The 45,084-nt window shown below is 55.9% G+C and carries 38 protein-coding genes and 2 pseudogenes (1 of these 40 cut by a window edge); 25 read left to right on the forward strand and 15 right to left on the reverse strand.

The features are described from left to right. Positions 1 to 2,425, reverse strand: the 5' portion of a protein-coding gene (locus tag RTU33_RS13875) for a virulence factor SrfB (RefSeq protein ID WP_312628102.1). The gene continues 557 nt to the left of window position 1, outside the view; the window shows 2,425 of its 2,982 coding nt (coding positions 1-2,425); its start codon is at positions 2,423 to 2,425; the stop codon falls past the left edge of the window. Positions 2,426 to 2,427: 2 nt separating this feature from the next. After that, the gene (locus RTU33_RS13880) at positions 2,428 to 3,756 is read right to left on the reverse strand and encodes an SrfA family protein (RefSeq protein WP_312628103.1); all 1,329 of its coding nucleotides are present in this window, start codon (positions 3,754 to 3,756) and stop codon (positions 2,428 to 2,430) included. A 272-nt stretch (positions 3,757 to 4,028) separates the two neighbouring features. Here RTU33_RS13880 and RTU33_RS13885 point away from each other — a divergent pair, with 272 nt between their 5' ends. The 5 genes from RTU33_RS13885 to RTU33_RS13905 all read left to right on the forward strand — a co-directional run bounded on the left by RTU33_RS13885 (position 4,029) and on the right by RTU33_RS13905 (position 8,196). Next, positions 4,029 to 5,636, forward strand: coding sequence for an ABC transporter substrate-binding protein (locus RTU33_RS13885; protein WP_312628104.1), 1,608 nt, complete (start codon positions 4,029 to 4,031; stop codon positions 5,634 to 5,636). 9 nt (positions 5,637 to 5,645) lie between these two features. Next, positions 5,646 to 5,879, forward strand: coding sequence for a DUF2526 family protein (locus RTU33_RS13890; RefSeq protein ID WP_312628105.1), 234 nt, complete (start codon positions 5,646 to 5,648; stop codon positions 5,877 to 5,879). A 428-nt stretch (positions 5,880 to 6,307) separates the two neighbouring features. Further along, positions 6,308 to 6,568: a hypothetical protein gene (locus tag RTU33_RS13895; protein WP_312628106.1), complete on the forward strand. Its 261-nt coding sequence runs from the start codon at positions 6,308 to 6,310 to the stop codon at positions 6,566 to 6,568. A 47-nt stretch (positions 6,569 to 6,615) separates the two neighbouring features. Then, on the forward strand, positions 6,616 to 6,894 hold the full coding sequence (locus RTU33_RS13900; RefSeq protein ID WP_312628107.1) for a hypothetical protein: 279 nt from the start codon (positions 6,616 to 6,618) through the stop codon (positions 6,892 to 6,894). Between the two features lie 12 nt (positions 6,895 to 6,906). Further along, entirely contained in the window at positions 6,907 to 8,196 is a 1,290-nt protein-coding gene (locus tag RTU33_RS13905) for a TcdA/TcdB catalytic glycosyltransferase domain-containing protein (RefSeq protein ID WP_312628108.1), read from the forward strand. Positions 8,197 to 8,279: 83 nt separating this feature from the next. On the opposite strand, the gene RTU33_RS13910 is transcribed toward RTU33_RS13905, so the two are convergent. Then, on the reverse strand, positions 8,280 to 9,287 hold the full coding sequence (locus RTU33_RS13910) for a zinc-binding alcohol dehydrogenase family protein (protein ID WP_312628109.1): 1,008 nt from the start codon (positions 9,285 to 9,287) through the stop codon (positions 8,280 to 8,282). A gap of 307 nt (positions 9,288 to 9,594) precedes the next feature. On the opposite strand from RTU33_RS13910, the gene RTU33_RS13915 reads away from it, so the two are divergent. Then, complete coding sequence (locus RTU33_RS13915; protein ID WP_312628110.1) at positions 9,595 to 10,812, forward strand: ADP-ribosyltransferase domain-containing protein; 1,218 nt, start codon at positions 9,595 to 9,597, stop codon at positions 10,810 to 10,812. A gap of 146 nt (positions 10,813 to 10,958) precedes the next feature. Here the strand turns inward: RTU33_RS13915 and RTU33_RS13920 are convergent, their stop codons facing one another. Both RTU33_RS13920 and RTU33_RS13925 read right to left on the reverse strand, forming a co-directional pair. Then, positions 10,959 to 11,408, reverse strand: coding sequence for a DMT family transporter (locus RTU33_RS13920; RefSeq protein WP_312628111.1), 450 nt, complete (start codon positions 11,406 to 11,408; stop codon positions 10,959 to 10,961). Beyond that, on the reverse strand, positions 11,405 to 11,923 hold the full coding sequence (locus RTU33_RS13925; RefSeq protein WP_312628112.1) for a GNAT family N-acetyltransferase: 519 nt from the start codon (positions 11,921 to 11,923) through the stop codon (positions 11,405 to 11,407). The genes RTU33_RS13920 and RTU33_RS13925 overlap by 4 nt, the downstream gene beginning before the upstream one ends. A 357-nt stretch (positions 11,924 to 12,280) precedes the next feature. On the opposite strand from RTU33_RS13925, the gene RTU33_RS13930 reads away from it, so the two are divergent. The 3 genes from RTU33_RS13930 to RTU33_RS13940 all read left to right on the forward strand — a co-directional run bounded on the left by RTU33_RS13930 (position 12,281) and on the right by RTU33_RS13940 (position 14,878). After that, entirely contained in the window at positions 12,281 to 12,856 is a 576-nt protein-coding gene (locus RTU33_RS13930; RefSeq protein WP_312628113.1) for a helix-turn-helix domain-containing protein, read from the forward strand. Positions 12,857 to 12,919: 63 nt separating this feature from the next. Continuing rightward, a complete protein-coding gene (locus RTU33_RS13935; protein WP_312628115.1) occupies positions 12,920 to 13,957 on the forward strand; it encodes an NADP-dependent oxidoreductase in 1,038 nt (345 codons plus the stop codon). A 261-nt stretch (positions 13,958 to 14,218) separates the two neighbouring features. After that, positions 14,219 to 14,878, forward strand: a complete 660-nt coding sequence (locus RTU33_RS13940) for a GntR family transcriptional regulator (RefSeq protein ID WP_312628116.1) — start codon at positions 14,219 to 14,221, stop codon at positions 14,876 to 14,878. Between the two features lie 61 nt (positions 14,879 to 14,939). On the opposite strand, the gene pqqU is transcribed toward RTU33_RS13940, so the two are convergent. Then, entirely contained in the window at positions 14,940 to 17,051 is a 2,112-nt protein-coding gene (pqqU, locus tag RTU33_RS13945; RefSeq protein ID WP_312628117.1) for a TonB-dependent receptor PqqU, read from the reverse strand. Positions 17,052 to 17,306: 255 nt separating this feature from the next. Here pqqU and RTU33_RS13950 point away from each other — a divergent pair, with 255 nt between their 5' ends. Continuing rightward, positions 17,307 to 18,368 carry a YncE family protein gene (locus RTU33_RS13950; protein ID WP_312628118.1) on the forward strand — a complete coding sequence of 354 codons (1,062 nt, stop codon included), beginning with the start codon at positions 17,307 to 17,309 and terminating at the stop codon, positions 18,366 to 18,368. 133 nt (positions 18,369 to 18,501) lie between these two features. Here the strand turns inward: RTU33_RS13950 and ansP are convergent, their stop codons facing one another. Beyond that, on the reverse strand, positions 18,502 to 19,998 hold the full coding sequence (ansP, locus tag RTU33_RS13955) for an L-asparagine permease (RefSeq protein ID WP_312628119.1): 1,497 nt from the start codon (positions 19,996 to 19,998) through the stop codon (positions 18,502 to 18,504). A 371-nt stretch (positions 19,999 to 20,369) separates the two neighbouring features. Here ansP and RTU33_RS13960 point away from each other — a divergent pair, with 371 nt between their 5' ends. From RTU33_RS13960 to RTU33_RS14015, 12 genes and pseudogenes are all read left to right on the forward strand, one after another. Continuing rightward, a complete protein-coding gene (locus tag RTU33_RS13960; protein ID WP_312628120.1) occupies positions 20,370 to 20,768 on the forward strand; it encodes a cupin domain-containing protein in 399 nt (132 codons plus the stop codon). Positions 20,769 to 20,850: 82 nt separating this feature from the next. Beyond that, positions 20,851 to 21,298, forward strand: a pseudogene (locus RTU33_RS13965) (AAA family ATPase). 91 nt (positions 21,299 to 21,389) lie between these two features. Continuing rightward, the gene (locus RTU33_RS13970; RefSeq protein WP_312628121.1) at positions 21,390 to 22,391 is read left to right on the forward strand and encodes an MsnO8 family LLM class oxidoreductase; all 1,002 of its coding nucleotides are present in this window, start codon (positions 21,390 to 21,392) and stop codon (positions 22,389 to 22,391) included. Further along, the gene (locus RTU33_RS13975; protein ID WP_312628122.1) at positions 22,388 to 23,509 is read left to right on the forward strand and encodes an amidohydrolase; all 1,122 of its coding nucleotides are present in this window, start codon (positions 22,388 to 22,390) and stop codon (positions 23,507 to 23,509) included. The genes RTU33_RS13970 and RTU33_RS13975 overlap by 4 nt, the downstream gene beginning before the upstream one ends. 34 nt (positions 23,510 to 23,543) lie before the next feature. Continuing rightward, a pseudogene (locus tag RTU33_RS13980) lies at positions 23,544 to 25,816 on the forward strand (NtaA/DmoA family FMN-dependent monooxygenase). 10 nt (positions 25,817 to 25,826) lie between these two features. After that, on the forward strand, positions 25,827 to 26,336 hold the full coding sequence (locus RTU33_RS13985) for a GNAT family N-acetyltransferase (protein ID WP_312628123.1): 510 nt from the start codon (positions 25,827 to 25,829) through the stop codon (positions 26,334 to 26,336). Positions 26,337 to 26,345: 9 nt separating this feature from the next. Continuing rightward, positions 26,346 to 27,272 carry an amino acid ABC transporter permease gene (locus tag RTU33_RS13990; RefSeq protein WP_312628124.1) on the forward strand — a complete coding sequence of 309 codons (927 nt, stop codon included), beginning with the start codon at positions 26,346 to 26,348 and terminating at the stop codon, positions 27,270 to 27,272. Next, a complete protein-coding gene (locus RTU33_RS13995; protein WP_312628125.1) occupies positions 27,256 to 28,032 on the forward strand; it encodes an amino acid ABC transporter ATP-binding protein in 777 nt (258 codons plus the stop codon). Before RTU33_RS13990 ends, RTU33_RS13995 begins: the two co-directional genes overlap by 17 nt. Then, positions 28,029 to 28,925 carry a transporter substrate-binding domain-containing protein gene (locus tag RTU33_RS14000; protein ID WP_409438250.1) on the forward strand — a complete coding sequence of 299 codons (897 nt, stop codon included), beginning with the start codon at positions 28,029 to 28,031 and terminating at the stop codon, positions 28,923 to 28,925. Before RTU33_RS13995 ends, RTU33_RS14000 begins: the two co-directional genes overlap by 4 nt. 47 nt (positions 28,926 to 28,972) lie before the next feature. After that, positions 28,973 to 29,605, forward strand: coding sequence for a glutathione S-transferase family protein (locus tag RTU33_RS14005; protein ID WP_312628126.1), 633 nt, complete (start codon positions 28,973 to 28,975; stop codon positions 29,603 to 29,605). A 48-nt stretch (positions 29,606 to 29,653) separates the two neighbouring features. Next, positions 29,654 to 29,884, forward strand: a complete 231-nt coding sequence (pptA, locus tag RTU33_RS14010) for a tautomerase PptA (RefSeq protein ID WP_312628127.1) — start codon at positions 29,654 to 29,656, stop codon at positions 29,882 to 29,884. A gap of 139 nt (positions 29,885 to 30,023) precedes the next feature. Continuing rightward, positions 30,024 to 30,851: a CPBP family intramembrane glutamic endopeptidase gene (locus tag RTU33_RS14015; RefSeq protein WP_312628128.1), complete on the forward strand. Its 828-nt coding sequence runs from the start codon at positions 30,024 to 30,026 to the stop codon at positions 30,849 to 30,851. A gap of 75 nt (positions 30,852 to 30,926) precedes the next feature. Here RTU33_RS14015 and RTU33_RS14020 read toward each other — a convergent pair whose 3' ends face one another. Next, positions 30,927 to 31,499 (reverse strand): flavin reductase family protein, encoded by a 573-nt coding sequence (locus RTU33_RS14020; protein WP_312628129.1) that lies wholly within the window; start codon positions 31,497 to 31,499, stop codon positions 30,927 to 30,929. 152 nt (positions 31,500 to 31,651) lie between these two features. Here RTU33_RS14020 and nhoA point away from each other — a divergent pair, with 152 nt between their 5' ends. Continuing rightward, positions 31,652 to 32,497 (forward strand): N-hydroxyarylamine O-acetyltransferase, encoded by an 846-nt coding sequence (gene nhoA, locus RTU33_RS14025; RefSeq protein WP_312628131.1) that lies wholly within the window; start codon positions 31,652 to 31,654, stop codon positions 32,495 to 32,497. A gap of 100 nt (positions 32,498 to 32,597) precedes the next feature. Here nhoA and narI read toward each other — a convergent pair whose 3' ends face one another. From narI to RTU33_RS14055, 6 genes are all read right to left on the reverse strand, one after another. Continuing rightward, complete coding sequence (gene narI / locus RTU33_RS14030) at positions 32,598 to 33,278, reverse strand: respiratory nitrate reductase subunit gamma (protein WP_312628132.1); 681 nt, start codon at positions 33,276 to 33,278, stop codon at positions 32,598 to 32,600. Beyond that, positions 33,275 to 33,970, reverse strand: a complete 696-nt coding sequence (gene narW, locus RTU33_RS14035) for a nitrate reductase molybdenum cofactor assembly chaperone (RefSeq protein WP_312628133.1) — start codon at positions 33,968 to 33,970, stop codon at positions 33,275 to 33,277. The genes narI and narW overlap by 4 nt, the downstream gene beginning before the upstream one ends. Continuing rightward, positions 33,970 to 35,514: a nitrate reductase subunit beta gene (gene narH, locus RTU33_RS14040; protein ID WP_312628134.1), complete on the reverse strand. Its 1,545-nt coding sequence runs from the start codon at positions 35,512 to 35,514 to the stop codon at positions 33,970 to 33,972. The genes narW and narH overlap by 1 nt, the downstream gene beginning before the upstream one ends. Continuing rightward, positions 35,511 to 39,251 (reverse strand): nitrate reductase subunit alpha, encoded by a 3,741-nt coding sequence (locus RTU33_RS14045; protein ID WP_312628135.1) that lies wholly within the window; start codon positions 39,249 to 39,251, stop codon positions 35,511 to 35,513. The genes narH and RTU33_RS14045 overlap by 4 nt, the downstream gene beginning before the upstream one ends. Positions 39,252 to 39,357: 106 nt before the next feature. After that, positions 39,358 to 40,749: a NarK family nitrate/nitrite MFS transporter gene (locus RTU33_RS14050; protein WP_312628136.1), complete on the reverse strand. Its 1,392-nt coding sequence runs from the start codon at positions 40,747 to 40,749 to the stop codon at positions 39,358 to 39,360. A 185-nt stretch (positions 40,750 to 40,934) separates the two neighbouring features. After that, on the reverse strand, positions 40,935 to 41,510 hold the full coding sequence (locus tag RTU33_RS14055) for a TetR family transcriptional regulator (protein ID WP_312628137.1): 576 nt from the start codon (positions 41,508 to 41,510) through the stop codon (positions 40,935 to 40,937). 118 nt (positions 41,511 to 41,628) lie between these two features. On the opposite strand from RTU33_RS14055, the gene RTU33_RS14060 reads away from it, so the two are divergent. Further along, positions 41,629 to 43,119, forward strand: coding sequence for an MFS transporter (locus RTU33_RS14060; protein ID WP_312628138.1), 1,491 nt, complete (start codon positions 41,629 to 41,631; stop codon positions 43,117 to 43,119). On the opposite strand, the gene yddG is transcribed toward RTU33_RS14060, so the two are convergent. Next, positions 43,120 to 43,998 carry an aromatic amino acid DMT transporter YddG gene (gene yddG / locus RTU33_RS14065; protein ID WP_312628139.1) on the reverse strand — a complete coding sequence of 293 codons (879 nt, stop codon included), beginning with the start codon at positions 43,996 to 43,998 and terminating at the stop codon, positions 43,120 to 43,122. Positions 43,999 to 44,195: 197 nt separating this feature from the next. On the opposite strand from yddG, the gene RTU33_RS14070 reads away from it, so the two are divergent. Next, positions 44,196 to 45,084: molybdopterin-dependent oxidoreductase (locus RTU33_RS14070; RefSeq protein ID WP_312628141.1), on the forward strand; the 889-nt coding region annotated here is incomplete at its 3' end.

Here is a 45,084-nt window from a genome sequence, read left to right on the forward strand (position 1 = left end):
CCTGCTGGCTGAACGGATACCATTCATGAACATGGTAGTTGTCCATCCAGACCATCCGGTTAACCGGTACGGGCTGGAGGTAACGAATCAGCGCCTGGACGCCAGGCAGACAGCCAGGACGCCCGGTCACCAGCAGCACGTCGCAGGCATAATGAGAGATAGCTTCGCAAACGGCATGGAGCGGGGCGGCAATAGTGAAATCGCCCGCCAGCATTGCTTCATGCAGATCGCGGAAATTGACCTGTAGCGGTGTGGCTAGCAGATCAAATGGTTCTGCATCCGCGGGCAGCGCGTGGCTGATGGCCTGGCCCACGTAGTTCATCACGTTGCGGGTAGGAGCCTGAGTCAGCAGTTCGCCAAAGGTGGCGTGCAGCCCGGCCAGCGAATCGTTGATGTCGCTGGTTTCCCACGCGCCGAGAATGGCGTGCCCAATCGGCATAAACAGCTGCAGAGTCGTTTGCTGGCGCAGGATGGCCTGCGTATCAATGCGGCCGGAATCACCGAACAGCGTTGCCATCAGGGCCGATGCGTCGGCGATCCCGGCTTTTTGGAGCTGCGTCTGGAGGGCGGGCATCACGCAGCGCTGAATGACGTCGAGCAGAATATCGTCGCCCGCCACCTTGAAGCCTTCGCGGAACAGCAGCTGCGGGGTAATTTTGACGTTGCTGCCGGTCCCTTCATCAAGGCGGTAATGGGTGATCGCCATATCCGTCGTGCCGCCACCGAGATCGATAGCCGCCACGCGCAGAGCACGTCCTGGCCGGGTGCCGGGTTCCGGTTCACGGTCGGGTCTCGCCAGCGCGGCGAAGAAGGCTTCCGTTTGCCCACCGAAATGGGACATCGCTTCGTTGTACAGCCAGACCAGCTGACCGCAGCTGGCTTCGTCCCACTCCATATGAATGTTGGGTACCGGTACGACGCTTTTATCCTGCTGTTTCGGGTTGCTGAAGTCGTCATCCTGCGGATGCCAGCCGAGGGACTTCCACACCAGCGCAATAGCTTCAAACATGCGGCGGCGGAAAATCTCGCGCTCCTGTTTTGGCATGGCGGAAGGCAGGGTCAGGATCAGCGTGCGCAGCTGGCGTGGTGAAGACGGAAAGCCCAGGCGCTGGCGGGTGGCCACGCTGTTAATCTGCCCCAGCGCCTGCGCCAGAATTTCGCACAGCATGTGCGTCATCAGCGTGCTGCGGCTGTACTGCGGCGAGAAGACCGGCATCCGTTCGTCCGGCGAGAGGGTAAACAGCGGCTGGCCGTCGTCGTTCATCAGGTAGGAGAGCGGGAAGGCGGCCGCCAGCGGTTCGCGCTGGGTGCGGCTGTTCATCTGGCTGAAGCGCCAGTCCTGCACGGTTGGCGTTTCATCCCACAGGTAGCGGCGCGGGCTGGAAATACCGCTGTTGCCTTCGGTGCCAACGCGCTGCATAGCGAGCTTACGGGCTTCGTCGCCCACGCGCACAATAGACGGCCAGACGAACGCATCCTCGCGTCCGCTTTCTACGGAGAAATGCTGCTTGCCGAAGCGCGCCTCTGAAAACTCCAGCCGGCTGGTGAACAGCGGGGCGTTAAGGAACTGCGGCTCGCTGAGCGAACGCACCTGCAATTCTGCGGTCTGGCGCAGGCCATCGTTGGCATCGCCATGATCTTCGATGATCACCCCGCAGGTATGGCTGTTGCCGACGTCGAGGATCAAATCAACCGGAATAGCAGGCGTACTGACGGTGGCCGTGGCGATTTTCACCTCCGGCACTTTCAGCTGTTCGCCCAGCATCGCCAGCAGATTCAGCCAGTGTCCCTGATATTCAAAGCTGCGCATTGCCTTGGCAACGTCGCGCTCGCTGCGGTTTTCCGTCAGGCTGGCGTAGTGGCTGAAGACTTCACGCAGCCAGCCATCAATCCAGGTCTGATCGAGGAAGTCGGCCACTTCATTGTCGCGCCAGGCCAGCGCAAAGCGGGTGCCGTTGAGTAAGTCGTTGGTCACGGGCGCGAGCGCCATCGGCGCATCGTCACGGATCTGGCTGTCGAGGGCAATCGTTACGCGATGGGTGTTCCCGGCGCTGTCCGGCTCCGGCAGCTTGCGGATCTGCACCCGCGCCCAGTTGTCCGGACCTTCGACAAAGGTGCGGGGTGGGTTGAAACGCAGGAAAGGCAGTGGGAGCCAGACGCCGTCCAGAATGGCCAGCGAATACTCCAGCGGCAGCGTGCTTTCAGGTTTAACCACTTCGGCCTGCTGGCCGTCGATGGCGGGCAGCGTGTAGCGGCTGTTGACGATGTCGTAGTCCAGACGCAGCAGCGGCCCGTTTGCGGTTTTGCGCACGAAGCGCCCGTTGCTCAGGGAATCCTGCGGCGTCAGTCCGAAGTCGAGGAACTGCACGCCGCTATTGGCGATGAGCGTTACGCTCTGTTGGTAATCGCAAAGAGTCACCAGCATGTTTATGCTCCCACCTTACGGAAAGTCAGCGGTACGACCGTTTTGGCGTCGTAGCGGCCCGTGCATTCAGCGACATTGCTGGTGCCAGCTTTGCAGGAGATCTCCGGCATTGGGTAGCGCGAACCGTCGCTGCACCGCGCATTGCCGCGGCTTTTCACCAGCAGTTCGCCGTTCTGATGCAGGCCCGAGAAAATATCAGCTTTGCAGACTACGTTTGCGCCGTGCACCAGGCGAGCGCTGCCTTTGTTATTCAGGATCTGATAGCGCAGCGACAGGGCTTTGCCGCTGACCGGATCTTTGACGTCTATCAGCACTCGCCAATTGCCGTTGAGAAATTTTGTGGTGCCCGCACGCATCTGGTCGGCATCCATCACCAGCGCATCTTTTGGGATTGCGGCGATGACGACGGGTTTCGCGACCGGTTCTGCTTTTTTCTCGACGGTGACGCTTGCCTGATGCAGTGGAAGAGTGGACGTGAGCGCAGGGAGCAATGGCGCAGAAGGCTCAGCCATGGCTGGCTGCGGATCGACATGTGCGACAGCCGGTTCTGCGGAAGGGGTCTGCCGTGGCCACAGCAGAGGCCCTGCAATGGCGGCCATGATAACGGCGGCAACGGGCAGACTCCACAGCGGCACGCGACGGGATTTTTTTACGACAGCAGCAGACGCGGGAATTTCGGTGACTTCAGGTTCGACGGGGCTTTCTGCTTCAGGTGCCGCTTCAGGCTCAAGTTCTGCAGCCAGCGTCAACGGCGCAGTCAGCAGCGGTTCGTCGGCGTGACTCAGGGTGACAATCAGCGGTTCATCGTCAATAAATTCATCTTCGTCGTCGATAAGCGGTTCAGGAACGGGCGCAAAATGCAGGCAGCCGAACAGCTCCTCACGGGCGCTTTCGTTGAGGTTCACGAAGCCCCAGAAGGTGATAACCGGCTTGCCACCGACCAGGAACACGTGGTTTTCACCCGGAAACTGCAACGCTTTTTCCAGTAATGCGCCAAACAGCTGCTGGGCGGTTTTTTCTGACTGCTGGCATCTGCGAGCCAGGCTCAATGCGCCGTCGGCCAGAGTTTCCAGTTGATGCAGGGCGCGCTCGCGCACCTCTTCATCGGCCGCTTTCCACGGCTGGACGTCACCTTCAATCGGTGAATACCAGTCCACGCGATCGCCGTCATCGTTGACCTGTGGAATCGCCAGGCACTCCACCAGCGTTTGCTGTTTGCGTAACCGCAGCGTTTCGCGGATCTGCAGGGCAGACGCAAAGACGGCCTGCCCGCCGCCGCCCACGGACTGGAAATCATCCAGGCTTCCGCTGCGTAATAAAGTTTTTGCCACGTTCTTATCCCATCGACTTTTTCACGCCGCTACTCTAACGCAGAGGCGAAGGCGATAAACGGGCGAGGAAAAGGCAAAAAAGGCAAATACTCCGTCTATTGAATTTGCGCGAAAAGCTTGCATTCCGAGAAAGTTCTTAAGTGAAATTTCTGGCGAATAAAACGGCGATAATCGACGTTTAAGTATAACCTGATGCGGTTTGGTTATTTGCCAGAAGAAGCGCCTTGTGCTGTGATTATCCCTCTTAGAATAAAACAATAAGGCTTATAACCATGTTTCACTCCACGGCAGGAAAAACGCTGCTGGCGCTGGCTCTCAGCGCACTTTTACCGGCAGGGGCCGCGATGGCGGCAAATAACGATACGCTGATTTATTGCTCTGAAGCGTCACCCGAATCCTTCAACCCACAGATTGCCAGCTCTGGCCCGAGCTTTGTTGCCAGCTCCCAGACGCTCTACAACCGTCTTATTAATTTCGACCCGAAAACCAACACGCCGGTGCCTTCGCTGGCAACCAGCTGGACGATCTCCCCGGACGGTAAAACCTATACCTTTACGCTGCGCCAGGGCGTGAAGTTCAACAGCAACAAATATTTCAAACCAACCCGCGATTTTAATGCTGACGACGTCATCTTCTCGGTAATGCGGCAGAAAGATGAAAATCACCCGTACCATAAGGTTTCGCAGGGCAACTATGAATACTTCACCGACGTTGGCCTCGATAAGCTGATTAAGGACGTGAAGAAGATTGATGATTACCACGTCCAGTTCGATCTTAACGAGCCGAACGCCGCGTTTCTGGCCGACTGGGGAATGGATTTCGCCTCCATTCTTTCTGCGGAATACGCCGATGCGATGATGAAAAAGGGTACGCCGGAATACGTTGATACCTGGCCAATCGGCACCGGGCCGTATGCGCTGCAGCAATACAAGGTGGATTCGCTGATCCGCTACATCGCGAATCCGAACTACTGGGATGGCGAAGTGCCGACGAAGCACCTGATCTTCTCCATCACGCCGAACGTGGAAACGCGCCTGGCGAAGCTGCAAACAAACGAGTGCCAGATTATCCCTGCGCCGTCGCCGGTTCAGTTTGATGTGATTAAAAACAATAAAGATCTGGCGCTGCATGCGGTAGATGCGCTGAACGTCGGCTATCTTGCATTTAACACCGAGAAAAAGCCGTTTGATAACGTGCTGGTGCGCCAGGCGCTGAACTATGCCACCGATAAAAAAGCCATTGTGAATGCTGTGTTTATGGGTTCTGGCACCGTGGCAAAATCACCGCTGCCGCCGAACATGCTGGGCTATAACAAAGATCTGCCGGATTACGGTTACGATCCGGAAAAAGCCAAAGCGCTGCTGAAGCAGGCCGGGCTTGAGAAGGGGGCCGAGGTAACCCTCTGGTCGATGCCGGTGCAGCGCCCTTATAACCCGAACTCCCGCCGCATTGCTGAAATGATCCAGAGCGACTGGGCGAAGGTAGGCATTAAAGCCAAAATCACCACTTACGAGTGGGGCGAGTACCTTTCCGGAATGCGTAAAGGTGAGCACGACGCCGCGCTGTTTGGCTGGATGTCCGACAACGGCGACCCGGATAACTTCGCCGACGTGCTGCTCGGCTGCGACAGTATCAAAACCGGCTCGAATGCCGCACGCTGGTGCGATAAGGGGTATGATGGTCTGGTGAAACAGGCCAAACTGACCAGCGAACCGGCGAAACGCGCGAAGCTCTATCAGCAGACGCAGGAGATTTTCTATAAGCAGGCGCCGTGGATTGCGCTGGCTAACGGCAAAACCTTCTTCGCGACCCGCAGCAACGTGAGCGGCTTCAGCGTCAGCCTGATGGGCAGTGATTTTTCAAAAGCGAAGCTGAATTAAGGAGAAGAGATGTCGCATCTGGATGAGGTAAGTCAACGAGTGGATGCCGCCATTGCCACCGGTTCCATTACCAGCATGAATGAGCTGCTGGTAGAGCTGAGTGACGACGCAGAGCTGAGCCGGGAAGACAGGTTCACCCAGCAGCAGCGCCTGCGCACGACTATCGCACATCACGGGCGTCACAATAAAGAAGCGGAGGAGGCTCGCCTCGAAAGCCTGACCAGGGGCGGCTCGATTATCTGAATATAAACGGCGCTTTCTCTCAGTAGAGGAAGCGCCGCGCTGAATGGACGATCGCTCTTCTGTTTTTATCTTCATTTAATTAATAAAAACGAACTGATTTTTTATTAATTGAATATCTACTACCTCGCACCGTCAGGCGTAATGTAATTTATGCCTTAAAACACCCGAAGTTGCCTTATTGTTTAGTCAGAAACAGATATTTATAGTCGTTATTTTTGAGAAGGAAATTCATGAAATGATAAGTGATTCTGGTTGTCTCAATATTTACCATTCGCCTTATGAATACATAGTGGTCAGTGATGCCCCGAAGTTAATTGTTCAACTATTTTAATATCAAAACGTTCTGTGTATTGTCTGGTGTATCCCATGGCGTGATAAAAATGCCTGAGGATACGGGAATATAGCTAAACAAATACATGGAGAACGAAATGAAAGAAATTTTAAGCAGCCAGTATGATACTGTATCGGGCGGCTGGCAGGATCAGGACGGCAGCGGACGTAAGTCTTCCACGAACGGTGGCTCCGCTTCAGGCGGTGGGAACAGCGGTAATGGGGGCTTCCAGTCCTTCGTATCGCAAAACTCGCCATACGGCAGTGGCTCTGGTGCATATGGCTATTGGGGAAACTCCAGCAATGGTAACAGTGGAGTGTTTGCGGGAGGACGCGATCACATCGGAACGAATCGTTAATTAGCTGAAACAATAAGATTTAAAAGCGCGCTTTCATGGTGGTAAAAATGGTTAAATATGTTGTTTTCATTAAAAATGATGAGTCAAAAGCAATTGCAAAAGCGTTTCCCAAAGCGGAAGCGACGCATTTAATCGTTCAGGAAATGAAAAAGCAGGGTTTCAGAAAACATTTTGTTGAAGTCGATGCTGAAAATGAGCCCGAGGCCATTGCGCAGTTGAATGAGCATAATAATGGCTACCTGAACTCACTTGGTGAGTTCTCCGGAAGCATCGTTATCATTTCTTGCACGGTCGTTATAATGGCTTTGGTCTACTTGCTCTCCTGACAGGGTACGGCAATGAAGTGCAAACTGCCAGCATTACAACACTCAGCGAAAGAAAAAATAGCCGTTCCTGACATTATGCATTTTGTCTGGGTAGGTGACAGCCGTCGGCTGAACGTTGACTATATTGATATATGGCGTAAAGCTAATCAAAGCAAAGTGATATACCTTTGGCTGGATGAGAGTAGCTGGCTATGCCACTATTTCCACGAATCTATTCAAGCCTATGTTTTTAAGACAACAGCTGGAAATCATGCGCAGGAAGAAATAAGCATAAAAAACCGTGCGTTTAAAGATATGTTTCCGAAGCTAAAGGAAGGTTATCCCTTTGACCGGTTGGTCATCGAATTTTTATCTGGCTACAACCTCCGTCAGGGAGCGCCAGCCAGTCAGGCCTTAAATGAGCGATTTCAGGCCAGCGGTATAGTGATCAAAAGGATTTCGGAGCTGTTTACGCCTCAATTTGATGACTTTAAGCGCTTTTATTACTATGAAATGATTCTAAGGGGAAACCTGGCCAGCGCCAGTGATATCGTCAGGTTGTTGATACTCTATTTGCATGGCGGTATTTATATAGACACAGATACGTTGCCCTATATCGACAACGCTTTTAGCAGGCTTAATCATTTTTTAGCATGTGAAAACATTGCACAGGATGATACTTTGCTATTAATGAAAACCCAGGCGGTTTTAAAAAAACTCTCCCAATCTGTACCTGCTGATGGTGAGCATCTTCGGGGTCATAATAATACATCGTCTCAGTCTAAAATCACTCATGGCAATCATAAGCATAAAGAAATTAAACGCCTGATTGAGCTCGATATGGCAGAGTTTACTTTCGAAAAAATAAGGCCATTAGGCGAAATAGGCGTTTACAGGAATCTGCTGGCACTCGGTTCGCTCCGGCGATTAAAAGGGATTTATTTTAATCACTTTATGGCATCACACTCTCAGTCAAAATCCGTACGTATGATCCTGCGCGTTATGAAGAAGCGATATAGGTTCCTGGAAAAGAATGCGTGTATTTTCGGATGCTGTAGTGGGGGAGAGGAGGGGGAGTATCTTTCCCGCCTTTTGACATGGCGAACTGAGTTGATGACTAAAAATTATTGTGTCACCTCTGCCTTAACCGGGCCAGGGCTAATCCTGGAAGTGTTGTTAGGCCTGGCGTACCAGTTACTGGATCTGGATGACGTCGACCCAGCTTGTGTGGCTGAATTTTTCCAGAATGAACATTATGGCATCGCATTATATCAACATAATTTAGATACGCCCGATGGTTACTCTTCCACATGGAGAAGTTAATATAATCCGTTTTTCAAGGCATCTTGCGTTGCTGTTTCCAAAACGAGCCTTAATAACCGGAGCGTGAGCGCTCCGGCATTATGTCAGAATCCTTCCAGCACTATTTTCCCGACTGCGCGGCCAGTTTCGAGCTGCGTGTGTGCTTTTTGCAGATTTTCGGCGCTGATGGTGCCGTAATGCTCGCCGAGCGTTGTTTTCAGCACGCCTTCATCAATCAGCTTCGCTACTCGTGTGAGCAGGTGATGCTGGGCAATCATATCGTCCGTTTCAAACATGGAACGGGTGAACATGAACTCCCAGTGCAGCGAAATGCTTTTTACCTTCAGCGGGCGAGCGTCCAACGTTTCCGGATCGTCAATCAGCGTCAGCTTTCCCTGTGGCGCAAGGGATTCAATAAGTTGTGCATAGTGCGCTTCTGTACCGTTAAGGCTGGCTACGTGTGTGACGTGCGGAATGCCAATTCGCGCCAGTTCATCGCTTAACGGCTGGCTGTGATCGATGACATGATCTGCTCCCGCATCGCGAACCCACTGCTGACTTTCCGGACGGGAAGCCGTGCCAATCACGGTCATGTTTGTAAGCTTTGCGGCAAGCTGGGTCAGGATCGAGCCGACGCCGCCTGCGGCCCCGACGATCAGCAGAGTGTCACCGTTGTTACCGTTTTCTTTTACGCCGAGGCGATCGAACAGCAGTTCCCACGCGGTAATAGCGGTTAACGGCAGCGCGGCGGCAGAGGCATTATCAAGCGAACGTGGTTTACGGGCGACGATGCGTTCATCCACCAGCTGATATTCGCTGTTACTGCCAGGGCGTGTGAGTGCGCCCGCATACCAGACTTCATCGCCCGGCGCGAAAAGGGTGACGGCGTCGCCGATGGATTTCACCACGCCAACCGCATCCCAGCCGAGTACGCGAGGCGTGTCGGCGTTGAAACCCGCACGCACTTTGGTATCTACAGGGTTAACGGAAATCGCTTTAACTTCAATTAACAGGTCGTGGCCGTGGGCAACGGGAACAGGTAATTCAATGGCGGTCAGCGCAGAAATGTTGCTTCCCTGGGCAGCAGAAGGGGTAATGGCAATGGCTTTCATTAGAGTCTCCAAAGGGCATAACTGATTCATCGTTTGACCCGGTTAAGCATAGCCGCGCAGCCTGAGCAGAAAAACACGCTGTAAACGACAGGACTTATCGTTGGAGAGTGAAAATGGAGCCGAAGATGGACGACCTTACGGTACAGAGTCTGTCGAAAAAAAAGCGCAGGTGGCTGTTCAAATGGTCCGCGATTTCTCGCTCAGAATCGTTTCTTGATATTCCCCTGCCATGAAGTCTGCAATCATCTGAATTTTTAACGACTTCGTGCACGAACCGTATTCATGCACTCAACAAAGAGAAATTTAAATGCCAATTAGCCCTGTAAAACAGCATAGCGCCGTATCTTTGAGCGCCATACGGCAAGAGCGGATCGAATTAAGCAAGTTTAATAGTAACCTGTCGAAAAATATCTCAAGCATTAAAAATACCGTAAGCGAGATGAATAAATCTATTTCCGCGTATAAAAAGAATATCGCCGGAAACCAGTCTTTACTTAAAAGTCTTCAGTCTGTTTCAGCAAAACATGGTGAGGATGCCACCGTACGACTGAAAAATAATCATTTTAAACATGGTCAGGCGAGTAATTTTCTTAAAAATATGTTCCACGGTGGACGTTATCAGATTGAGCGCGAAGCCGCAGCCAAAAAAATCAATGCTGAAGAGAGTTCCGTTTCTGCCGGAAAGGTGATGGCAGAGCTGCAAACAAGAATTAATAGCGCCTCAAATAAGGTTGATGAGCTAAAAACAGAAGTCGCCGGGTACGGTAAGAAAATTGATAAAATCGAGGCGAAGCAATATGGCATAGAGAAAGAAATAGATAAGCTTGTTAAAGTTGAAACCGATGCGAAAAAGGCTGATGAAAAAAACATTCAGGCTCGACAAAATTTTTCCATGCTCTATCAGAGCAACGCGGGATGCAAAGCGCTTAACATTGAGGCGCGTCATCAGTTTGGTAACGCCAGTTCAACGGTCAAACTGAGTGGAAGTAAAGTCGTTGAAGAGTACCGCAGGGTTCATGGTTATGAGATTTTTGGCCGAGGCAATAAGTCACTTGAATACACTATTAAGGCAAATTGTAGCGATCTTCCCGAACTGGTGAAAACGGGTGCTAAAGCATGGTATACCCCGACAGAAAAAAATATTACAACTCATCGTGGGCAAGGGATGACGCAGTGCGGAATTGGCACTTTAATCGCACAATTTAATGCCGATCAAGATAAAAAAACTGAGACTGTGTATAACCTTGGGCAATTTTTCTCTACCTCCACGAAGGAAAATGTTGCAGAAGAATTTGCAAACCGCAGTCAGGATGATGTAAAAGTCATATTCAAAGTAAAAGGAAATAGCAGCAACGGATTATCCGTTCCTGGTGGGCTACAATTTGATAATGATGAGGGTGAAAGACTCTATTCCCCGCTGGCAAATTTCAAAGTTACAGAGATGTCCAAAACAACGTCGAATATTTATAAGGTTACATTAGAGGAAGTGTCTAAGGTGGGTAAGGCACCGATCCTGCCCTATTAATGAGAAATGAAGGAGTTTAACGTAGCGGCCATACAGGGCGCTACGTTGATTAATAAAAAGTGAAATCGTAAATTTCTTTTCCAATACTCCCGCTGGACCCATGATACTGTACTGCGAGAAGTTTGGCGGCTCGGCGCAGAATGCGGTCAGAACTGACGACGAGCCACCAGCCATGCGCCAACAACCAGCATCACAGCCCCGCAAACCGGGCCAATCAGTGCCCGCCACGGGATGCCCTGCTGACGAATGATGTCCATCGCCAGGCCACCGATCAGCTGGCTGGCGACCAGTACCGCGATGGTGGTTGCCGCGCCGACGTACTGATAGCCGCTGATGCTGGCAAATACAAAAAATGAGCCGAGCAGACCGGGGATGAGCGTCCACCATTTGATGCTGGAGGCGAGTTCCTGAAAGCCGCTCAGGCCATGCTTAATCAGCAGAATCGACACGAAAAGCACAATCCCGACCAGCGAGTTAAGCAGCATGGCGATAAGGATCGTCGAAGCCGACTGGGTTATCCGCACCATCAATGTATTCTGAATGACCAGGCCGATACCGGCGGCAATCAGAAAGGTGAGGGTCAGCGACTGGTTCATGATCGGGCGTCCGGATCCTGGCGATCGTCGAGCTGGAGCTGCATAAAGGTCAGATCCAGCCAGCGACCAAACTTGGTGCCCACCTGCGGCATTTGCGCAGTGGTTACAAAGCCGAGCGCGGCATGCAGGTTCAGCGAAGCCTGGTTTTGCGATTCGATACCCGCCACCATCACGTGTTTGCCAATCTGTCTTGCCTCAGCGATAAGCTGCGTTAACAGTTTACGGCCCAGGCCTTTACCCTGATGCAGTGGGTGAACGTAGACCGAATGCTCAACGGTGTGACGAAAACCGTCAAAGGCACGCCAGTCGCCGAAGGAGGCATACCCTGTCACGGTGCCACTTTCTTCACTCACTAATACCGGATACCCGGCAATCTGGCGGGCTTCATACCATGCAATACGGTTGTCGGTGTCGACGGTCTGATCGTTCCAGATAGCGGCGGTGTGCAGCACCGCGTGGTTATAAATCTCGGCGATTGCCGCACAGTCTTCTTTGCTGGCGTAACGAATGGTCATGGCTGGCCTCGGTTGTTCACTATAGTAGTACGATATAGATACTATAGTTTTGCCGGCTTTGACAAGAGGCCGGCACTATTTGGCAATCACGCAACTGGTGGGCAGCTGCCAGTCCGGGGCGGTAAACTTCCTCAGGGCCTGCGGGCGATACAGTTGATTCTTCCACAGCCTGTTGCTTTGCTACACGGGATGGCATTGTGCTTTTAAGGTGCGTCACCACATCCAGGTGCCGTCGGCACAGAAAATAATGTTTTTGCTCATAGCGTTGACCGTACTCGAAGTTTAATAAACCCACTCTGGCGAATCGCTCCTGACCAGCCACTCGAAAAGCGAGCCGATGCACTATAGTATTACGCCATGAATACTATCGAAGACACACTCAATCAGCGCATCAGCGCGCGCATTCGCATCGAGCGCGAATCCCGCGGCTGGTCGCTTAGCGAACTGGCCGAGCGCGCGGGCGTATCGCGTGCGATGATCCACAAAATTGAACGCGGCGACAGTAGCCCGACGGCGACAATGCTCGGCAGGCTTTCCGGCGCGTTCGGGATCAGCATGTCCACGCTGATTGCACGCGCCGAAATGCAGGAAGGGAAGCTGCTGCGGTTTGAAAATCAGCCGGTCTGGCACGATCCACAAACCCACTATCTTCGCCGCCACGTTTCCCCACGCAGCGATTTGCCGATCGATCTGGTGCAGGTTGAGCTGCCGCCAGGCAGCGACATCCCAATGCCCGCGTCGTCGTATGCGCTGGCGCGGCAGCTGATCTGGCTTCAGCAGGGCGAACTGCTGTTCATTGAGGGCGATACGCAGCACGCTATGCAGGCGGGGGATTGCCTTGAGCTTGGCCCACCGAACGACTGTCGCTTTGTGAACCAGACCGATAAGCCCTGTATTTACCTCGTGGTGCGGCTGAACCATTCCGGCTCATAATGGTAATGCAGGGGTGACGATGAGCGACTAGTCTCAGGGAATGTTTTCCAGAAGGAGCAGATCATGAGTCAACACGCGTCACGTCATCGTCGCTGGGTGCTGGCCTCTCGCCCGCACGGCGAACCGGTTGCCGCCAATTTCCGCCTTGAAGAAGGGGATATCCCTGAGCCTGGCAACGGACAAATTCTGTTACGCACAGTTTATCTCTCGCTTGACCCTTATATGCGTGGCCGCATGAGCGACGCGCCGTCCTATTCACCGCCGGTGGAGATTGGCGCGACCATGGTCGGGGGCACTGTCAGCCGCGTGGTGCAATCAAATCATGCAGATTTTAAGCCCGGTGACTGGGTTCTGGGCTACAGCGGCTGGCAGAACTATGAGATTTCCGACGGGCAAGGGCTGGTGAAACTCGGCGAAAGTCCTGAAAACCCCTCCTGGGCCCTTGGCATTGCCGGGATGCCGGGCTTTACGGCTTACATGGGGCTGCTGGATATCGGCCAGCCGAAGGCAGGGGAAACCCTGGTCGTCGCGGCGGCCACCGGGCCTGTCGGCGCAACGGTCGGGCAGATCGCCAAAATCAAAGGCTGTCGCGTGGTTGGTATTGCTGGCGGTGAAGAAAAGTGCCGCTATGCCGTGGAGACCTTAGGGTTCGACGTCTGTCTGGACCATCATGCCGCAGATTTCGCGCAGCAGCTGGCGAAAGCCTGCCCGCAGGGGATTGATGTTTATTATGAAAATGTCGGCGGCAAGGTGTTCGACGCGGTTCTGCCGCTGCTCAATACGTCTGCTCGCGTTCCCGTATGCGGCTTAGTCAGCGGCTACAGCGCGACTGAACTGCCAGCCGGGCCGGACCGTCTGCCTTTACTGATGGGCACACTGCTGAAAAAGCGCATCCGCATGCAGGGCTTTATCATTGGTCAGGATTACGGCCATCGCATAGGCGAGTTTCAGACGGCGATGAACCAGTGGATAAGCGACGGATCGATAAAATATCGTGAACAAATCACCGACGGTCTGGAAAATGCGCCAGAGGCCTTCTTCGGTCTGCTGAAAGGTAAAAATTTCGGTAAAGTCGTTATTCGCATTGATGCGGATGACTAAAAAATAAGCTGCGGCGCCGCGAGCGCCGCAAATTTCCGTGCAAAAATTCCATTAGCGTCTTTAATTAATCGTGCAATAGCCAATTTGTATGAAGTGCACGGCCTAAATTAACAACATGACAATTAAAAAATCACTATTTTTAGCAGATTAATCCATGTTATTTCCAACACCGCCGCGATACAGGATATATCCTGGGGTCGTGCTCAGTTGTTTGCTCTCAGGCCGTGACGAGAACAATGATTATGGACACAGGAAATAACCATGCTCGACTTTGAAAAAGCACAGCGTATGAGTCTTACCATGCAGGTCGAAGTAAATTTAAAAAGTGCCCTGATTATCGGGGCGCTGAAGCCTGGTGCCCGGCTGGTAACGCGGGATCTTGCCGAGCAGTTGGGAACCAGCATCACGCCGGTACGTGAAGCGCTGCTGCGCCTGGTCTCATCCGGGGCATTGCAGGCGACACCCGCCCAGGCCTTTCTGGTGCCGGAGGTGACGCTCCAGCAGTACAACGAGGTCAATCAAATCCGCAAGAAGCTCGAAGGGATGGCAGCATCTGCGGCGGCGGCATTGATGACGGAAGCAAAGCTGCGGGATTTACGCGACTACGTGGGGGCCTTCCATGAGGCGAAAGCGCAGGGTGATATGGAACGCGCATTGCAGGCCAATTGCCGCTTCCGTTTCCGGCTGTATGACTATGCGGAAATGCCCACGCTGACGGCGCTTATTGAACAGCTTTGGGTGCGTATTGGCCCCTGCTTTAATTATTTGCACCCACAATCCTGTGAGGTTTTTAAACAGTATCGCTATTACGACGATTTACTGAGCGCGCTGGAAAAAAAAGACGAAGCAGAGAGCGGGGCGGCCATGTGCCGGGCTATCGATCAGGGGTCGGCTATATTATTGCGACAGTATTATAATTAATTCCCGTTATTAATCGGTACCTTCAGTAATAGCGTGCCGGAACTCCCGGCACGCCAATCCTTTACCGGAACTGATACGCTATGGATAAACCCACACCGTAATTACGCCCTGGCGCAGGTTCGTAATAGCGACCGTTGGATTCGTTAACGATCACCGAGCCGGCGTATTCCCGATCGAACAGATTATCCACCCGACCAAAGATGTCCATTTTCCAGCTCCCCACGCCGAATTTATAGCCGGTGTTCAGCCCGACGACCGTCCACGATGGCGCTCTGGCGGTATTTTCATCGTTGGCCATGATGTCGCTCAAATAGCGGATATCGCTGCCCGCATACCAGCCAAGCTCCGGCTCATAGCCAAAAGAGGCATAGCCCATGTTGCGGGCGATGCCCGGAATGCGGTTGCCGTTGCAGCTGGCGTCATCACAGACGTTGCTGCGGTAGGTGGCATCGAGCCAGGTCCAGGCTGCTTTCAGCTTCCAGCTTTCGCCAAACTGCTGATCGAGCGACAGCTCCGCGCCCTGACGGCGAGTTTTCCCGGCATTTTTGTAGCTGGTGCGTCCTCCGCTGCTGCTGTCGACGACGATTTCGTTGTCGGTGTTGGTCTGGAACAGCGCCGCCGTCAGCAGGCCGTTGCCGATTCGCGTTTTGCTGCCCACTTCCACCGTTTCGTTGGTGGACGGCTGCAGACCAAAGTTGAGGCCGCTCTGGTTGTCCGGGCGATAGGAAAGCTCGTTAATGGTCGGGGTTTCAAAGCCACGGCCCGCCGAAACATAAACGTTCCATGCGTCGGTCACGGCATACTTCAGCGAGCCTGCCGGGAGCCATTTGTGATAGCTCGCATTGCCGCTGTCGTTATCGTTACCCGGCGTGACGTAGAAATCGTTGGAGTCGAACCACACCGAGCTGTAGCGGACGCCTGCATCCAGCGTCAGTTTCGGCGTCAGCTGCCACTGGGTTTGCAGATACGGGTCGAGATTCCACATCAGGTTGCGTTCGTTACGCCGCATCGCTCCCTGCTGGCCGTAGTCCGGCACGCCGTTGTCGAGCACAAAGTTTTCATAGCCTTTGCGCTTCTCGCTCATGTTTTCGTAGTCCAGCCCGGTAGTGAAGGTCACCGGTACCAGTAACTCCCCCTGGTGAGTCCAGCGGGTGTCGATGCCCTGGTAGTGGCGGTCGAGATCGATAACGCCGCCGGAATGGGAAGGGTTCAGCTGCGGTCCCATAGGGATTGACTGATACTGCGTGGTCTGGCGCTCCCCGGCATACATCATCACGCTCAGGTCATCCTGCGCGCTTAGCTGACGCTCATAGTGCAGGCCTGCCTGTGTTTGTTTGGTGGTTTTGCGCGTGTTGTACTGATCGCCTCGCGGCGACTGCTGCGGGTCGGCGCGCCACTCGCTGTAGCTCAGGCCACCGGCATCGTTGGCCTTAATATCCACGCTGTTAAACAGCAGGGTCAGCTTGCTGACGTCGTTAATCCGCACGCCAAGTTTGGCGTTCGCCAGATTCTTCCGCGCGCCGCTGTGGTCGCGATAGCCGTGCGTGTCGAAGCGGGTAGTCGAGACGGTGTAATCAACGTCGCCCGCCTGGCTACCATCGCCAACGGCACCGCTGGCCTTCAGACCGTAGCGCCAGGTCCCGTAGCTGCCGTAATAGCTGTTCGCCTCAAGGGTGGTGGGCTGCTGGCCGGTTTGCGTGGTGACGTTCATAACGCCGCCGGAGGAGTTGCCGTACAGGGCAGAGAACGGGCCGCGCAGCACTTCCACGCTATCGACGCTGGTGATGTCGATGTTAGAAGTCTGACCCTGGCCGTCCGGCATGGTCGCCGGAATGCCGTCGACGTACAAACGAATGCCGCGCACGCCGAAGGTCGACCGGGAACCAAAGCCGCGAATCGACAGCTGCAAATCCTGGGCGAAATTCTGGCGGTTCTGGATTTGCAGGCCGGGCACGCTGCTGAGCGACTCGGAAAGATTGACCTGCGGAGCGGCGTGGCGCATATCCTCACCGTTAACGACGCTGACGGCCGCGGGCGTATCCAGCTCTGACACGCCCTGTGGGCTGGCGGACACGACCATGGTTTGCTCGTCGGCGGCGGTGGCGTCGTGCGCAGGCAGGAGCGGCAGCAGCATTGCCGACAGCGCAGCCCTGCGGACAGTAATGATTTTCATGCAATTCTCTTGATAATGAAGCAAATGGAACAACTGTGAATATGTTAATGCCTTTGTAAATTATTTGAAAATCTTAACGGCACGTTACGTTAAATGCTGATTTAACAATGGCACAAAACTGGCGAAGCGGCAGAATTAACGCTCCCCTTTTTGATAATTAATGATTATTATTCTCAACAAATAGCGCGGTGCCACGACGCCGCGAGCAGGAAGCATGTCGGGCAGTACATCATTTTGATTTCAAAGGGAGTCGTCATGTCCTTACGTTCAATATCCATGCCGCGTTTTCGCCGTTCTCTGCTGTTGTCTTCTTTACTCCTTGCCGGATCGTTCAGCGCCCATGCCGCAGATGAGATGCTGCGCAAAGCTGTGGGTAAAGGGGTTTACGAAATGGCGCTGAGCCAGCAGGAAAATGCGCTGTGGGTGGCTACCTCGCAGAGCCGTAAAACCGATAAAGGTGGGGTGATGTACCGTCTTGATCCGGTGACGCTGGAGGCGACCCAGACCATCTACAGCGATCTGAAACCGTTCGGGGCAACAGTAGATAATCAGACTCAAACCCTGTGGTTTGGCAACACAATCAACGGCACGGTTACCGCGATTGATGGCAAAACGGGCGATCTGAAAGGGCGAGTGGTGCTGGATTCGCGCAAGCGTAGCGAAACGGTGAAGCCGCTTCAGCCGCGTGAGCTGGCCGTAAACGACAAAACGAACACCGTTTATGTCACCGGCGTCGGCAAGGAGAGCGTGGTGTGGGTCATTGATGGTGCAGCGCTGAAGCTGAAAGCGACCATCAGCGGCACCGGCAATCGCAGCACGGCACTGGCGCTGGATAACGAGGCGCAGCGTCTGTATACCGTGAGCGCCGAGGGTGAACTGGTGACCATCGACACCCAAAGCAACAGCATTCTCAGTCGCCAGAAGCTGGTGAACGATGGTAAAGAGCATGCGTTCCTGAATATCGCGCTGGATAAGACAAATCATCGCGCGTACATCACTGATTTCAAACAGCCGGAGCTGCTGGTTGTTGACTACCGCGACGGCAAAGTGCTGAATACCATTGCCATGCCGGCATCGCTGGCGGTGGTCTTTAACCCAACGCGCAATGAAGCGTATGTGACTCATCGCATGGAAGGGAAAGTGAGCGTGGTGGATACCAAAACCGATAAAGTGGTGAAGACCTTTGACACCCCGCCGCGTCCGAACAGCCTGGCGCTTTCTGCCGATGGCAAAACGCTCTACGTCAGCGTGAAGCAGGAATCAACCCGCGAGAAAGAAGCCACCCAGCCGGATGACGTGATTCGCATTACGCTGTAATCACAGATTTCAGGTATGAAAAAGCCGCTCAGAAGAGCGGCTTTTTTTGAGTGTCTGATAGCACTTTGCTTATCAGGCCTGCAGATTAGTGCATTCTGTCGGCCCGGAAAACGCAGTGACGCCGGGCACTCAATCAGTGTGATGTCTTCTCAACCAGCGGCGCATCCTGTTTTTCATCATCAGGATGCACAGGCGCAGTGCTGTGGATCTCATGTACGCGTTTGCGTACGCCAAACCAGCCAGCAATCAGCAGTACGGCCAGTAGCGGAATGGAAGCGACGGTATAAGTGCCGTTCGGGTAGTCGAACGCCATCAGCACCAGCACGGCCAGCAGGAACAGCAGAGTCAACCACGAGGTGAATGGCGCACCCGGCAGCCTGAAGCTCACGTCGGCACATTTCCCTTCCTTGATGAACTTACGCAGGCGCATCTGGCACACGACGATAAACGCCCAGGAGGCGATAATGCCGATAGACGCCACGTTCAGCACGATCTCAAAGACCTGAGAAGGCACCAGATAGTTCAGGAACACACCCACCACGTACACCGCAAGCGTCGCCAGAATGCCCGCATACGGCACGTGCTGACGGCTCATTTTCGACATGAATTTCGGCGCAGAACCGCCCATCGACATCGAGCGCAGAATGCGACCGGTGCTGTAAAGGCCGGAGTTCAGGCTGGAGAGCGCGGCGGTCAGCACCACGATGTTCATGATGCTGCCGACGTAAGGCACGCCAAGCTTCGTGAAGAAGGTAACGAACGGGCTTTGCCCTGGCTGGTACGCATTCCACGGCAGCAGCAGGACTAACAGCACCACGGACCCCACGTAGAACAGACCGATACGCCAGATAACGCTGTTGATGGCTTTTGGCACCATGGTCTGCGGATCTTTACATTCACCCGCTGCGGTCCCGACCAGTTCGATGGAAGCGAAGGCGAAGACCACGCCCTGAACCAGCACCAGCGCAGGCAGCAGGCCGTGCGGGAAGAATCCGCCGTTATCGGTAATTAAGTGGAAGCCGGTTGTTCCGCCGTCCAGCGGTTTACCGCTGCCGAGGAACACGGTGCCCACCACGAGGAATATAACGATTGCCAGCACTTTAAGCAGCGCAAACCAGAATTCCATTTCGGCAAACCACTTCACGCCGATCATGTTCATGGTGCCGACAATCGCCAGCGCGCCGAGGGCAAAGACCCACTGTGGCACGTCGCCAAACGCACCCCAGTAGTGCATGTACAGCGCAACGGCGGTGATGTCGACAATTCCGGTCATCGCCCAGTTAACGAAGTACATCCAGCCCGCCACGTAGGCGGCTTTTTCGCCGAGGAATTCACGGGCGTAGGAAACGAAGCTGCCGCTGGATGGCCGATGAAGCACCAGTTCGCCAAGCGCGCGCAGAATAAAGAAAGAGAAGATGCCGCATACCAGGTAAACGATGGCGAGTGAAGGGCCCGCCATCTGCAGGCGCGCACCGGCGCCTAAAAACAGACCTGTCCCGATAGCCCCGCCAATAGCGATCATCTGCACATGACGGTTGCTCATCGCTTTGTTGTAACCCGCCTCATGCGAGTTCAGCCAGCGGCGTTTCGCTGCGTGATGCTCCGCCGCGCTGTCGTGTTTTGTGTTCATGGTTGTATCCCGATTACCTGTCTTTACCCCTAATCCGGGGCCCAAAAAATGCCGCCGCGGTAAACGATTGCGTGGCAGCACACTGTTCTGCTTTTCTCAGCATTCTGACGTAGAGATAAGGCACAACATGGCGCAGCATCCTACCTGCAAATGAGAAGCGACGCAAAAGTTACACGCCGAATCCGTGGGGCGATGTCGCAACATTTTGTGTGGTCAGATCTGCTGCATAACCGGAAATGGGAAGCATAAATAATCGGCAGATATTTTAGTTGGTTAACGTAAACGCAGCGTTTCGGCCAGCGGAGGAAAAAGCATTACGCACCTCCTCGCGGCTATTACGCGCTACGCTGAATACATCAACAGGAGGAGATATGAAAATTATCCGTAGCGGCTCTCAGCCGTCGGCCAAAGGGCCCGAAGCATGGTTTACCGGAACCGTCAGAATTGATGCGCCGTTTCAGGCGACAGAGCCTGCAAAAGTGGGTGGGGCAACCGTCACCTTTGAGCCTGGTGCGCGCACCGCGTGGCACACCCATCCGCTGGGACAAACGCTGATAGTGACGCAGGGGCGCGGCTGGCTACAGGAAGAGGGCCAGGAGGCGCAGCCGCTGAATCAGGGTGACATTGCGTGGATCCCGCCCGGGGTGAAGCACTGGCACGGTGCGAGCTCGCAAACGGCGATGACCCACATTGCCATCGCCGAGGCGGAAAACGGTTCGCCCGTCACCTGGCTTGAAAAAGTCACGGATGAGGAGTACGCCGGACGTTAGCCTTCACTTCCCTCCCGCCATTCCGTCTGGCGTAAAGACAAAGACCAGCCAGAGTAATCTGTCTGGATGACGGGAGGAAATGATGAGAATTAACGTGGTTGGCACCAGTGGCGTCGGGAAAACGACTCTGGCTCGCCGTCTGGTCGCTCGACTGAATGCGCCTTATATCGAAATGGACAGGCTTTACTGGCGCAAAAACTGGCCAGGGCACGCCGGACGAAGAGCTGTTCGCACGACTGGATGTGGCGTTGAGCGCTACGGAAAGCTGGGTGCTTGATGGCAATTACAACCGCACGCGGCAGGCGCTGTGGCCAGGTACCGGCAACCAGGAAAGCTTCCGGCTCTCTTTCTTCAGCCAGGATTCCATCATTCACTGGGCCCCCAAAACCTGGCATAAAAACCGCCTGTGGTATCTGGCCGATATGCAGGATCCGCAGTTTGCCGGACTCACTTTTGTCCGGCTGCGCACGCGGGCGGAAACGGAAGACTTTATTGCGAAAATTAGGCTTAGCGCGACGATCGATAGTTAATTTTCAGCAGAGCAAATGTAAATAAATTGTTTCTCAGCGCGGCCAACCCCTTCTAATAATGCAGACATGTTTCTCATGACGAGTCTGCACTATGTCTTATCGAATCAGTCTTCTGGATAAAAGCCCCCTGGCAGAAGGTGAAACTGCCACGCAGGCGCTGGCGCGGACCTTAACGCTGGCACAGCAGGCAGAGGCCTGGGGTTATCATCGCCTGTGGATTGCTGAACATCACAATACCTCACAGCTCGCAAGCCCGTCACCGGAAGTGGTAATTGGCTGGCTGCTGGGGCAGACAAAACGTATCCGGATTGGCTCTGGCGGGGTCATGTTGCAGCACTACAGCCCATATAAGGTAGCGGAAAACTTCAACCTGCTGGCGTCACTGGCTCCGGGTCGCGTTGATTTAGGCGTTGGCAAAGCGCCTGGCGGCTTGCCTCACTCTACGCGTGCGCTGCAAAAGGGAGTACATGCTGAGGAGAAGGGGACTTTTGCCGATCAGCTGGCACAGCTGGATAACTGGCTGTCCCTGACGCGCGCGGAAAGCAGCGATACGGTACTGGCGACGCCGGTTCCACCCCAGCGCCCGGACGGTTTTTTGCTCGGAGCAAGCCTCGAGAGCGCAGAGCTGGCGGCACAGCTCGACTGGAATTTCGTGTTTGCCGCACACCTTAACGGGGATAAGCAACTGCTGCGGGATGTGGTATCGCGCTGGCGGGCGCGGAGCCTGCGTGATGCGATGGTCGCCGTTCAGGTGATTGTTGCGCCGGATGCTGCGCAGGCCGCCGCCCTGGCCGCACAGGTTGAAGTCTGGGGCGTGCGTCTGGCGAACGGGCAGCGGGTGACCGTTGCCAGCAAGCCGCAGGCCGAAGCCTTTGCCCATCAGGCCGGTAGCCCGGCGGTTGAGATCGTGCGTCGGGAATCATCGCTGATTGCCGGGACCGCCTCACAGGTTCGCGCGCAGCTCGATGCGCTGCATCAGGAGTATGGGGTCGATGAGTTCATCATCGACACGCCCATTGCTGAAGGTGCAGCCCGATTAGCGTCCGTTCGCTTACTGGCACAGGCGCTGAACCGTGCGGAGGTGCTCTTATGAGTTTCGAACAACAGCTGATTGCCTGGCGGCGCGAGCTGCACCAGTTCCCGGAGCTGTCTTTACAGGAAGTGGCGACCACCGCGCGTATTCGCGACTGGCTGCAAAGCGCCGGGCTTTCCATTCTGCCGTATGCCCTGAAAACCGGCGTAGTCATCGAGATTGGCAAGGGCGAAAAGGTGATTGCGCTGCGTGCCGACATTGACGCGCTGCCAATAGAAGAAACGGCTAACGTGGCGTTTCGTTCGCAAAATCCAGGCGTGATGCACGCCTGCGGACATGATGTTCATACCAGCGTTATGCTCGGCGCAGCGCTGCTTTTGAAGGCCAAAGAAGCTGAACTGCCGGGGCGAGTACGTATTCTTTTTCAGCCGGCCGAAGAGAGTTTTGGCGGGGCGAAGACGCTGATCCGCGCCGGTGCGCTGGAAGGGGTTTCCGCCATTTTTGGTATGCACAATGAACCTGGGTTGCCGGTGGGCGCCTTTGCCACCCGTGGCGGAGCGTTCTACGCCAACGTCGATCGCTTCGTACTGCGGGTGCATGGAAAGGGCGCCCACGCAGCCCGCCCTCATGAAGGTAAGGATGCGATCCTGCTTGCCAGCCAGCTGGTGGGCATCCTGCAAAGCGTAGCCAGCCGCGAGGTCAATACGCTTGATTCGGTGGTGCTGAGCGTGACCCGCATTCAGGGCGGCAATACCTGGAACGTGCTGCCGGAAAACGTTGAGCTGGAAGGCACGCTTCGCACCCATAGCACCGATGTTCAACAGCGGGTGAAAGCCCGCGTCAGTGAGATTGCGGCGGGGTTTGCCAGCGCGTTTAACGCCCAGATTGACGTCATCTGGTACGCTGGCCCGACGGCGCTGGTGAACACCCCTGAATGGGCGGAGTTTGCCCTGGCGGTAGCAGATGAAGCGGGATACCAGACCGCGACGGCGGATCTGCATATGGGCGGCGAAGATTTTGCCGTCTACCTGCAGCAGATCCCCGGTGCTTTTGTCAGCATCGGTAGCGCCAGTGAATCTGGCCTGCACCATCCGGCCTTTGACCCGGACGAAAGGCTCATCGCACCTGCGGCGCACTATTTTGCCCGGCTGGCCGAAAAAGCCTTACTTAACGTTTAGTTCTTTTTATTTACCGGCAGGGTAAGGGGTTATTATGTCTTCAGTTCGACAACTGCGTCTTGGCACTATATTACATGGCGCTTCAGGAAATATGTCCGCCTGGCGACATCCGGCGGCGCAGGCAGATGCCAGTATTAATTTTGAATTCGTCAGGCAGACGGCATTAAAAGCTGAAGAAGGGAAGCTCGACTTTATTTTTGTTGCCGACGGTTTATATATTAACGAAAAGTCTATTCCGCATTTTTTAAACCGCTTCGAGCCGCTAACCGTATTATCTGCGCTGGCGAGCGTGACGCAGCATTTGGGCCTGGTTGGCACGCTGTCCACCTCCTATAGCGAGCCGTTTATTACCGCCCGTCAGTTTGCCAGCCTCGACCACCTGAGCAACGGGCGTGCTGGCTGGAACGTGGTAACGTCGCCGCTGGAAGGATCCGCGAAGAATTTTTCCCGCGCGCAGCATCCCGATCACGCTTTGCGCTATCGCATCGCGGATGAATATTTACAGGTAGTAAAAGGGCTGTGGGATTCCTGGGAAGAGGATGCCTTCGTGCGTAATAAAACCAGCGGGCAATTCTTCGATGCGAAAAAATTACACACCCTCGATCATCATGGTGATTTTTTCCAGGTTGCCGGGCCGCTGAATATCGGCCGCACGCCGCAGGGCAGGCCAATTATATTTCAGGCGGGTGCATCGGATGACGGAAAAAAATTAGCTGCCACCCACGCCGATGCCATTTTTACCCATCACGAAAGTCTTGAAGAAGCGCAGGCCTTTTATCGGGATGTAAAAAGCCAGCTGGAAGTGCACGGGCGCCGTGCTGATGAGCTGCATATTTTCCAGGGCGTGAGCGTGATCGTCGGGGACGATGCCGACGATGTGGAACGTCAGTACCAGACCACTGCCGCGCTGGTGTCGGTGGAAGATGCGCTGAACTACCTGGGCCGCTACTTCGAGCATCACGATTTCAGCCAGTATCCGTTGGATGCGCCTTTCCCTGAGCTTGGCGATCTGGGGCAAAACAGCTTTCGCAGCACGACCGATGAAATCAAACGTAACGCAAAGGCGCGTGGCTTAACGCTGCGCCAGGCGGCGCTCGAAGCGGCCAGTCCACGCCCACGCTTTTCCGGCACGGCGCAGGAAGTAGCCGATGGATTGCAGGCGTGGTTTGAAAGCCACGCCGCCGACGGTTTTATTATTCAGGGCGGTACGCCGGACACCTTCCCGCGCTTTGTAGACCAGGTCGTGCCCGAGCTTCAGGCGCGAGGGTTATTCCGTCACGACTATCCCGGCCACACGCTGCGCGAAAGCCTGGGGCTTGCGCAACCCGCGAATCAGTTCGTTAAACACACTACAAAATAATAAAGGACTTCACCATGCAAAAATCATCGCTGCTGCTGGCGCTTGCGCTGGCTTTTTCCGGGCTGGTGCAGGCCAATGATGTGACCATCAACGGTACCGGGGTTAGCGTCGAGGCCAATAAGACGCCAATCAACACGGCTAAAAATCCAACGGCCATTGCGCAGCTGCCGCAAGGATTTACCCCGGCGGTGCCGGGAAAATTCACCGTGGCGGTGGCGGGGCTGAATCAGCCGCCGCTGACGGTGTTCTCCGATGACAACAAAACCCTCCTCGGTAGCGAAGTGGATATCGCGCGCCTGGTGGCCGACAGTCTTGGGCTACAGCTGAACGTGGTGGTGACATCATGGGAGGACTGGCCGCTTGGCGTGGCCTCCGGCAAATACGATGCGGCGGTCAGCAACATCACCGTCACCAAAGAACGTAAAGAGAAGTTTGATTTCGCCACCTACCGCAAGGATTCCCTCGGTTTCTACGTCAAATCAACGAGCAACATCAGCAAAATCGAAACGGCGCCTGACATCGCCGGGCTGAACATTATTGTCGGATCCGGTACCAACCAGGAGGCCATTCTGCTGGCGTGGAACGCTGAGAACATCAAGAAAGGCCTGAAGCCGTTTACCCCGATCTACACCAAAGATGACGCTGCCCAGACCCTGGCGTTGCAGTCCGGGCGGGCTGATGCGTATTTTGGCCCTAACGTTATCGGAGCATGGAAAGCCGCGCTGAACGGCAAAACGAAGCTGGTCGGCAGCGTGGACGGCGGCTGGCCGAAGGCGGCACACATCGCGGTGACGCTGAAAAAAGGCAGCGGTCTGGCAGAACCTGTGCAGACGGCGCTAAACGGCGCGATCAAGAACGGCGATTACGACAAAGTGCTCAACCGCTGGGGTGAGGGCGTGGAACGTATTCCGCAATCTGAAGTGAACCCGGCCGGTCTTGGCGATTAAGGAGCCCGCAATGAGTGAACGTTTCCGTGATGTTTCGCCTGAAGATGCAGAGTTACAGCCCATTCTGAGCGGGTTGTTTGCCGAGTATGCCGCGCGCTACGGCGACTATTTCTCGCGTGATGCCGAAGTGGAGCAGACCGAATGGTATCTCGCGCCGCAGGGGCTGTTTATCGTGCTGGAGCGCGACGGCGTCATCATCGCGACCGGGGCGTATAAACCGCTGAACGCCCAGACGGCGGAAATCAAACGTATCTGGACCGATAAAACTCTGCGTCAGCAGGGGCTTGCCGGGCGCGTGGTTGCTGAACTTGAACGCCGGGCCTGGCTTGCTGGCTACGGCCAGATGTACCTGACAACCGGGTTCCGTCAGCCGGAGGCGGTTCGTTTGTATCTCAGCCAGGGCTACCAGCCGCAGTTCGATCTGAGTCGGGATCCGGAAGAGTACAGCCGTCCGCCGTTTGACGGACGCCTGCGGTTTACCAAAGCGCTGGCTGTTCCCGCGCTCAGCAAAAGCGCCTGAGGAGTGACGATGAAAAATCACGAAACCATTCAAGTCGTGCCCGCACGCTACCCGATGCGCATAGTGGGTGCTGCGGTGGCGCTGCTCATTCTGGCGATTGTTGTTCAGTCGGTCGCATTTAACCCACGCTGGGAATGGGGCGTGTTTGCCCGCTGGTTCTTTGACCCGGTGATTCTGGAGGGGCTGGGGCAGACGCTGCTGTTAACCCTGCTCGGCACGCTGCTGAGCGTGATTTTTGGCGGCGTACTGGCGCTTGCCCGACTCTCGTCTTCGTGGCTGTTGAGCGGCCTGGCGTGGGCCTATATCTGGCTCTTCCGCTCGCTGCCGCTGATCGTCGTGCTGATTGTGCTGTACAACTTTTCGTACCTCTACGACACGCTGTCCATCGGCATCCCCTTTACCGGCATTAACTGGGCGAGCTATCAGACAATTAACGTGCTCGGACAGTTTTCCACGGCGGTAGTGGGTCTGACGCTGGTGCAGAGTGCCTATACTGCCGAAATCATTCGCGGCGGATTTCTGGGGGTCGATCACGGCCAGTATGAGGCCGCATCCGCGCTGGGTCTGCCCGCCTGGCGCCGCACGCTGCGCATCATCCTGCCGCAGGCGCTACGAACCATTCTGCCGTCCGGTTTTAACGAAATCATCAGCCTCGCCAAGGGAACCGCGATGGTTTATGTGCTGGCGATGCCGGAGCTGTTTTACACCATCCAGATGATCTACAACCGCACTCAGGAGGTGATCCCGCTGCTGATGGTCGGGGCGGTCTGGTATCTGGTGATTACCAGCGTTCTCTCCGTGATTCAGTATCTGGTTGAACGCTCACTTGCCCGCAGCGAGCGCCGCTCGGCCGTCAATGCCGCACGCGGTCGGGCGATCACGCCTGCCGCCCAGCCCACTTCAAACCCGGAGCCTGTTCATGCCCAACTCTCCTGAAGGTCATATTTCGATTACCGGCGTCAGTAAATATTTTGGTCGCCATAAGGCGCTGGATAACGTGTCGCTGGAGATTCAGCCCGGCACGGTGACGGTAATTTTAGGTCCGTCCGGCTCAGGGAAATCGACGCTGCTGCGCACCATTAACCACCTGGAGCGCGTCGATGAGGGGTTTATCCAGATTGATGGCGACTATATCGGCTATCGTCGTCAGGGCAACAGGCTCTATGAGCTGAAGGAAAAAGAGATCCTGCGCCAGCGGGTAAACGTGGGCTACGTGTTCCAGAACTTTAACCTGTTTCCGCATATGACGGTGCTGGAGAACCTGATTGAAGCGCCGCTGGCGCACCGACAGCTCAGCAAAAAAAAGGCGACGGAGCGTGCCTATGAGTTGCTGGATGTGGTGGGGTTACGGAATAAGGCCGATGCCTGGTCGCGACACCTTTCCGGCGGCCAGCAGCAGCGCATTGCCATTGCCCGCGCGCTGGCGCTGAGGCCACGTGTGATGCTTTTCGATGAGCCAACATCAGCGCTTGATCCGGAACTGGTGGGAGAAGTGCTGGACGTCATCAAAAAGCTCGCCCGTTCCGGCACGACGCTTGTGGTGGTGACGCATGAGATTGGCTTCGCCCGTGAAGTGGCCGACCAGGTGGTGTTTATGGTCGATGGAAAAATCATTGAGCAGGGCGAAAGCGATGCGGTACTTAACCGCCCGCAGCATCCGCGTACGCGGCAATTCTTATCAAAGGTGCTGGCATGATCAAATGGACGCTGTTAGGTGGATGGCTCGTTGCAGGCGCTGGTCTGGCGCAAGGGCAGATAGATCTCAGGGCAAATGAGCAGCCGCTGCCGGTCACGCGGGATGAGCAGGCCATTGCGAAGATCCCGACGAATTACGCGTTTGTTGAACCGGGCACGCTGACGGTGGCGATTTCGGCGTTGAATTCACCGCCGCTGGCACTGCTGGCAACTGATAACCGGACGCGTATCGGCAGCGATCCGGATATCGCCAGGCTGCTGGCGGCAAGCCTGGGGCTAAAGCTGAAGCTGGTGCCCACTGCCTGGGAAGACTGGCCGCTGGGCATTTCTTCAGGACGCTATGACGTGGCGCTGGTCAATATTGCCGTGACGGAACAGCGTAAAGAGAAGTTCGATTTCGCCACCTATCGCGTCGATTCCCTGGCCTTTTCGGTGAAATCGGATAGCCCAATCACGGCGGTCAACGGGCCTGCGGATCTCACCGGGAAGAGAGTGATAGTCGGCTCCGGCACCAATCAGGAACGGATTTTACTCGGCTGGAATGCCATAAATGAGCAGGCGGGACGCAAGCCGGCGCTGCCGGTCTATCTGACCGATGACGCCTCGGGCAATCTCTATATTCAGTCGGGTCGCGCCGATGTTTTCTTCGGGCCGCAGTCTGTTTCTGCCTATAAAGCGGCGTTGACGGGCAAAACAAAAGTTGTCGGCCTTGGCCCGAAAAAAGCCTTTGTGGCCACGACAACCAAAAAAGGCAACGGGCTGGTGTATGCCCTGCAAACTGCGCTGAATGGCGGTATAGCGCGCGGAGAGGTGCAGCGCATTCTGGCCCGTTGGGGTGAAGACGGTGAGGGCGTCGGGCAGTCCGAAGTGAACCCACCCGGGATCACCTATTAAGGATTCGGGGCCATACTCTTGTTTCTGCCCTGAAGGAGGAACTGCGTATGTTAACGCTTTATGGCGTGCCGGGCTGGGGCTCGGCTATCAGCGAAGTGATGCTGACGATGGCTGAGATGCCATATCATTTTGTCGATGTTGACGGCTTTGATTCCCCGGGGCCGCAGCATGACGTGCTGGAGCAGATAAACCCGCTGTGCCAGGTACCTACGCTTCGCCTGGATGATGGCACTATCATGACCGAATCCGCAGCCATTGCTCTGATGATCCTGGATGAGAGGCCCGATCTTGCTCCGCCGTCCGGCTCACCGCTGCGGGCGCTCTTTCAGCGGCTGCTGATCTGGATTGTTGCCAACGTCTATCCCACGTTTACCTATGCCGATTACCCACAGCGCTTTGCCCCGGATGCGCCAGAACAGCTGCAAAACAGCTGTATTGCGTTTCGTAAAACGCTTTATCAATGGCTGGATCGGCAGCTGGTGGGGCCGTATGCGTTAGGTGACAATGTCACGTTAATCGATGCCTATGTTGTTGTGATGCGCACCTGGGGACCGCGTGCGGTATGGTTTGCTGAACATACGCCACGGCTAAGCGCAATTGCCGATCTGGTAGCACAGCTTCCGGCGCTGCAAAAGGTATTGGGCGACAACGGTATTTTAACTGCACAAAACGCTAATTAAGTGGCTGAGAAGGTGATAGTTTTAAGCGACACATAACAGGAGATCGCCATGCCGCACGTAGATATCAAATGCTTTCCCCGTGACCTGAACGACGAGCAAAAAACCGCCCTGGCGGCCGACATCGCCGCCGCCATTACCCGCCATCTGGGCAGTAAGGACGGCGCGATCAGCGTTGCGCTGAATCAGGTCCAGCAGGATGCCTGGAAGACGCAGGTCTGGGATACGGAAATTGCGCCGCAGATGGAGACGCTTATCAAGAAGCCAGGTTATAGTATGTAACTGTTGTGCCGGGTGGCGGCAAAGCCTTACCCGGCCGACACTCAGCGTTTTACAGGTCCGGCTAACAACGTGCCGCCGGGCAAATTTATCTTCATGAAACCTCGGTTTACCGGTTTTTTATATCATCTCAGGGAACGACATGTGGTATTTACTGGCACTCTCTCTTCTTGTCCTTCAATTCAATAAAAAAATATCTGTAATTCTGCTAATGGTGACCGCCGCGGTTGGGGCATATACCCAGGTCCTTGACTGGCGGGCCCTCACGTTTATGGCTGGGTTAGCCATCATCGCCGGGGCATATTGCAAATTCAGCGGCAAGGTGCCGCGTACGCTACTTGAGATCCTGCTCGTGCTGGCGTCAGTTGGGCTGATGCTGCATTTGATTCCCGGTTTCCATAATCTCCGCGTGCTGGAAGGCGTCAGGGCGGGCCCGGAAAGCGCTCCCTTCTCGATGTATTACAACTTCGATAAAGCGCTGGTGCCGTTTGTATTGCTCATCTGTCTGAAGTCGCTTTTCACCACCGATACCCGGCCACGGACCAAACCCTGGCACTGGCTGGCGTTAGTCGTTGCCGTGCCGGTATTGCTGATGGTCGCGGTGGCGCTGGGCGGTCTGAAGGTCGAGCTACACCAGCCCCAGTGGCTGTTCCAGTTTGTGCTGGCGAATATATTCTTCGTGTCGCTCGCGGAAGAGTCGCTTTTCCGGGGATACCTTCAGCAGCGTTTGTCCTCGGTAATGCATCCCGTGCTGGCATTACTTATCGCTTCGCTACTGTTTGGCGGAATGCATTACGCTGGTGGGATGTTGTTGGTCATCTTCGCGACGCTGGCGGGGCTGATTTACGGATTAGCCTGGGTGCTGAGCGGAAGATTATGGGTCGCGGTGCTGTTCCATGTCGGGCTGAACCTGTGTCATCTGCTGTTTTTCACCTATCCGATGTGGCAACGCTTGCCGCACATAAGCTGAGGAACAGGCAAGCGGCACCAGGAGGCTGGCGTAACGCTTAATCTGAAAGCCGCAGGTTTATGACCTGCGGTTTTTTTATTCCGCTGCTTTGATCATCCGTCCACTGGTCACAAAGGTGCCCGCGCCGAGATGATGCAGAGTGTTGCGGCGATCGCCGTTGAACTGCCAGCGTCCGGCGACAAAAGCCTGCTCATCGGCCGCGGCGGCAACCACTTCGCCAAACAGGGTGTCGTATTTTTCCTGCGCGGCGGTCGCGGGCAGCAGCTTACACTCCATCCACGCCAGACATTTTTCCTCCACCACGGGCAGGCCGAGTTCGGGTCCGCGTACCACCGGAATACCGTAGCAGTTGAACTTGTCCTCATCGCGTCCGCTGACGCTACCCACGGCATAGGTCCAGTTCGCGGCATCCACGCCCGGAATGACGATACCGAACGTCCCGCTGCGCTCGATAAGCTCGCGCGACCAGGCGCTTTTATCCACCACAATCGCAATACGCGGCGGTTCAAACTCCACCGGCATCGACCAGGCCGCCGCCATGATATTGCGACGGTCAATGCTCTCGTCATAGCTGGTGATCAGTACGGTCGGGCCGTGATTGAGCAGACGGCTGGCATGCCTCAGTTCTACGGGGCGAAAACGGCTCATAGCTAATTCTCCTGGTTATTTGCTGCATTTAAGCGCGTTCCGGATGCGGAAAACAGGTATCGCGCACAAACGGAAAAAGTCACCGCACAAAAACGCGTATGGGGTGAAAAAAATACGTTATAAAAACACTATATCTCAAGCACGGAGGCCGTATGAGCCCATTTTTAACCGCTTATTTTAATCGTCTTAACTGGTCCGATGCTGTTGCGGTCGATATTGAAACGCTTCGTGCGCTGCATCTGCGGCATAACTGCACCATCCCGTTTGAAAATCTGGATGTCCTTCTGCCGCGTGAAATTCAGCTCGACGATCAGTCGCTGGAAGATAAGCTCATCGGGGCCCGGCGTGGCGGCTACTGCTTTGAGCAAAACGGTCTGTTTGAGCGGGTACTACGGGAAATTGGCTTTAACGTGCGCAGCGTGCTGGGACGAGTGATTCTGGCTAACCCGCCACAGCTTCCCCCGCGTACGCACCGTCTGCTGGTTGTTGAACTGGCCGGAGAGCGCTGGATTGCGGACGTGGGCTTCGGTGGACAGACGCTGACGGCACCGATTCGTTTACAGGCCGACAAAGAACAAACCACGCCGCACGGCGTGTATCGTCTGCTGAATGAGGGCAACGACTGGACGCTGCAGTTCCGCCATCACGACCGCTGGCAGTCGATGTACATCTTCGATTTGGTGCAGCAATACTTTTCCGATTACGTCGCCGGCAACTTCTGGTCGGCGCACTGGCCGCAATCGCACTTCCGCCATCATCTGCTGATGTGTCGTCATCTACCTGACGGCGGCAAGCTGACGCTGACCAATTTCCACTTTACCCATCAGGAAAACGGTCACACCGTTGAACAACTTAATTTACCTGATGTGGAGAGCCTGTATTTGTTGTTGCAGGATAAGTTCGGGCAGGGCGTTGACGATCCGAAAAACGGCTTTTCGCTGGCGGATTTAGCGGCGGTGATGGCGGCGTTTGATACGCATCCGGAGGCGGGGAAGTAATTTTCTCCTCACCCCGGCCCTCTCCTCAAAGAGGAGAGGGAGAACATCGCATGGTCTGGTTCCCTCGCCCCTTTGGGGAGAGGGTTAGGGAGAGGGGCAATCAGCGCCGCGATCTCACTACCTGATACCTGCGGGTGAAATACTCCACCGGCGCGCTCCAGACGTGGACCAGGCGGGTGAAGGGAAACAGCAGGAAGATGGTCATGCCGAGCGCCAGGTGGACGCGGAAGATAAAGGCGACGCCGTCAAGATGGGTCGATGCACCGCCGTGGAATGTCACCACCGCCTGCGCCCAACCAACCAGTTTCATCATTTCGCTGCCGTCCGGGTGCTGGGCGGAGAACGGAATGGTCGACAGGCCGAGTATGCACTGAATCAGCAGAATCGACAGGATCAGGATATCTGCGGTCGTCGATGTCGCGCGAACGCGCGGGTTAAACAGACGACGGATAAGCAATCCTGCGCCGCCAACCAGCGTCATCACGCCGCACACGCCGCCGAGAATCATCGCCATTTGCTGCTTCACTGAAACTGGCAGGAAGGATTCGTACATCCAGTGTGGCGTCAGCATCCCGAAGGCATGGCCGAAGAAGACCCCAAGGATGCCGATATGGAACAGGTTTGACCAAATCACCATCCCACGTTTGTTGAGCATCTGGCTGGAACCTGCCCGCCAGGTGTACTGGCCGTAGTCATAGCGCAGCCAGCTGCCTATGATGAACACCGAACCGCAGATATACGGATAAATATCGTAGAAGAAGACGTTCAGATACTGGCTCATTTCGGGCCTCCGGCGCGGACGTCCACGTACTGCGGCGCGACGTCCTGACTAAAACGTTTCTGATAGCTTTGCAGCGGGGAACTGTCGCAGGCTGTGGCGTTATCCTCAATAAACTTCACCTGTTCCTCCTCCCACACCGCATCCAGCGCCTGGCGGGTGTCGTCGCGCACTTCGGTTTTGACCTGTGGCGTGACGCTGTCACTTCTCAGCGGGCTGTTGGCGATTCTGAGCAGGGCGTCGAACAGCTGATAGTACGCCGACTGCCTCTCCTTAAGCCTGCCGCCAAGCAGCGCCAGAATCGGTGCGACGTTTTGCAGTCCTTCTCTGGCTTCTTCCGGAGTTTGCGTGCTGAGAAATTCCAGGTACAGCGGCAGATGATCGGGCAGTTCGCGGCAGTCGAGCTGCAAGCCCGCCTGTTCGTACTGCGCCATTAAATCCACCATTGCCTGACCGCGATCGCGGGATTCACCGTGTACATGTTCAAACAGCAGCAGCGACATAGAACTGCCGCGTTCAAACAGATCGCACCAGGCTTCCTGCCTGTCGAGCAGCGGAGCGCTCAGATAGCTGTTCACCCAGGGCGCGAGCGCGGGCATCTCCTGAGCGACCAGCGCCTGAGCTTCGTCGCGGCTTTCCCACAGCGCCGCGTCCGGGTATTCCAGCATCAGAGCGATGAGTTTGAGGATCGGCATTATTCTCCCTCCCCGTGGTGGCGCACGCCGGAGACATCAATGGCGTCGATGCGTTTGCTGTTAAACAGGTTGAATTTGGTATCAGAGCCGTGACAGCCGTCGCCGAAGGTGAAGCCGCAGCCGTTTTTCTCCGGGAAGGCATCGGCGGCCATTTCGCGGTGGCTGGTCGGGATCACAAAGCGGTCTTCATAGTTGGCGATGGCGAGATAGCGGTACATATCCTCCACCTGCTCAACGGTCAGACCCACTTCTTCAATGGCTCGGGTGTCGGTGACGCCTTCGACGGTTTGCGAGCGTTTGTAGTGGCGCATTGCCATCATGCGCTTCAGGGCGCGCAGTACCGGCGCGGTATCGCCCGCCGCCAGCATATTCGCCAGATACTGCACGGGAATGCGCAGGCTTTCGACAGAAGGCAGGACGCCGTCGGACATCGGCAGGCCGCCTGCATCAGCGTAGGACTGAATTGGCGACAGCGGCGGCACGTACCAGACCATCGGCAGCGTGCGGTATTCCGGGTGCAGCGGCAGCGCGAGCTTCCAGTCCATCGCCATCTTGTACACCGGCGACTGCTGCGCGGCTTCGATCACGTTCTGCGGGATACCCTGTTTGAGCGCTTCTTCAATCACGTTCGGGTCGTGTGGGTTGAGGAACACGTCGCACTGGCGCTCATACAGATCGGTCACGTGCTCGGTGCTGGCGGCTTCTTCGATCCGGTCAGCGTCATACAGCAGCACGCCGAGATAGCGGATACGCCCCACGCAGGTTTCCGAGCAGACGGTCGGCTGGCCGGACTCAATACGGGGATAGCAGAAAATGCATTTCTCGGATTTCCCGCTCTTCCAGTTGAAGTAGATTTTTTTGTACGGGCAGCCGCTGATGCACATGCGCCAGCCGCGGCATTTGTCCTGATCGATAAGCACGATGCCATCTTCTTCACGCTTGTAAATCGCGCCGCTCGGGCAGGTGGCGACGCAGCTTGGGTTCAGGCAGTGCTCACACAGGCGCGGCAGGTACATCATGAAGGTGTTTTCGAACTGGCCGTACATCTCCTTCTGAATGTTTTCGAAGTTCTGGTCCCGGGCGCGTTTTTCAAATTCGCCGCCGAGCAGCTCCTCCCAGTTCGGACCCCATTCGATTTTGTTCATTCGCTCTCCGCTGATAAGCGAACGCGGGCGGGCGGTGGGCAGATGTTTGCCTTCCGGCGCGCGCTGCAAATCCTGATAGTCGTAGGTGAAGGGTTCGTAGTAGTCGTCGATGGAAGGCAGAACCGGGTTGGCGAAGATCTTCGCCATCAGGCCGATGCGCCCGCCGAGGCGCGGGGTGAGCTTGCCGCTGATACCTCTGATCCAGCCGCCTTCCCATTGCCCCTGATCTTCCCAATTTTTTGGGTAGCCAATACCGGGTTTGGTTTCCACGTTATTGAACCACGCGTACTCCATGCCTTCGCGCCCGGTCCAGACGTTTTTACAGGTCACCGAGCAGGTGTGACAGCCGATGCATTTGTCGAGATTGAGTACCATGCCAACCTGAGAGCGAATTTTCATTTTTTTGCCTCCTGGACCTGATCGTTGCCTTCGTCATCCAGCCAGTTCACGTTTTTCATTTTGCGGATCATGATGAATTCGTCGCGGTTGGAGCCGACGGTGCCGTAGTAGTTAAAGCTCCATGCCAGCTGGGCGTAGCCGCCAATCATGTGCGTCGGTTTCGGGCAGATGCGGGTGACGGAGTTGTGAATACCGCCGCGCCGCCCGGTCACTTCGGAACCCGGAATATTCATGATGCGTTCCTGGGCGTGGTACATCATGGTCATGCCCGGTGGAATACGCTGGCTGACCACCGCGCGGGCAGTGAGCGCGCCGTTGGCGTTGAAGGCTTCGATCCAGTCGTTGTCGGTAATGCCAAGCTCTTTGGCATCCGTCTCGCTGAGCCAGACGATCGGCCCGCCTCGCGAGAGCGTCAGCATCAGCAGGTTTTCGCTGTAGGTGGAGTGAATACCCCACTTTTGATGCGGCGTCAGGAAGTTCAGCGCCTTCTCCGGGAAACCGTTCGGCGGGATCTCCTTCATCTGGCTCACGCTACGGGTGTCGATCGGTGGGCGATAGGCCACCAGGCTTTCGCCAAACGCGCGCATCCACAGGTGGTCCTGATAAAGCTGCTGGCGGCCGGAAAGGGTGCGCCAGGGGATCAGCTCGTGAACGTTGGTGTAACCTGCGTTGTAGGAAACATGTTCGCTCTCAAGCCCGGACCAGGTGGGGCTGGAGATGATTTTACGCGGCTGGGCAACGATATCGCGGAAGCGGATTTTCTCGTCTTCCTTGTTCAGCGCCAGGTGCGTATGCTCGCGGCCGGTGATTTTGCCGAGCGCCTCCCAGGCTTTCACCGCCACCTGGCCGTTGGTTTCCGGGGCGAGGGCGAGGATAACTTCAGAGGCGTCAATGGCCGTTTCAATACGCGGGCGGCCTTTCGCCGGCCCATCGAGCTTGACGTAATTGAGCTTGCCGAGGAAATCGATCTCGCTCTCCGTCTTCCACGAAATGCCTTTGCCGCCGTTGCCGAGCTTGTCCATCAACGGACCGAGCGAAGTGAAACGTTCGTAGGTTGCCGGGTAATCGCGCTCCACGACGGCAATTGACGGCCCGGTTTTGCCCGGCACGTAGTCGCATTCGCCTTTGCGCCAGTCGGCCACTTCAAACGGCTGCGAAAGTTCCGCCGGGGAATCGTGCATCAGCGGTTGCAGCACCACGTCGGTTTCGGTGCCGAGGTGCCCGACGCACACTTCCGAGAAGGCCTGCGCGATGCCTTTGTAGATCTCCCAGTCGCTTTTGGCCTCCCAGGCCGGGTCGACGGCGGCAGAAAGCGGGTGAATAAACGGATGCATATCCGAAGTATTCATGTCGTCTTTTTCGTACCAGGTCGCTGTTGGCAGAACGATATCGGAAAAGAGGCAGGTGCTGGACATGCGGAAATCGAGCGTCACCAGCAGATCCAGTTTGCCTTCAATGGCTGCCGCCTGCCATTCAACTTCTTCTGGCTTCACGTCGTCGCTTTCGCCGAGTGCGTCCCCCTGAATACCGCTTTCGGTACCGAGCAGATACTTCAGCAGATATTCATGGCCTTTACCCGACGATCCCAGCAGGTTCGATCGCCAGACGAACAGATTACGCGGATGGTTTTTGCCGTTGTCCGGCTGTTCGCAAGCCATACGGATATCGCCGGACTTCAGCGCCTGAGCGGTGTACTCGGCAGGCGTGACGCCTGCTGCTTCCGCCATCTCCTTAATCGACAGCGGATTCAGGTTGAGCTGCGGTGCAGACGGCAGCCAGCCCATGCGTTCGGCACGGACGTTGAAGTCGATCAGATGGCCGGTGAATTTGCTGGCGTCCGCCAGCGGTGAGAGCAGCTCCTGGGCAGTGAGTTTTTCGTAACGCCACTGGCTGGAGTGGTTGTAGAAGTACGAGGTACTGTTCATCTGGCGCGGCGGGCGGTTCCAGTCCAGCGCGAAGGCCAGCGGCAGCCAGCCGGTTTGTGGGCGTAATTTTTCCTGACCAACGTAGTGCGCCCAGCCGCCGCCGCTCTGGCCGACGCAGCCGCAGAAGATCAGCATGTTGATCATCCCACGGTAGTTCATGTCCATGTGATACCAGTGGTTCACCCCGGCGCCGAGAATAATCATCGAGCGTCCATGCGTTTTGTGTGCCGTATCGGCGAACTCGCGGGCAATCTGGGCAATGTGATACTGCGGTACGCCGGTGATTTGTTCGGCCCAGGCGGGCGTGTAGGCCTTAATTTCGCCATAATCTTTGGCCGCCAGCGGATCATCTAAGCCGCGATCCAGGCCATAGTTGGCGAGGATCAGGTCGTAGACGCTGACCACCGGGCCCGAGGTGCCGTCGGCAAAGGTCAGCTGTTTCACCGGCAGCTGACGCACCAGAATCGGCTCCTGTTTCACGCTGCGAAAATGCGGGTTTTCATTGCCGCCAAAGTAGGGGAAAGCGACGCCGACGACGCTATCGTGATTTCCGAGCAGGCTCAGCTGCAGCTCAGTTTCGGTGCCTGCCGCCAGTGACTCGAGGTTCCATTTCCCTTGCTCGCCCCAGCGGAAACCAATTGCGCCGTTCGGCACCACCAGATCGCCTGCGGTGTTGATAGCCACGGTTTTCCACTGTGGGTTATTGCTTTCGCCGAGGCTGTCGACGAGATCGGACGCGCGCAGCATGCGGCCCGGCACATAGCTGCCGTCTTCCCGCGCTTCAAGCTGAACCAGCATCGGCATGTCGGTATAGCGGCGGCAATAGTTGATGAAGTAGTCACTTGGATTATCGAGATGGAACTCGCGCAGCATGACGTGGCCCATTGCCATTGCCAGTGCGCTGTCGGTGCCTTGCTTCGGCGCCAGCCACTGATCGCTGAGTTTCGCCACCTCCGAGAAATCCGGCGTAATGGCAATGGTTTTCGTGCCTTTGTAGCGGACTTCGGTGAAGAAATGCGCATCCGGGGTGCGCGTTTGCGGCACGTTCGACCCCCAGGCGATGATGTAAGACGAGTTATACCAGTCGGCAGATTCCGGCACGTCGGTTTGCTCACCCCAGGTCATCGGCGAAGCGGGCGGTAAATCACAGTACCAGTCGTAGAAGCTGAGGCAGGTGCCGCCGAGCAGCGAAAGATAGCGGGTGCCTGCAGCGTAAGAGACCATCGACATTGCCGGAATCGGTGAAAAACCAGCCACACGATCTGGACCGTAGTGTTTAATGGTCCAGACGTTCGCCGCGGCGATAAGCTGGTTCAGCTCTTTCCAGTTTGAACGTACAAAGCCGCCGTGTCCGCGCGCCTGTTTGTACTTCTGGCATTTTGCCGGGTCGTGCATGATGGCGTTCCAGGCGCTGACCGGATCGGTGTGCTGCTCCAGCGCTTCACGCCACAGCGATATCAGGCTCTTGCGGATCAGCGGATACTTCAGACGGTTGGCGCTGTAGAGATACCACGAGTAGCTCGCCCCACGCGGACAGCCGCGAGGCTCATGGTTCGGCAGGTCGGGGCGAGTGCGCGGATAGTCGGTCTGCTGAGTTTCCCAGGTTACCAGGCCGTTTTTGACGTAAATTTTCCAGCTGCACGATCCGGTGCAGTTTACGCCATGGGTGGAGCGTACGATTTTGTCGAACTGCCAGCGCTGACGGTAGCTGTCTTCCCAGTCGCGGTTGGTGTTGTAGACCTGACCGTGGCCGTTAGCGAAGCTGTCGCCTTTTTGCTTAAAGTAGCGAAATCTGTCCAGTAATTTACTCATGACATTGCTCCATATTGCAGATGCCGGGCGGCACGTTGTTTGCCCGGCCTACAGGTAATTTGTGCGGTCTTGTAGGCCCGGTAAGCTTGCGCTATCGGGCAGAAAATCAGGATTTCGCCGCTTTACGGCGGCCGTAGACCAGCCAGGTCACCGCCACGCAAACGATGTAGAACACGAGGAAGATTTTCATCGCCCCGACAGGCGAGCCTGTCATGGCAAGCGAGGTGCCGAAGGCTTTCGGAATGAAGAACCCCCCAACGGCGCCGATGGCTGAAATGAAGCCGAGTGCGGCGGCGGTATCGGTCACCGCTTCCTGCTGGGCCTGCTCCTCGCTCCCGCCCTGGGCTTTGACCCGATCGACGGTGATGCGGCGGAAAATCACCGCAATCATCTGGAAGGTCGAGCCGCTTCCCAGGCCCGCCGTCAGGAACAGACCCATAAAGACCAGGTAGAAGGTGGTGAAGTTACCGGGCGAACTGCCGCCGGGGAGGGTGAAGAAGATCAGGGCGCTGAAAATTGCCATGAAGATGAAGTTAATCAGCGTCACGCGCACACCGCCAAATTTGTCGGAAATAAACCCGCCGACAGAACGCGCCAGCGCGCCGAGGAACGGCCCGAAAAATGCCAGTTTGAGGATGTTCACATCCGGGAACTGGGTTTTCGCCAGCATCGCAAAGCCTGCTGAAAAGCCGATAAACGAGCCAAACGTTGCCAGATACAGCAGAGCCAGGATCCAGGTATGCAGCCGTCCGAGCACCGGAAGCTGCTCCGCAACCGAGGCTTTGGAGCTGGCGATATCGTTCATACCAAACCAGGCGGCGATGGTTGCAATCAGCAGCAGCGGAGCCCAAATCCACGCGGCGTTGGTCAACCACATCGTTGAGCCATCGGCCTGAGCCACGCCCTGTACGCCGAGAAAGGTGTACATCGGTATGAAAATCACCAGCGGCGCGACCAGCTGCATTACGCTGACGCCGAGATTACCAAGTCCGCCGTTAACGCCGAGCGCGCTACCTTGTCTGGCTTTCGGGAAGAAGAAACTGATATTCCCCATGCTTGAGGCGAAATTGGCCCCGGCAAATCCGCACAGCAGTGCGATGATAATAAATACCCAGTACGGGGTAGCGGTGTTTTGAATGACAATGCCGAGCCAGACGCAGGGAATAATCAGAATGACGGTGCTTAATACCGTCCAGTAGCGGCCGCCAAATATAGGCACCATAAAGGAGTAGGGCACGCGTAATATTGCGCCGGAAAGAGAAGGCAGGGCGGTTAATAAAAACAGCTGGTCGGTGGTGAAATTAAATCCGACTTTATTCAGATTGACCGTCACGGCGCTAAACAACATCCAGACGCAGAAGGCCAGCAGCAGGCAGGCCACGGAAATCCACAGATTTCGCCTCGCAATGCCCTTGCCTTTATTTTCCCAGAACTGCGGATTCTCCGGCTTCCAGTTATTTAAAAGGTAATGATTATTCTTCTCATCTTGTTGTGACATATTGCCCTCGTTCGCGCCAGTACAGTACGTGGTGAAAATAAGCAACAGAAGACCGACGGAACAAAACGTTCCGCTAAAAGATAAGGACTTTTTTAGGGTTATGTGAAAGAAGAATAGATAAAAAAGCGCAGCCCCGCGAACAGGCTCCGGATATCGCCGCGCTTAAGTGTTACTAATTGTAAATGTTAATGGAGTTCCAGGGCAATGGCGTGATGCAGATGACGGCTGAAGGCCGCGTCGTCGACTTCCGCCATGCCGAGAACGTAGATGCCGTCCAGCCCGCAGACCAGCGAAATCAGCCGCCAAGCAATATCTTCGGCGCTGCCGCTGAACGTAAACTCTCCGGCCTGCTGCCCGGCCACGATCAGCCTGACGACTTCCCCGTGCCACATCGACATGGTCAACAGATAAGCGCTTTTAATCTCCGGATCGCTGTCGGCGAGCAGCTGAGCCTGACGCCACAGACGAATGTAGGGCTCAAGGCGTCGGTCTTCGCTGCCGAGCACAGAAAACAGGCGTTCGCGCCAGCTGGCATTTTCCGGCACCAGCGGCAGGGCCATCATTTCGCGGATCACGCGGACAAACGCCTGGGATTTCAGCTCGCCTGATGAGGTGAAGTGGTGGTGAACCTGGCCTGCGGCAATACCCGCGCGGCTGGCGATATTACGCACGGTCATGGCGCTGAACCCTTCTTCCAGCGCCACGTCAATGGCGGCCCGCATGATGGTTTCGCGACGATCTTCCCGGTTCAGATAGGTCATAGTTGCAGTCCCTGGTGGCAGTGCACCGATGATAACAAAAAGCTGGACGAGCGTTCAACTCTCAGGCAGGATCGCAATCTGGACGGGTGTCCAGGATTGTTCTGAAGAGGGAAAAGTTATGTTTCGTCAATGGTTAACGTTAGTGGCTATCGTGCTGGTGTATATTCCGGTCGCCATTGATGCCACGGTATTGCACGTCGCTGCGCCAACGCTGAGCGTGTCGCTCGGTGCGAGCGGCAACGAGCTGCTGTGGATCATTGATATTTACTCGCTGGTGATGGCGGGGATGGTGCTGCCGATGGGCGCGCTTGGCGATCGGATCGGTTTTAAACGCCTGTTGCTGACCGGTAGCGGTCTGTTTGGCGTGGCATCTTTGTGTGCAGCCTTTGCACCGACGGCGGAATGGCTGATTGCCGCCCGCGCCATGCTGGCGATCGGTGCGGCGATGATCGTTCCGGCAACGCTTGCGGGTATTCGTAATACGTTCAGCGAAGCGAAGCACCGCAATATGGCGCTCGGCCTGTGGGCGGCGGTCGGTTCCGGCGGTGCGGCGTTTGGTCCGCTTATCGGCGGGGTCGTGCTCGAGCACTTCTGGTGGGGCGCGGTGTTCCTCATTAACGTGCCTATTGTGCTGCTGGTGCTGGCACTCAGCGCCCGCGTAGTGCCGCCACAGCCAGGTCGTCGCGAACAGCCGCTGAACTTCAGCCATGCGCTGATGCTGATTGTGGCGATTCTGCTGCTGGTGTGGAGTGCCAAAACGGCGATGAAGGGCGTGATGGCAGTGTGGATTATCGGCCTTGGGTTACTGTTCGGCGCGGCGCTGCTGACCGCTTTTGTGCGCATTCAGCTCAATGCCCGCACGCCAATGATCGACATGCGTCTGTTCACGCACCGCATTATTCTCAGTGGCGTGATGATGGCCGTCACCGCGATGATCACGCTTGTTGGCTTTGAGCTGCTGATGGCGCAGGAGCTGCAGTTTGTACACGGTAAGACACCGTTTGAAGCCGGGCTGTTCATGCTGCCGCTGATGCTGGCGAGCGGATTCAGCGGTCCGATTGCCGGGATGCTGGTTTCTCGTCTGGGATTGCGCCAGGTCGCCACGGGCGGAATGGCGCTCAGCGCCTTCAGCTTCCTCGGATTATCGATGACCGATTTCACCACCCAGCAGTGGCAGGCGTGGGGTCTGATGACGCTGTTAGGCTTCAGTGCAGCCAGCGCCTTACTGGCTTCAACGGCAGCGATTATGGCTGCCGCGCCGAAGGAAAAAGCCGCCGCTGCCGGGGCAATTGAAACCATGGCCTATGAGCTTGGCGCGGGCCTCGGCATTGCGCTGTTTGGTTTAATTCTGACCCGCAGCTACACGTCATCCATTCTTCTGCCGGAAGGATTGACGACGGAGGCGGCCAGCCAGGCGGGCTCGTCCATCGGTGAGGCAATGCAGCTGGCACAAACTTTGACCCCGACGCTTGCGGATTCGGTGGTGCATGCCGCTAAATCCGCTTTCATTACCTCACACAGCGTAGCGCTGTTCAGCGCGGGCGGCATGATGCTGATTCTGACGATTGGTATCTGGTTTGGTCTGGCGAAAGCCCATCGGACGGCGTAACTAGTTTCTCGTCGCGTACCAGCACAGAAGGGAGCCGACACACACCATGCAGGCTCCCTGCCAGAAGGCCCAGGACAGCGGGGCGCTCAGCAGGAAGGAAGCCAGCGCGGAAGAGAGCACTGGCGTGAAGTACGAGCCTACGGCCAGCAGGCTGACGCTGCCGTGCAGAATGCCGATATTCCATGCTGCGTAAGCGAAACCGAGCGACAGGGCGCAGAAAATAAGTTTAATTATCACCGGCCAGCTGAAAATCATGGTGGGCTGGGGGCTGGAAAAATAGTGGAGCCACAGGCTCAGGCCGGTGAGTAAAACGAACAACGTAATCCCGTTTTTCCCTTTGGCATATTTCGCCGTCACGGTGCAATAGGCCGCCCAGATAAATGCGCCGCAAAACGCCAGAATATAGCTGAGCGGGCTTGAGGCAATATTTTGCTTAATTTCTCCCAGGTTCAGTCCTTGATCGCCGCCTAATACCCAACTGACCCCAAGCAGAGAAATGAGCAACCCGGGGATCACCCACCAGCGGGCTTTCTGACCGTTAAACAAAATGGCGCACAGAATCGTCAGACTTGGCCATAAATAATTGACCATGCCCACTTCTATCGCCTGCTGACGCGTGGCGGCAAGCCCGAGTGAGAGCGCAAGGCAAATTTCATAGCTGACAAACAGCAGGCATCCGGCAAGCAGGTAGCGTGGAGAGAACGTTTTAATTTTGGGAAAGCCAACAGTGAACAGCAGCAGAATTCCGCTCAGGGTGTAAATTGCTGCCGCGCCGCCCACCGGGCCGAGCCCTTCACTCACGCCGCGGATCAACCCCACCATCGTGCTCCACAGAAGAATAGCCAACAGGCCAATGGACGTTGCTCTGTTTTTAGTCATCAAATTCTTTATCAAAAGCTGAAAAGCGAAGCTTACGGTTATATCACTTTGTAACAATAACCCCTAAGGGTTACGAAAAACTACCGGCAATGACTATTAGGTGGCGGCACACCGAAGAGTTTGATTTGACTCAAAAGGTGACCTGCTGTGGGTGCTAAATTCCGGCCCGTTTTATCCTGATTAATAATGAGGGAATCATGGACGTCAGTCGCAGAAAGTTTTTTAAAATCTGCGCGGGCGGGATGGCAGGAACGACGGCGGCGGTGCTGGGGTTTGCCCCCAAATTAGCACTGGCCCAGGCACGCAACTTTAAGCTGCTGCGTGCCAAAGAGGTTCGTAATACCTGCACATACTGCTCCGTGGGATGTGGGCTGTTGATGTACAGCCAGGGGGACGGCGCGAAGAACGTGCGCGAGTCGATTTACCACATCGAAGGGGATCCGGATCATCCGGTCAGCCGTGGGGCGCTCTGTCCGAAAGGCGCGGGATTGCTGGACTACATTCACAGCGAAAACCGTCTGCGTTACCCGGAATACCGCGCGCCAGGCTCCGACAAATGGCAGCGTATCTCATGGCATGAAGCCTTTGAGCGCATTGCGAAGCTGATGAAAGCCGACCGTGATGCCAACTTTATTGAGAAAAATGCCGAAGGCACCACCGTCAACCGCTGGCTTTCTACCGGGATGCTGTGCGCCTCGGCGGCCAGCAATGAAACCGGCACTCTGACACAAAAATTTGTCCGCTCCCTCGGGATGCTGGCGGTAGACAACCAGGCGCGCGTCTGACACGGACCAACGGTAGCAAGTCTTGCTCCAACATTTGGTCGCGGTGCGATGACCAACCACTGGGTGGATATCAAAAATGCCAACGTAGTGATGGTAATGGGCGGCAATGCCGCTGAGGCCCATCCCGTCGGTTTCCGCTGGGCGATGGAAGCCAAAAACAATAACGATGCGACGCTTATCGTCGTCGACCCGCGCTTTACGCGTACGGCGTCGGTGGCCGATATCTATGCGCCTATTCGCTCCGGCACGGACATTACGTTCCTCTCCGGCGTGCTGCTGTACCTGATTGAAAACAACAAAA

The sequence above is a fragment of the Scandinavium sp. genome, assembly GCF_032012665.1.
GTDB lineage: Bacteria > Pseudomonadota > Gammaproteobacteria > Enterobacterales > Enterobacteriaceae > Scandinavium.

Excerpts from the sequence above, each read along its gene's own strand:
- RTU33_RS14020 (WP_312628129.1), bottom strand. The coding sequence starts at position 31,499 with ATGAGCCGTTTTCGCCCCGTAGAACTGAGGCATGCCAGCCGTCTGCTC.
- RTU33_RS13985 (WP_312628123.1), top strand. The coding sequence starts at position 25,827 with ATGAGTGAACGTTTCCGTGATGTTTCGCCTGAAGATGCAGAGTTACAG.
- yddG (WP_312628139.1), bottom strand. The coding sequence starts at position 43,998 with ATGACTAAAAACAGAGCAACGTCCATTGGCCTGTTGGCTATTCTTCTG.
- RTU33_RS14050 (WP_312628136.1), bottom strand. The coding sequence starts at position 40,749 with ATGTCACAACAAGATGAGAAGAATAATCATTACCTTTTAAATAACTGG.
- RTU33_RS13940 (WP_312628116.1), top strand. The coding sequence starts at position 14,219 with ATGCTCGACTTTGAAAAAGCACAGCGTATGAGTCTTACCATGCAGGTC.
- RTU33_RS13970 (WP_312628121.1), top strand. The coding sequence starts at position 21,390 with ATGTCTTATCGAATCAGTCTTCTGGATAAAAGCCCCCTGGCAGAAGGT.
- RTU33_RS14045 (WP_312628135.1), bottom strand. The coding sequence starts at position 39,251 with ATGAGTAAATTACTGGACAGATTTCGCTACTTTAAGCAAAAAGGCGAC.
- RTU33_RS14015 (WP_312628128.1), top strand. The coding sequence starts at position 30,024 with ATGTGGTATTTACTGGCACTCTCTCTTCTTGTCCTTCAATTCAATAAA.
- RTU33_RS13915 (WP_312628110.1), top strand. The coding sequence starts at position 9,595 with ATGCCAATTAGCCCTGTAAAACAGCATAGCGCCGTATCTTTGAGCGCC.
- RTU33_RS13885 (WP_312628104.1), top strand. The coding sequence starts at position 4,029 with ATGTTTCACTCCACGGCAGGAAAAACGCTGCTGGCGCTGGCTCTCAGC.
- pptA (WP_312628127.1), top strand. The coding sequence starts at position 29,654 with ATGCCGCACGTAGATATCAAATGCTTTCCCCGTGACCTGAACGACGAG.
- narH (WP_312628134.1), bottom strand. The coding sequence starts at position 35,514 with ATGAAAATTCGCTCTCAGGTTGGCATGGTACTCAATCTCGACAAATGC.
- RTU33_RS13950 (WP_312628118.1), top strand. The coding sequence starts at position 17,307 with ATGTCCTTACGTTCAATATCCATGCCGCGTTTTCGCCGTTCTCTGCTG.
- nhoA (WP_312628131.1), top strand. The coding sequence starts at position 31,652 with ATGAGCCCATTTTTAACCGCTTATTTTAATCGTCTTAACTGGTCCGAT.
- RTU33_RS13920 (WP_312628111.1), bottom strand. The coding sequence starts at position 11,408 with ATGAACCAGTCGCTGACCCTCACCTTTCTGATTGCCGCCGGTATCGGC.
- RTU33_RS13900 (WP_312628107.1), top strand. The coding sequence starts at position 6,616 with ATGGTTAAATATGTTGTTTTCATTAAAAATGATGAGTCAAAAGCAATT.
- RTU33_RS13995 (WP_312628125.1), top strand. The coding sequence starts at position 27,256 with ATGCCCAACTCTCCTGAAGGTCATATTTCGATTACCGGCGTCAGTAAA.
- RTU33_RS14000 (WP_409438250.1), top strand. The coding sequence starts at position 28,029 with ATGATCAAATGGACGCTGTTAGGTGGATGGCTCGTTGCAGGCGCTGGT.
- ansP (WP_312628119.1), bottom strand. The coding sequence starts at position 19,998 with ATGAACACAAAACACGACAGCGCGGCGGAGCATCACGCAGCGAAACGC.
- narI (WP_312628132.1), bottom strand. The coding sequence starts at position 33,278 with ATGAGCCAGTATCTGAACGTCTTCTTCTACGATATTTATCCGTATATC.
- pqqU (WP_312628117.1), bottom strand. The coding sequence starts at position 17,051 with ATGAAAATCATTACTGTCCGCAGGGCTGCGCTGTCGGCAATGCTGCTG.
- RTU33_RS13990 (WP_312628124.1), top strand. The coding sequence starts at position 26,346 with ATGAAAAATCACGAAACCATTCAAGTCGTGCCCGCACGCTACCCGATG.
- narW (WP_312628133.1), bottom strand. The coding sequence starts at position 33,970 with ATGCCGATCCTCAAACTCATCGCTCTGATGCTGGAATACCCGGACGCG.
- RTU33_RS14055 (WP_312628137.1), bottom strand. The coding sequence starts at position 41,510 with ATGACCTATCTGAACCGGGAAGATCGTCGCGAAACCATCATGCGGGCC.
- RTU33_RS13905 (WP_312628108.1), top strand. The coding sequence starts at position 6,907 with ATGAAGTGCAAACTGCCAGCATTACAACACTCAGCGAAAGAAAAAATA.
- RTU33_RS13935 (WP_312628115.1), top strand. The coding sequence starts at position 12,920 with ATGAGTCAACACGCGTCACGTCATCGTCGCTGGGTGCTGGCCTCTCGC.
- RTU33_RS13890 (WP_312628105.1), top strand. The coding sequence starts at position 5,646 with ATGTCGCATCTGGATGAGGTAAGTCAACGAGTGGATGCCGCCATTGCC.
- RTU33_RS13975 (WP_312628122.1), top strand. The coding sequence starts at position 22,388 with ATGAGTTTCGAACAACAGCTGATTGCCTGGCGGCGCGAGCTGCACCAG.
- RTU33_RS13960 (WP_312628120.1), top strand. The coding sequence starts at position 20,370 with ATGAAAATTATCCGTAGCGGCTCTCAGCCGTCGGCCAAAGGGCCCGAA.
- RTU33_RS14005 (WP_312628126.1), top strand. The coding sequence starts at position 28,973 with ATGTTAACGCTTTATGGCGTGCCGGGCTGGGGCTCGGCTATCAGCGAA.
- RTU33_RS13910 (WP_312628109.1), bottom strand. The coding sequence starts at position 9,287 with ATGAAAGCCATTGCCATTACCCCTTCTGCTGCCCAGGGAAGCAACATT.
- RTU33_RS13930 (WP_312628113.1), top strand. The coding sequence starts at position 12,281 with ATGAATACTATCGAAGACACACTCAATCAGCGCATCAGCGCGCGCATT.
- RTU33_RS13925 (WP_312628112.1), bottom strand. The coding sequence starts at position 11,923 with ATGACCATTCGTTACGCCAGCAAAGAAGACTGTGCGGCAATCGCCGAG.
- RTU33_RS13895 (WP_312628106.1), top strand. The coding sequence starts at position 6,308 with ATGAAAGAAATTTTAAGCAGCCAGTATGATACTGTATCGGGCGGCTGG.
- RTU33_RS14060 (WP_312628138.1), top strand. The coding sequence starts at position 41,629 with ATGTTTCGTCAATGGTTAACGTTAGTGGCTATCGTGCTGGTGTATATT.